This is a genomic window from endosymbiont of Bathymodiolus septemdierum str. Myojin knoll (assembly GCF_001547755.1).
Classification (GTDB): Bacteria; Pseudomonadota; Gammaproteobacteria; order PS1; family Pseudothioglobaceae; genus Thiodubiliella.
In genome coordinates, this window is the sequence record NZ_AP013042.1 from 571544 (window position 1) to 625252 (window position 53709).

At 39.0% G+C, this 53709-nt stretch carries 76 protein-coding genes, 3 tRNA genes and 1 pseudogene (2 of these 80 only partly in view); 63 read left to right on the top strand and 17 right to left on the bottom strand.

Annotation, left to right across the window (positions count from 1 at the left end):
- Positions 1 to 30, top strand: partial view of a KamA family radical SAM protein gene (locus BSEPE_RS02995; protein WP_066046073.1) — the end only. The gene continues 912 nt to the left of window position 1, outside the view; the window shows 30 of its 942 coding nt (coding positions 913–942); its start codon lies beyond the left edge, outside the window; the stop codon is at positions 28 to 30.
- Here the strand turns inward: BSEPE_RS02995 and BSEPE_RS03000 are convergent.
- Positions 23 to 523: a TlpA family protein disulfide reductase gene (locus tag BSEPE_RS03000; RefSeq protein WP_066043924.1), complete on the bottom strand. Its 501-nt coding sequence runs from the start codon at positions 521 to 523 to the stop codon at positions 23 to 25. The two genes, BSEPE_RS02995 and BSEPE_RS03000, sit on opposite strands and share 8 nt — an antisense overlap.
- A gap of 14 nt (positions 524 to 537) precedes the next feature.
- Here BSEPE_RS03000 and arsC point away from each other — a divergent pair, with 14 nt between their 5' ends.
- Positions 538 to 885 (top strand): arsenate reductase (glutaredoxin), encoded by a 348-nt coding sequence (gene arsC / locus BSEPE_RS03005; RefSeq protein WP_066043927.1) that lies wholly within the window; start codon positions 538 to 540, stop codon positions 883 to 885.
- Here arsC and BSEPE_RS03010 read toward each other — a convergent pair.
- Genes BSEPE_RS03010 through BSEPE_RS03030 form a run of 5 tightly spaced genes read right to left on the bottom strand, consistent with a single transcriptional unit; the run spans position 882 to position 3653 of the window.
- Positions 882 to 1541, bottom strand: coding sequence for a glutathione S-transferase family protein (locus BSEPE_RS03010; protein WP_066043930.1), 660 nt, complete (start codon positions 1539 to 1541; stop codon positions 882 to 884). The two genes, arsC and BSEPE_RS03010, sit on opposite strands and share 4 nt — an antisense overlap.
- A gap of 11 nt (positions 1542 to 1552) precedes the next feature.
- Positions 1553 to 2020, bottom strand: a complete 468-nt coding sequence (gene rlmH / locus BSEPE_RS03015; RefSeq protein WP_066043934.1) for a 23S rRNA (pseudouridine(1915)-N(3))-methyltransferase RlmH — start codon at positions 2018 to 2020, stop codon at positions 1553 to 1555.
- Complete coding sequence (gene rsfS, locus BSEPE_RS03020; protein WP_066043938.1) at positions 2021 to 2386, bottom strand: ribosome silencing factor; 366 nt, start codon at positions 2384 to 2386, stop codon at positions 2021 to 2023.
- Positions 2383 to 2934, bottom strand: coding sequence for a nicotinate (nicotinamide) nucleotide adenylyltransferase (gene nadD / locus BSEPE_RS03025; RefSeq protein WP_066043941.1), 552 nt, complete (start codon positions 2932 to 2934; stop codon positions 2383 to 2385). Before nadD ends, rsfS begins: the two co-directional genes overlap by 4 nt.
- Entirely contained in the window at positions 2931 to 3653 is a 723-nt protein-coding gene (locus BSEPE_RS03030) for an MBL fold metallo-hydrolase (RefSeq protein ID WP_066043944.1), read from the bottom strand. The genes nadD and BSEPE_RS03030 overlap by 4 nt, the downstream gene beginning before the upstream one ends.
- A 93-nt stretch (positions 3654 to 3746) precedes the next feature.
- Between BSEPE_RS03030 and BSEPE_RS03035 the strand changes: the two genes are divergently transcribed.
- Both BSEPE_RS03035 and BSEPE_RS03040 read left to right on the top strand, forming a co-directional pair.
- Positions 3747 to 3822 (top strand) — tRNA-Ala (locus BSEPE_RS03035).
- A gap of 15 nt (positions 3823 to 3837) precedes the next feature.
- Positions 3838 to 3912: transfer RNA gene (locus tag BSEPE_RS03040), tRNA-Glu, on the top strand.
- A gap of 145 nt (positions 3913 to 4057) precedes the next feature.
- Here BSEPE_RS03040 and BSEPE_RS03045 read toward each other — a convergent pair.
- The 4 genes from BSEPE_RS03045 to BSEPE_RS03060 are packed head-to-tail and all read right to left on the bottom strand — an operon-like array spanning position 4058 to position 6093.
- A complete protein-coding gene (locus BSEPE_RS03045) occupies positions 4058 to 5032 on the bottom strand; it encodes a phage integrase (protein ID WP_066043947.1) in 975 nt (324 codons plus the stop codon).
- Positions 5029 to 5484, bottom strand: coding sequence for a hypothetical protein (locus BSEPE_RS03050; RefSeq protein ID WP_066043949.1), 456 nt, complete (start codon positions 5482 to 5484; stop codon positions 5029 to 5031). The genes BSEPE_RS03045 and BSEPE_RS03050 overlap by 4 nt, the downstream gene beginning before the upstream one ends.
- Positions 5477 to 5809 (bottom strand): hypothetical protein, encoded by a 333-nt coding sequence (locus BSEPE_RS03055; RefSeq protein ID WP_066043952.1) that lies wholly within the window; start codon positions 5807 to 5809, stop codon positions 5477 to 5479. The genes BSEPE_RS03050 and BSEPE_RS03055 overlap by 8 nt, the downstream gene beginning before the upstream one ends.
- On the bottom strand, positions 5806 to 6093 hold the full coding sequence (locus tag BSEPE_RS03060) for a helix-turn-helix domain-containing protein (protein WP_066043955.1): 288 nt from the start codon (positions 6091 to 6093) through the stop codon (positions 5806 to 5808). Before BSEPE_RS03060 ends, BSEPE_RS03055 begins: the two co-directional genes overlap by 4 nt.
- Positions 6094 to 6272: 179 nt before the next feature.
- Between BSEPE_RS03060 and BSEPE_RS03065 the strand changes: the two genes are divergently transcribed.
- The 8 genes from BSEPE_RS03065 (at position 6273) to BSEPE_RS07985 (ending at position 11209) form a co-directional block, all read left to right on the top strand.
- Positions 6273 to 6503 carry a hypothetical protein gene (locus tag BSEPE_RS03065; protein WP_066043958.1) on the top strand — a complete coding sequence of 77 codons (231 nt, stop codon included), beginning with the start codon at positions 6273 to 6275 and terminating at the stop codon, positions 6501 to 6503.
- Entirely contained in the window at positions 6496 to 6732 is a 237-nt protein-coding gene (locus BSEPE_RS03070) for a hypothetical protein (protein WP_066043960.1), read from the top strand. The genes BSEPE_RS03065 and BSEPE_RS03070 overlap by 8 nt, the downstream gene beginning before the upstream one ends.
- Positions 6725 to 7084 carry a DUF3310 domain-containing protein gene (locus tag BSEPE_RS03075; RefSeq protein WP_066043963.1) on the top strand — a complete coding sequence of 120 codons (360 nt, stop codon included), beginning with the start codon at positions 6725 to 6727 and terminating at the stop codon, positions 7082 to 7084. The genes BSEPE_RS03070 and BSEPE_RS03075 overlap by 8 nt, the downstream gene beginning before the upstream one ends.
- Positions 7065 to 9734 carry a CHC2 zinc finger domain-containing protein gene (locus BSEPE_RS03080; RefSeq protein WP_066043968.1) on the top strand — a complete coding sequence of 890 codons (2670 nt, stop codon included), beginning with the start codon at positions 7065 to 7067 and terminating at the stop codon, positions 9732 to 9734. The genes BSEPE_RS03075 and BSEPE_RS03080 overlap by 20 nt, the downstream gene beginning before the upstream one ends.
- 172 nt (positions 9735 to 9906) lie before the next feature.
- A complete protein-coding gene (locus BSEPE_RS03085; protein ID WP_066043971.1) occupies positions 9907 to 10209 on the top strand; it encodes a DNA adenine methylase in 303 nt (100 codons plus the stop codon).
- Positions 10184 to 10471, top strand: coding sequence for a DNA cytosine methyltransferase (locus tag BSEPE_RS03090; RefSeq protein WP_066043974.1), 288 nt, complete (start codon positions 10184 to 10186; stop codon positions 10469 to 10471). Before BSEPE_RS03085 ends, BSEPE_RS03090 begins: the two co-directional genes overlap by 26 nt.
- Positions 10464 to 10784 (top strand): hypothetical protein, encoded by a 321-nt coding sequence (locus BSEPE_RS03095; RefSeq protein WP_066043976.1) that lies wholly within the window; start codon positions 10464 to 10466, stop codon positions 10782 to 10784. Before BSEPE_RS03090 ends, BSEPE_RS03095 begins: the two co-directional genes overlap by 8 nt.
- A gap of 263 nt (positions 10785 to 11047) precedes the next feature.
- Positions 11048 to 11209, top strand: coding sequence for a hypothetical protein (locus BSEPE_RS07985; protein ID WP_157059376.1), 162 nt, complete (start codon positions 11048 to 11050; stop codon positions 11207 to 11209).
- Here BSEPE_RS07985 and BSEPE_RS03105 read toward each other — a convergent pair.
- From BSEPE_RS03105 to BSEPE_RS07855, 4 genes and pseudogenes are all read right to left on the bottom strand, one after another.
- The gene (locus BSEPE_RS03105) at positions 11206 to 11691 is read right to left on the bottom strand and encodes a phage baseplate assembly protein domain-containing protein (protein ID WP_066043981.1); all 486 of its coding nucleotides are present in this window, start codon (positions 11689 to 11691) and stop codon (positions 11206 to 11208) included. The two genes, BSEPE_RS07985 and BSEPE_RS03105, sit on opposite strands and share 4 nt — an antisense overlap.
- On the bottom strand, positions 11681 to 12622 hold the full coding sequence (locus BSEPE_RS03110; protein ID WP_066043984.1) for a hypothetical protein: 942 nt from the start codon (positions 12620 to 12622) through the stop codon (positions 11681 to 11683). The genes BSEPE_RS03105 and BSEPE_RS03110 overlap by 11 nt, the downstream gene beginning before the upstream one ends.
- A pseudogene (locus BSEPE_RS03115) lies at positions 12612 to 13517 on the bottom strand (DNA circularization N-terminal domain-containing protein); the annotation flags it as partial. The pseudogene BSEPE_RS03115 and the gene BSEPE_RS03110, both read right to left, overlap by 11 nt.
- 99 nt (positions 13518 to 13616) lie before the next feature.
- Complete coding sequence (locus BSEPE_RS07855; RefSeq protein WP_083502964.1) at positions 13617 to 13832, bottom strand: ogr/Delta-like zinc finger family protein; 216 nt, start codon at positions 13830 to 13832, stop codon at positions 13617 to 13619.
- 623 nt (positions 13833 to 14455) lie between these two features.
- Here BSEPE_RS07855 and BSEPE_RS03120 point away from each other — a divergent pair.
- The 37 genes from BSEPE_RS03120 (at position 14456) to pgeF (ending at position 37417) form a co-directional block, all read left to right on the top strand.
- On the top strand, positions 14456 to 15430 hold the full coding sequence (locus BSEPE_RS03120) for a head maturation protease, ClpP-related (protein ID WP_066043991.1): 975 nt from the start codon (positions 14456 to 14458) through the stop codon (positions 15428 to 15430).
- Positions 15431 to 15475: 45 nt separating this feature from the next.
- Entirely contained in the window at positions 15476 to 16474 is a 999-nt protein-coding gene (locus BSEPE_RS03125; RefSeq protein ID WP_066043994.1) for a phage major capsid protein, P2 family, read from the top strand.
- A 23-nt stretch (positions 16475 to 16497) separates the two neighbouring features.
- Complete coding sequence (gpM, locus tag BSEPE_RS03130) at positions 16498 to 17166, top strand: phage terminase small subunit (RefSeq protein WP_066043998.1); 669 nt, start codon at positions 16498 to 16500, stop codon at positions 17164 to 17166.
- Between the two features lie 78 nt (positions 17167 to 17244).
- Positions 17245 to 17691 carry a head completion/stabilization protein gene (locus BSEPE_RS03135; protein ID WP_066044001.1) on the top strand — a complete coding sequence of 149 codons (447 nt, stop codon included), beginning with the start codon at positions 17245 to 17247 and terminating at the stop codon, positions 17689 to 17691.
- Positions 17692 to 17701: 10 nt separating this feature from the next.
- Positions 17702 to 17977, top strand: a complete 276-nt coding sequence (locus BSEPE_RS03140; protein WP_066044004.1) for a hypothetical protein — start codon at positions 17702 to 17704, stop codon at positions 17975 to 17977.
- A 135-nt stretch (positions 17978 to 18112) separates the two neighbouring features.
- Positions 18113 to 18589, top strand: coding sequence for a phage virion morphogenesis protein (locus BSEPE_RS03145; protein ID WP_162262081.1), 477 nt, complete (start codon positions 18113 to 18115; stop codon positions 18587 to 18589).
- Between the two features lie 2 nt (positions 18590 to 18591).
- Positions 18592 to 18780: a DUF2635 domain-containing protein gene (locus BSEPE_RS03150; RefSeq protein ID WP_066044009.1), complete on the top strand. Its 189-nt coding sequence runs from the start codon at positions 18592 to 18594 to the stop codon at positions 18778 to 18780.
- Positions 18780 to 19337, top strand: coding sequence for a hypothetical protein (locus BSEPE_RS08230; protein ID WP_331710349.1), 558 nt, complete (start codon positions 18780 to 18782; stop codon positions 19335 to 19337). Before BSEPE_RS03150 ends, BSEPE_RS08230 begins: the two co-directional genes overlap by 1 nt.
- A 36-nt stretch (positions 19338 to 19373) precedes the next feature.
- A complete protein-coding gene (locus BSEPE_RS08235; RefSeq protein ID WP_331710350.1) occupies positions 19374 to 19895 on the top strand; it encodes a phage tail sheath C-terminal domain-containing protein in 522 nt (173 codons plus the stop codon).
- Between the two features lie 11 nt (positions 19896 to 19906).
- On the top strand, positions 19907 to 20269 hold the full coding sequence (locus tag BSEPE_RS03160; protein WP_066044012.1) for a phage tail tube protein: 363 nt from the start codon (positions 19907 to 19909) through the stop codon (positions 20267 to 20269).
- Positions 20269 to 20646 carry a phage GP46 family protein gene (locus BSEPE_RS03165; RefSeq protein ID WP_066044014.1) on the top strand — a complete coding sequence of 126 codons (378 nt, stop codon included), beginning with the start codon at positions 20269 to 20271 and terminating at the stop codon, positions 20644 to 20646. The genes BSEPE_RS03160 and BSEPE_RS03165 overlap by 1 nt, the downstream gene beginning before the upstream one ends.
- Positions 20636 to 21376, top strand: coding sequence for a baseplate J/gp47 family protein (locus BSEPE_RS03170; protein ID WP_066044017.1), 741 nt, complete (start codon positions 20636 to 20638; stop codon positions 21374 to 21376). Before BSEPE_RS03165 ends, BSEPE_RS03170 begins: the two co-directional genes overlap by 11 nt.
- Before the next feature lie 9 nt (positions 21377 to 21385).
- A complete protein-coding gene (locus tag BSEPE_RS03175; RefSeq protein WP_066044022.1) occupies positions 21386 to 21877 on the top strand; it encodes a hypothetical protein in 492 nt (163 codons plus the stop codon).
- A 51-nt stretch (positions 21878 to 21928) separates the two neighbouring features.
- On the top strand, positions 21929 to 22435 hold the full coding sequence (locus BSEPE_RS03180; RefSeq protein WP_066044024.1) for a hypothetical protein: 507 nt from the start codon (positions 21929 to 21931) through the stop codon (positions 22433 to 22435).
- 17 nt (positions 22436 to 22452) lie between these two features.
- The gene (locus BSEPE_RS03185) at positions 22453 to 22980 is read left to right on the top strand and encodes a hypothetical protein (RefSeq protein ID WP_066044029.1); all 528 of its coding nucleotides are present in this window, start codon (positions 22453 to 22455) and stop codon (positions 22978 to 22980) included.
- 50 nt (positions 22981 to 23030) lie between these two features.
- Entirely contained in the window at positions 23031 to 23357 is a 327-nt protein-coding gene (locus BSEPE_RS03190; protein ID WP_066044031.1) for a hypothetical protein, read from the top strand.
- A 64-nt stretch (positions 23358 to 23421) separates the two neighbouring features.
- Positions 23422 to 24324 (top strand): DUF7217 family protein, encoded by a 903-nt coding sequence (locus BSEPE_RS03195; RefSeq protein ID WP_066044033.1) that lies wholly within the window; start codon positions 23422 to 23424, stop codon positions 24322 to 24324.
- A 71-nt stretch (positions 24325 to 24395) separates the two neighbouring features.
- On the top strand, positions 24396 to 24557 hold the full coding sequence (locus BSEPE_RS07990) for a hypothetical protein (protein WP_157059377.1): 162 nt from the start codon (positions 24396 to 24398) through the stop codon (positions 24555 to 24557).
- 94 nt (positions 24558 to 24651) lie between these two features.
- Positions 24652 to 24810 carry a hypothetical protein gene (locus BSEPE_RS07995; RefSeq protein WP_157059378.1) on the top strand — a complete coding sequence of 53 codons (159 nt, stop codon included), beginning with the start codon at positions 24652 to 24654 and terminating at the stop codon, positions 24808 to 24810.
- 208 nt (positions 24811 to 25018) lie between these two features.
- The gene (locus BSEPE_RS03200; protein WP_066044037.1) at positions 25019 to 27382 is read left to right on the top strand and encodes a hypothetical protein; all 2364 of its coding nucleotides are present in this window, start codon (positions 25019 to 25021) and stop codon (positions 27380 to 27382) included.
- A 14-nt stretch (positions 27383 to 27396) separates the two neighbouring features.
- On the top strand, positions 27397 to 27921 hold the full coding sequence (locus tag BSEPE_RS03205; RefSeq protein ID WP_066044040.1) for a hypothetical protein: 525 nt from the start codon (positions 27397 to 27399) through the stop codon (positions 27919 to 27921).
- Positions 27914 to 28405 (top strand): hypothetical protein, encoded by a 492-nt coding sequence (locus BSEPE_RS03210; protein ID WP_066044043.1) that lies wholly within the window; start codon positions 27914 to 27916, stop codon positions 28403 to 28405. Before BSEPE_RS03205 ends, BSEPE_RS03210 begins: the two co-directional genes overlap by 8 nt.
- Before the next feature lie 84 nt (positions 28406 to 28489).
- The gene (locus BSEPE_RS03215; RefSeq protein WP_066044048.1) at positions 28490 to 28957 is read left to right on the top strand and encodes a hypothetical protein; all 468 of its coding nucleotides are present in this window, start codon (positions 28490 to 28492) and stop codon (positions 28955 to 28957) included.
- Positions 28958 to 29021: 64 nt separating this feature from the next.
- On the top strand, positions 29022 to 30248 hold the full coding sequence (locus BSEPE_RS03220; protein ID WP_066044054.1) for a terminase large subunit domain-containing protein: 1227 nt from the start codon (positions 29022 to 29024) through the stop codon (positions 30246 to 30248).
- A gap of 18 nt (positions 30249 to 30266) precedes the next feature.
- Complete coding sequence (locus tag BSEPE_RS08000) at positions 30267 to 30404, top strand: hypothetical protein (RefSeq protein ID WP_157059379.1); 138 nt, start codon at positions 30267 to 30269, stop codon at positions 30402 to 30404.
- Between the two features lies 1 nt (position 30405).
- The gene (locus BSEPE_RS03225; RefSeq protein ID WP_066044057.1) at positions 30406 to 30945 is read left to right on the top strand and encodes a phage portal family protein; all 540 of its coding nucleotides are present in this window, start codon (positions 30406 to 30408) and stop codon (positions 30943 to 30945) included.
- Complete coding sequence (locus BSEPE_RS03230) at positions 30942 to 31295, top strand: phage tail assembly protein (protein WP_066044060.1); 354 nt, start codon at positions 30942 to 30944, stop codon at positions 31293 to 31295. Before BSEPE_RS03225 ends, BSEPE_RS03230 begins: the two co-directional genes overlap by 4 nt.
- Positions 31296 to 32115: 820 nt before the next feature.
- The gene (locus tag BSEPE_RS08195) at positions 32116 to 32220 is read left to right on the top strand and encodes a GpE family phage tail protein (protein ID WP_269450669.1); all 105 of its coding nucleotides are present in this window, start codon (positions 32116 to 32118) and stop codon (positions 32218 to 32220) included.
- Positions 32213 to 32656, top strand: coding sequence for a hypothetical protein (locus BSEPE_RS03235; protein WP_066044062.1), 444 nt, complete (start codon positions 32213 to 32215; stop codon positions 32654 to 32656). Before BSEPE_RS08195 ends, BSEPE_RS03235 begins: the two co-directional genes overlap by 8 nt.
- 35 nt (positions 32657 to 32691) lie before the next feature.
- A complete protein-coding gene (locus BSEPE_RS03240) occupies positions 32692 to 33459 on the top strand; it encodes a hypothetical protein (RefSeq protein ID WP_066044065.1) in 768 nt (255 codons plus the stop codon).
- A gap of 11 nt (positions 33460 to 33470) precedes the next feature.
- The gene (locus BSEPE_RS03245) at positions 33471 to 33983 is read left to right on the top strand and encodes a phage tail tape measure protein (protein ID WP_066044068.1); all 513 of its coding nucleotides are present in this window, start codon (positions 33471 to 33473) and stop codon (positions 33981 to 33983) included.
- A gap of 5 nt (positions 33984 to 33988) precedes the next feature.
- On the top strand, positions 33989 to 34279 hold the full coding sequence (locus tag BSEPE_RS03250) for a hypothetical protein (protein ID WP_157059380.1): 291 nt from the start codon (positions 33989 to 33991) through the stop codon (positions 34277 to 34279).
- 246 nt (positions 34280 to 34525) lie between these two features.
- Positions 34526 to 34897: a hypothetical protein gene (locus BSEPE_RS03255; RefSeq protein ID WP_066044074.1), complete on the top strand. Its 372-nt coding sequence runs from the start codon at positions 34526 to 34528 to the stop codon at positions 34895 to 34897.
- Between the two features lies 1 nt (position 34898).
- Positions 34899 to 35402: a hypothetical protein gene (locus BSEPE_RS03260; RefSeq protein ID WP_066044077.1), complete on the top strand. Its 504-nt coding sequence runs from the start codon at positions 34899 to 34901 to the stop codon at positions 35400 to 35402.
- 271 nt (positions 35403 to 35673) lie between these two features.
- Positions 35674 to 35750 (top strand) — tRNA-Glu (locus BSEPE_RS03265).
- Between the two features lie 19 nt (positions 35751 to 35769).
- Positions 35770 to 36720 (top strand): 23S rRNA pseudouridine(1911/1915/1917) synthase RluD, encoded by a 951-nt coding sequence (gene rluD / locus BSEPE_RS03270; RefSeq protein ID WP_066044079.1) that lies wholly within the window; start codon positions 35770 to 35772, stop codon positions 36718 to 36720.
- A complete protein-coding gene (pgeF, locus tag BSEPE_RS03275; RefSeq protein WP_066044082.1) occupies positions 36707 to 37417 on the top strand; it encodes a peptidoglycan editing factor PgeF in 711 nt (236 codons plus the stop codon). The genes rluD and pgeF overlap by 14 nt, the downstream gene beginning before the upstream one ends.
- A 124-nt stretch (positions 37418 to 37541) precedes the next feature.
- Here the strand turns inward: pgeF and BSEPE_RS03280 are convergent, their stop codons facing one another.
- From BSEPE_RS03280 to mutM, 3 genes are read right to left on the bottom strand one after another with little or no spacing between them, the layout of a single operon-like run.
- A complete protein-coding gene (locus BSEPE_RS03280) occupies positions 37542 to 37775 on the bottom strand; it encodes a DUF2798 domain-containing protein (protein ID WP_066044085.1) in 234 nt (77 codons plus the stop codon).
- A gap of 1 nt (position 37776) precedes the next feature.
- Positions 37777 to 38187, bottom strand: coding sequence for a S24 family peptidase (locus BSEPE_RS03285; RefSeq protein WP_066044088.1), 411 nt, complete (start codon positions 38185 to 38187; stop codon positions 37777 to 37779).
- Complete coding sequence (gene mutM, locus BSEPE_RS03290) at positions 38175 to 38984, bottom strand: bifunctional DNA-formamidopyrimidine glycosylase/DNA-(apurinic or apyrimidinic site) lyase (protein WP_066044092.1); 810 nt, start codon at positions 38982 to 38984, stop codon at positions 38175 to 38177. The genes BSEPE_RS03285 and mutM overlap by 13 nt, the downstream gene beginning before the upstream one ends.
- Before the next feature lie 67 nt (positions 38985 to 39051).
- Here mutM and BSEPE_RS03295 point away from each other — a divergent pair, with 67 nt between their 5' ends.
- The 14 genes from BSEPE_RS03295 to BSEPE_RS03360 form a co-directional block, all read left to right on the top strand.
- A complete protein-coding gene (locus BSEPE_RS03295) occupies positions 39052 to 39642 on the top strand; it encodes a urate hydroxylase PuuD (RefSeq protein ID WP_083502966.1) in 591 nt (196 codons plus the stop codon).
- Between the two features lie 93 nt (positions 39643 to 39735).
- A complete protein-coding gene (ygfZ, locus tag BSEPE_RS03300) occupies positions 39736 to 40383 on the top strand; it encodes a CAF17-like 4Fe-4S cluster assembly/insertion protein YgfZ (RefSeq protein WP_066044095.1) in 648 nt (215 codons plus the stop codon).
- Between the two features lie 6 nt (positions 40384 to 40389).
- Entirely contained in the window at positions 40390 to 41739 is a 1350-nt protein-coding gene (nhaD, locus tag BSEPE_RS03305; protein WP_066044098.1) for a sodium:proton antiporter NhaD, read from the top strand.
- Positions 41732 to 42325 (top strand): type III pantothenate kinase, encoded by a 594-nt coding sequence (locus tag BSEPE_RS03310; protein ID WP_066044101.1) that lies wholly within the window; start codon positions 41732 to 41734, stop codon positions 42323 to 42325. The genes nhaD and BSEPE_RS03310 overlap by 8 nt, the downstream gene beginning before the upstream one ends.
- Positions 42318 to 43514 (top strand): tryptophan--tRNA ligase, encoded by a 1197-nt coding sequence (locus tag BSEPE_RS03315; RefSeq protein WP_066044104.1) that lies wholly within the window; start codon positions 42318 to 42320, stop codon positions 43512 to 43514. Before BSEPE_RS03310 ends, BSEPE_RS03315 begins: the two co-directional genes overlap by 8 nt.
- A 2-nt stretch (positions 43515 to 43516) precedes the next feature.
- Positions 43517 to 44251 carry a pseudouridine synthase gene (locus BSEPE_RS03320; protein WP_066044108.1) on the top strand — a complete coding sequence of 245 codons (735 nt, stop codon included), beginning with the start codon at positions 43517 to 43519 and terminating at the stop codon, positions 44249 to 44251.
- Between the two features lie 53 nt (positions 44252 to 44304).
- Positions 44305 to 47073: an isoleucine--tRNA ligase gene (gene ileS / locus BSEPE_RS03325; RefSeq protein ID WP_066044111.1), complete on the top strand. Its 2769-nt coding sequence runs from the start codon at positions 44305 to 44307 to the stop codon at positions 47071 to 47073.
- A 13-nt stretch (positions 47074 to 47086) separates the two neighbouring features.
- On the top strand, positions 47087 to 48163 hold the full coding sequence (gene aroB, locus BSEPE_RS03330) for a 3-dehydroquinate synthase (RefSeq protein WP_066046079.1): 1077 nt from the start codon (positions 47087 to 47089) through the stop codon (positions 48161 to 48163).
- Complete coding sequence (locus BSEPE_RS03335; protein ID WP_066044113.1) at positions 48160 to 48780, top strand: hypothetical protein; 621 nt, start codon at positions 48160 to 48162, stop codon at positions 48778 to 48780. The genes aroB and BSEPE_RS03335 overlap by 4 nt, the downstream gene beginning before the upstream one ends.
- A 5-nt stretch (positions 48781 to 48785) precedes the next feature.
- Entirely contained in the window at positions 48786 to 49070 is a 285-nt protein-coding gene (gene gatC, locus BSEPE_RS03340; RefSeq protein WP_066044116.1) for an Asp-tRNA(Asn)/Glu-tRNA(Gln) amidotransferase subunit GatC, read from the top strand.
- A 1-nt stretch (position 49071) separates the two neighbouring features.
- The gene (gatA, locus tag BSEPE_RS03345; protein WP_066044119.1) at positions 49072 to 50508 is read left to right on the top strand and encodes an Asp-tRNA(Asn)/Glu-tRNA(Gln) amidotransferase subunit GatA; all 1437 of its coding nucleotides are present in this window, start codon (positions 49072 to 49074) and stop codon (positions 50506 to 50508) included.
- Positions 50509 to 50596: 88 nt separating this feature from the next.
- Positions 50597 to 52771: a restriction endonuclease subunit M gene (locus tag BSEPE_RS03350; RefSeq protein WP_066044123.1), complete on the top strand. Its 2175-nt coding sequence runs from the start codon at positions 50597 to 50599 to the stop codon at positions 52769 to 52771.
- 3 nt (positions 52772 to 52774) lie between these two features.
- Positions 52775 to 53629 carry a DNA damage-inducible protein D gene (gene dinD / locus BSEPE_RS03355; RefSeq protein WP_066044125.1) on the top strand — a complete coding sequence of 285 codons (855 nt, stop codon included), beginning with the start codon at positions 52775 to 52777 and terminating at the stop codon, positions 53627 to 53629.
- Positions 53622 to 53709 carry the 5' end (the start) of a restriction endonuclease subunit S gene (locus BSEPE_RS03360; protein WP_066044128.1) on the top strand. 1334 nt of this gene lie beyond the right edge of the window, so 88 of the gene's 1422 nt are visible here — the first part of the coding sequence; it begins with the start codon at positions 53622 to 53624; its stop codon lies beyond the right edge, outside the window. Before dinD ends, BSEPE_RS03360 begins: the two co-directional genes overlap by 8 nt.

Genomic DNA, 53709 nt, shown 5'->3' on the forward strand with positions numbered 1-53709 from the left:
AATTTAGAAATGAAAACTTTGGTTACTTGACTTTGGTCGCTTTCTTTAAAGTTTCCATATCGATTGCACCCGTATAATATTGAACCAATGCACCATCTGGCGCGTAAACGAAGGTCGTTGGCATGCCGATAATTTCACCAAATTTACTAAATGCAGGGCGGTTGCCTTCGGTAGATAGGATGATTGGATAATTCACCATAAAGGTATCAGTGAATTCAGTAATTTTTTCCTTGTCAGCGTCTTCATAATCCATCCCCAAAATTTCCACCTTGTCTGAATATTTTTTATAAAAATCTACAAAATCGGGAATCTCTTTTCGGCAAGGCGGACACCAGGTTGCCCAAAAATTTACCACTAAGAATTTTCCCTTAATAGTTTCATTATTGTGAGTTTTTCCATCTGTATCTACCACTGAAAATTCAGGTAATTGAACAGTTTTTTTAGTAAAAAGACTGTCAAGTGAAAGTGCTTGAACCGCACCCAAAGAAAAAGTGAGAGCGAGTATAATGAGCGTTTTTTTCATAAAAAGAGGTTCCAATGACTGTAAAAATTTACCATAATCCAAGATGTACAAAATCAAGGTTAACTTTAAGTATTTTAGAGGAAAAAGGTGTTATTTTTGAAGTAATTGAGTATCTTAAAAAACCACCAACTACCGAAGAATTAAAAGCGCTACTTAAAGACTTGAATATAGACGCTAGAATGCTGATGCGTACTCACGAAGCCCCGTATAAAGACAACAATTTAGACGATAAATCCTTGAGTGAAGAGGATTTAATTCAAGCAATGATTAATAACCCAATCTTGATTGAGCGTCCGATTGTGAGAACGAAAAAGGGCGTTGTTATCGGACGACCACCTGAAAATATTTTAGCGATTATTTAATCAATAAGTAGCGTTGATAAATAACCTTCACGGTTTTCAATGTTAGATAAATAAACATCATCCAGGCCCTCATCCACTGAATTTTTAACCACATCTAAAGCCAAAATTTCATCACTCCAAGCTTTAATTTCAGGCAGTTCTAATAATGAAACAGCATTGTCAGTGAATTCATTAATCCATGCAAGGCGCATAAATATAGGGGCAAACGCTGCATCAATCATATTGAATTCATTGCCATTAAAGAACTTTCCTTGGGTTTTTGCCATGCTGACTTTTGCGAATTTTTGCATTAATTCGGTTTTCGCTGCATTAAATTTTTCTTCATTGCCAGTAATGATATTAAACATATCACCCAACATATCTGACGAATAAATAATCCAAGAACGGTTATTCGCTGCTTTGATGATATTAGTGGGATGAAGGCTTTTTTCGCTAATTTCATTGATAAATTCGGTAATCACTAGCGACTCAAAAATCGGCGTGTCATCGGCTTTCAGCAAAGGCACTTGTCCAGTCGGAGAGATTTCCTTGAACCAATCAGGTGGGTCCATTGGATTGATATAAGTCATTTTATAATCAACATTTTGTGCGTTTAATGAGATAATCGCTCGTTGTGCAAAAGGGCAAAGTTTAAAACTGATTAATTCTAATTTCATAGGTTTCTCCGTTATTCCCGATGATAGGGGTGGTTAATTAATAATGAATGGGCGCGATAAATTTGCTCTACGGCTAGTAATCGCGCCATCGAATGTGGCAAAGTGAGATTTGACAAGCCCCACAATTGTGTTGCTTTTTGTTTTACTTCATCGCTCAAACCATCTGCGCCGCCAATTAGCAGTGACACTGTATCACCATTTTGTTGCCATTTTTTCATTGCATTAGCAATCTCCTTGGTGGTATTTTGCTTTCCATGCTCGTCAAGGGCAATAATAACACTTGACCCCGTGCAGCCTTTCAGTAGTAATTCACCTTCAGATATTTTGATTTGTTCGATATTGGTATTTTTGCGTTTTTGCCCTTCAGGAGTTAGCAGGCTAAAATTCATTTCTCGTGGTAATTGCTTTTGATAATGGTTGATACCTGCCTGTATCCATTCTGGCATTTTTTTCCCAATGGCAATCAGGCTAACCTTCATTTATGCGTTGTTATCCTTAATAGGGGCACTATCTTCGGCTTCATCTGCACCCGTCCACAATTTCTCTAACTTGTAAAATTCTCTGGTTTTCGCACTCATAACATGCACCACCACTTCGGCTAAATCCACCAAAATCCAATGCCCTGTTTCCGTACCTTCAATGCCAACGACTTTCATTCCAAGGCGCTTTGCCTCAATCTTCACATTGTTAGCAATGCCTCGCGTATGCTGTGTTGAACGCCCTGTGGCAATTACAATCGCCTCGATATCCGCACTTTGATCTAACACTTTCAGGGTAACGATATCCTCGCCTTTGAGTTCTTCAATAATGTCAGTAACTGCTGCTAATTGCTGTTTTAAATTCATAAGTCTCGCAAATAATTAATAATGTTTTCTGGCAATAATCCAGATAAATCTTGATGGTTGTGTATTTTACTGCGAATTTGCGTCGATGAAACATTAACCAGTGCTGTTTTTGCAAAATAAGCATCAAAGTCTAGATTTGAATGTGGAATATTGCTATGACGAGGCAATACTACCAGTTGTGCATACGCTTTAAACTGCTGACAATCTTTCCAAGTGTCCAACACTTTAAAACTGTCCGCCCCGATAATTAACGCCACTATCTCATCTGGATAATCCATCTTAATCTGTTTTAGTGTATCGATCGTATAAGATGCACTTTTTCGTTCCATTTCCCGTGTGTCAATTTTTAATTCCTCAAATTCATCTAACGCCAATGTCAACATTTCCAAGCGTTGCTGATTTGAAAACTGCAACTCGTCCTTGTGCACAGGTTCTTTACATGGCATTAAAAAAAGTTGTGTTAAATTTAATTCCTCTTTAATCGCACGCGCCGTGTGTAAATGCCCATAATGCACCGGATCAAATGAACCCCCATAAAATCCAATCACAACATTGCCTGAATTTCCATTTTGGTCAACGCATCTGTTGGATAAGCAATTAACCCCTGCGACATTCCATTCACAAATTTAACAAAATCCGTCTCATTGTCAATCACTAAATACGCATTCCCTGCTTTTTGTTCGCCCATCGTCGTCTCAACCTTACACCCATAATCATGCCCACAATGCAACATTGATTTATTGTCTACCTTTTTGAGTTTCTGCATTGATTGATAAAATTCATTCACATTACCCCCTGGCATTGTGCAATGTCCTGCCCCAAATACAAATAGTGTATCTCCAACAATCAAATGCTTGTCCAATGAGTAGCAAATCCCACCCCCTGTGTGCCCTGGTGTATTAATCACCGTTGCTGAAGTTTCTCCTAATTGCACTATTTCACCATCCTTCACAGTTCGCACTTCGTGGGTAATATCCAGCCAAGGTAATTCATTTACCCCTACTGTAATCACCGCTCCCGTTTTATCCGCCAATTCATCCGCCGCGTTGGTGTGATCCCCGTGCCAATGTGTTAGCCAAATATCTGTCAGCGTGTAGCCCTTATTCGCAATGCGTTGCAAAAACAAATCTGCCTCCCAGGCTGGATCGACAATCGCACAGCGCTTTGACGCATGGTCAAAAATAAGATGAATAGAATTCTCATAAACCCCACGATGATAAAGGATTTCCAAAGTAAATTTTTTTTCTGTGTAAGTTTTTATTAGCATAGTGGTATTTTACCTATTTTCCTCTAAAAATACACTTGACTAATCCACATTACAGACTATAATTTACCCTTTTTGCTTGGCAGTCACTTTATTGGGGCTATAGCTCAGCTGGGAGAGCACGACACTGGCAGTGTCGGGGTCAGCGGTTCGATCCCGCTTAGCTCCACCATAGCAAAAAAATTATGTCGCCTTCGTCTATCGGTTAGGACCCCAGGTTTTCATCCTGGTAAGAGGAGTTCGATTCTCCTAGGCGATGCCAAACTAACCTTTGGTATCAGTGCATTTTAGGCATTGTTATCAACGGATGTGACGACAATCTGACGACAGGACGATAAATTGTTTTGTTTTTGGATTTAAAAGGGTAGTGATTTTTAATCACTACCCTTTTTTTTTGCTTTGAATTTTTACTTGAAATCTATTGGATTTAAGGCAGTCATTTCGTTTAAAAACTCGGGCGCAAGATGGGCATATCTCATTGTTGTGTTTAGTGATGAATGATCTAAGATTTTTTGCAGTGTTAAAATGTTGCCGCCGTTCATAATGAAGTGACTGGCGAATGTGTGTCGTAAGATGTGGGTCATTTGCCCTTTGGCTTTTTTGAAATTTAACTTAATCAGAGAGCGTTGAAAGGTTGTGTAAGGGTCGATGTATGGCGCGGTGGATTTTATTTCATCAGCCAATTTTTTAGTTACTATTAGGTATCTGATTTTGCCATTTTTGCCTAAAACACTGATTTTATCGTTTCTGATGCTTGATTTTTTGATGCTCACGGCTTCGTTCCACCTGGCGCCAGTGGACAGACATATTTTGGTGACCATGTAGGCGTCTGATTTTTTTGGCTTAAAATGGGCCAGTAGCTCGATAACTTCATCTGTTGTAAGATATGCCAACTCGGTTGGGTCGAAGCGCAGCAACTTAACTTTATCGATTGGGTTTGTGTCAATCTGCCCGATTTCAATCAATCGCTTAAACATTACATTTAAGTAGGTTTGGTAATGGTTTAGCGTGTTGTCACTCACCGAATTGTTTTTGCTTCTGAATATTAAAAAATCTTTACTGGTAAAGTCCGACAGCCAAGGATCGTTGAAATTATCAATTAACTTATTGAGTGTTAAGACTCGCTTGTGTCCATCTTTTAATTTGCGTCCGTGAATGTCGTACCAGTCTTGCACAAGTTGGCTTAGTCGATAGTCTTGCTTCTTGCGTGCCAAGTCCCACGGCTTGCCCTGGGCGTGATTGCCACGGGTGGCGGCTTCAAAATTTTGCGCTTCTCTTTTTGTGGAAAATATTTTACGGATTCGCTTGCCGCCGACGCAAGTGCGACCGCCGACATTGACATCTGCCCGCCATTTGCCTGATTTTGTGCGTTTAATGCTCAAGGTTTTAGCTTAAAACACCAGCTGGTGTTGTTGTCGATATTTAGATAGTCAGGATTATATTTGTGAATTTCTGATTCCATTATTGTTGTCACACCTACACGGAGCAAAGGCATGCCTTTTTCAGCTCTTTTAGGTGTGTTTCTATTTAGGAGATACTCTATATCTGAAAATTTGTAAGCGTTGCCAATGACAATAAGTTTGGTTTTTAAGGTGATTGTTTTCCACAAATGAAGCAACCCGGTCACTTGCTCGTCATCCAGTGAGCACATTGCAATGTGCTCAGCATAAAACCAATTATTTGCTTTACACCAGTGCCTTTGATCGGTGAGTGACATGCTTTGAAAATTACCCAAAAACACAGCTTTAGGTGGGTTTTTACTGTCCGCCATATTTTGAATGTACGAAGCGTCAAGTGTGCTAACAATTTTAGGGATTATATCCTTATCATCCATGATCCATGTACCTTGCTATGTGTTTTTTTGTATCCGCCACTTTTTTCAGTATTCGTTTTTTGTCTTTTTCTAAAGTTTTTAAATAGTCAAATAATTCTAGAAATATTGACAGATCAACCCATTGCTTCACCTTGTCAACTTGCTCTTTATTATCAGATGTAATATTATCGGTGATGCCATTCATGATATTTTTCCTGTGTTTGCAAACCGTAAAATTTTGCCCTGCAGGGCAAGAACAGTGTATTTTTAATTTATCAATAGTATTGATAAAATCGACTTGATATAAATCAGACCCCTGTACTTTAAATGAGATTATTTCACTCATAATTTGACTTTAGCCCTAGCTGATGCATTATTAGTATCCTTATTACTTTTTGCTAAATCTGGACTGATTTGGTGTGGCGGTTGGACTTGCTCAGTAGTCAGCCACAGTGCGTATTCGGGGAAGCGGAGGCATATTGCTTCTATTTTTGAAGCGCCAGGCTCTTGCGAACCAGATTCTATCCTTCTAATTCCGCTATCGTGAGAAATGCCAATTATTTTGGCAAATTCAACCTGAGTAAACCCCTCTGTAGTGCGGATTAATTTTAATCTTTCATTTAATTTCATAAATCCCTTGACAGACTGTATTCAGTCTGTTTATAATAGCAACAGACTTTAAAAGGTCTTGAATACACTTAAAAGCACTTAAAAATGCTTAAAAGTTTTTAATTTTAACACAACAAAAACGCGGATATTTGGCTGTTTGCCTACCTTGTATCCACTTTTTTTAAAACGGAGTTACAAAAATGGAAGCAATAGAACAAGCCAGCAAGTTGCCAGAGGTCAGAGCGAGAATTTACGCTGAAGCGTTTGGATTCTCAATTCATACAGTAAATTCAATGTGTTCTTGTGGAAGTATTCCCTGTCGAAAAATTGGAAAGCCTGTCAGCGGAGGCAATCGAGACAACAGAGCCTGGATGGTTAATATGATTGAAATAAGAAAAGAATTAGAAAAAACAGGCGGAGAAAGTGAGTAATCGCATTATCACTGTTAATCGATTAGGGTTTACACACATGAAAAACCGCAACACTTATGTTAAATACTCAGACTCTCTAAAGTTTGTAGTGCATATATCCCTAGAAAGTTGGGCAGTATCTGTTGTAAAAAATGGCAAGGATTTACGCTCATTGTCGAGTGGTTTTAAAAGCGCTGAGGCGGCGATGCGTTGGCAGTCTCACTTGGTGGATGGAGGTTTAGATGAATAAGCAGGTGGGTGGTAATCATTATTTGAAATACAAAAAACAGCCCTTAATTTGGTCGCTGGATAATCACATTAACGCTGCAGAATTTATCGTTTTGCGATATTTGTTGCGTTATAAAGATAAAAATGGACTGGAAGATTTGGGCAAGGCGAGTCATTACACGAAGATATTGATGGACCAGTCTTTTGTGAGCAAAAATATCGACGCAATCGCAACTGTTAGTGATTTTTGCATTGTTAATGGATTGTTGGGCTATCAGCACGCGGCACTAGTTGCTCTATTTGACCATGATTATATTGAGGTTTTGAAAGTCGTTAAAGCCATGAGGGGCGAATATGAACCAAAATCGCATTAATCAAATTAAGCAAGCGAGCAGTTTAAGTGAGATTGTAAAGGATTTTGGCATAGCGCTTAAAGCCAATCGCGGCAAATGCCCGTTATGTGAAAGCAGTTCAAATTCGTTTAGCGTTAATAGCGATTATTTCAATTGTTTTAAATGCGGTGGCAAAGGCGATGTGGTTGAGTTTGTGCAGCAAACGCAAGGTTTGGATTTTGTAAATGCGATGAAGTTATTGGGTAATAGGGCAGGTATATCTACCGAAGAATCTATTACTAAAGCCGCAGGCGACGCACCCAAGGCGGCCGCTAAGATGTATTTAACCGAACGCGGGCTTGATATTGACGAGAGTTGGTACTCTCAGGAAATCTTTGGTTACAGCAATAAGCAATCAGCCACAGTGCGGTTTGCGATTGGCGAGACTTATTGGGAGCGTATTATCGATGCGCATTTATTTACCCACAAAGCGCATTTTAAAAAGGGTAGCACTTATAAAGGCGAATGCTGGCAACCGCCAGCGCAGCGAATTGTTAAAAATGATAGGATCTACATAACTGAAGGGATTTTTGACGCTATCGCCCTGATGCAAGGTATGAACTACAAGGTTGCGAGTGCAATGAGTACGAGTAATTTCCCGCAAAATCTAATCGACAAACATAAAGACAAGGGTATCACCTGGTGCTTGGCGCTGGACAACGGCGAGGCTGGAAGTTATGCCAGTAAAAAATGGGCAAAAATCCTGCGCGACATGGATGAAAAAGTTGAGGTTTATTATCCCTCCGACAAGCGCGATTGGAACGATTTGTATCGATCTAAAGCGCTTAATGCTGATTTGTTGGAAGATTATTGGTGGCGCGGGCAAGTGTTGGTGTCGCAAAGTGCCTCTGAGCGTATGGCTTGGCTGAGTGTTGAAGCCAGGGTAAAAAACAAATTTATACCAAACAAAAGGGTGGTTACTTTTGCAAATTGCTATTTTGGATGCTCTTTGACTGACGAAGCAAACGCCGAAGAGAACGAGCAAATTTATCAAGCTATTGAAGATAAAAATTACTTTCAAGTGGTTAATTTACTCACCCCATCAATTAAAAGCAACCGCATTGGCACAGCGGTTGCGACACTTTTATACACCCAATTTGACCCAATCGATAGCATGTATTCTTATTATTTTGACATCGCGCAAAACGGTGTTAAAAAAAGCAAAAAAGTGGCGTTGGCGGCGAATATGACAATTGACGCTAAAACTTTTCACACGGCCTTATGGGGCAAAGTAGGGCAGTCGTCGTTTAGAGGTAGCGCTGCGCAAATGAATGAAATATCAGACGGATGGGTATCTGTGCGCAAGCCGACAGTTGAAACCATTAGGCACATGGGCTATAGTCCGACGCATAAGGCTTATGTGTTTGAAAATTTTGGCTACAAAGATGGTCGCATGATTAAAGCCAACGAGCATGATTATTTAAACATCGGTAATTTAGCGCTAAAAACCACTTTTGATGGGTGGGATATTCCTAATCCTGATAATAAAAAATCAGCGTGGTTTGATGATTTTTATTTGTCAAGTGGCAACGAGGGTTTGACCGCTTTGGCTTTTTGGTGCATGAGCCTGTTCGCATCACAGGTTAGAAGTCGTAACGGGCATGGTGAAATCACTTTTTTTGAATACACGGGCATCGCCCATTCAGGCAAGAGTTCTGTTATTAGCTTCCTTTGGAAATTAATCGGGAGAGAAAATTTTGAGGGTGAGGACCCTGAAAAAATGACACCTGCGGCCTTGGCGCGCTACTTTATGCAAGCGTCCAATATTCCCGCGGTACTGCTAGAAGGTGACCGCAGTATGGTTGAGGGTCATCGTAAAAAATTCTCAATGGACCAGGTGAAAACCCTGCACAGCGGACATAGCCCTTATGGTAGAGGGATTAGAAACAACGGAATCAATATTGACAGCGTGCCGTTTCTTGGGACTTTGGTAATTTCTCAAAACGCAGCGGTAGAAGGTGAACCACAAATCCTTAACCGAATTGTGCAATGCGTGGCGAATAAAAAGGGATTTTCTCACGAGGGATTTGAGGCGTCTAAGCGCTTAAAGAGGCTCAAAGGCGAGCAAGTTATTCATTTTTTGCACGACGCACTTAGCAAAGAAAGCAAAATAATGGAAGAATACGGCATTTGGTTTGACGAATATACCGAGTTTTTACTCAATAGAAAAAACATAAAAGACGCACGAATTGCCGAGGGGCACGCGCAAATTATGGCGTTTGGAAAGTGCTTAAAATTGATTGTGCCTGAATTTGACGATCATCGATTAAAAAAATGGATTGAATTTATGGTTGACTTGGCTGTTAAACGCCAAACGGCGTGCCAGACAGATACACCATTGGTGCAGAAATTTTGGGAGATTTACGACACATTTAACGAAGAAATAGGCTCGACGGATGAATTTACGACTGTTCAATCTGAGCAGTTAATCAATCACTCAAAAGACCCTGACTTAATAGCCATTAGTTTGCCGTTGTTTAAAAAAATGGCTGAGGAAAATCGGCAGCAGATTGATGTTGATGCTTTAAAAGCGTTATTAGTCAACTCTAAGCGTCATAAATTTATTAAGCAGAAAAAAATAAATTCTGTAATACTAGGGAAAATTGTGCATTGTTGGATTTTTAAAAAATGAAAAATACTAAGCACAAGGTAGGCGACAAGTGTTGCAGGGTTGGTGAGGAAAAAATTAGGACCGTAAAAAGCGTAATTATTTTATCAAAAAATGATGAAAGTGAATTTTATTATTATTTGGGAAATGGGGTTTATGCGTTTGAAAGTGAAATTAAAACAAAGGAGAATTAAAAGTGAAGCCATTTTTCAGCTACTACGGGTCAAAGTATCGATTGTGCCAAAAAGGATTCTACCCCGCGCCAAAAAATGGCAATGTGGTAATTGAGCCATTTGCAGGCTCAGCTACTTACAGCGTGTATCACGAAGTGGAGTACGCGATATTGATTGACGCAAACCCTACTATTGTGGGTATTTGGGATTATTTAATTAACGCAACGACACAGCAAATATTGAGTTTGCCAATTTTTGGCAAAGACGGCCGTGATTACGATGAATTTGATGATGTGATGCTTGGGTTGCAACAGGCTGAAAGGTAGACGATTTAAAGAAAATGGCGAACCGAGTTTCACGCTGACAGCACAAGACAAGCATGGAGTGTTAGTTGACCAACGCATTCGCAAATTGATGCCGATTGAATGCGAGCGGTTGCAAGGTTTGCCAGATAACTGGACGGCGCTTGGTGAGGATGGTGAACAAATCAGCGATTCTCAGCGCTACAAGTGCTGTGGTAATGCGGTAACTGTTAATGTTGTTGTTGAGATTTTTAAACAGTTAATAAAAGAGTGTAAAAATGAATAATAAAAAGTATTTAAACCCGTCGAATTCGGCGGGTTTAAAAAATATTGGCAACGCAAATAAATTGTTTTTTAAGTCTTCGGAGATTCGTGATGTTGTATCTGATGTTTTAGCATTCCTGCCTGATGTCAATGATAAAAAGCCTATGCACATTGGTTTTATTATTAAGAAACAAAAAGGTTTATTTACTTATGAACCCCATCCAACATTAATTTTCAAGGGTCATAAAAAAACACACGGATTAAGTTCTGGCAACCTAAAAGCTTTAAGTGCTCAATTGGCTCAGTTACTAAATTTGGTTGAAGTTTGGGAATAAATAGCCTTAAATGTTCAAAAAATGCTGATTTTGAACACATTTTTAATATATATATAGAAAACAAAGGATTTTGAACATATGGGATATCAAAAGATATTAATAACTTACAAGCGAACCAAAAAAGGTGAGGTTGAGAAGTTTATAACAGTTGTAAGTTGTTTGCCTTCAGATGAAGGCTGGGCAAGCGACATTGTTAGCGACTTAATCCAAGACTATTGCGGGGGTGTGCATCCTTATTGGCATAGGTTTGAAAAAATTTAAAAATGAGATACATAGTCATGCAACAACGCCACAGCACCATTAAAGCTGTAAAAATTAAGGGTGATTATTTTACTAATGAAAGCGACGCTAGATGTCGACAAAAGGAACTGCAGGCGCTGCATGGCGCTACGCATTTTTTTTGGATTTTAATGTTGGTCGCTTAAAGCGCATTGGGTGCGCTAGTGTTTGTGCCTCCGCCGAAGTGATCTCCTGAGTTCTGAGGATGATTATGTGTATCGCCAACATTGATACCATTGTGACTCAAGGTTTGAGATGTGATTGCAATATTGCCCGTGGCGTTGATATTAAGATTGCCAACAACCTTAATATCAATGCCTGAATTTTTAAGATGAACAAATTGGTTGCGATTGTCGTATAGCATAACATCGCCAGGCTCGAGTGTATGTGTGTGTCGTCTGTCTACACAGCCTATGCTAATGCCTTGTGACCTATCTCCAGCGTTAAAAACCGTCACGGCTTTTGAGCCTGGCAATGGGTAAACCTCAATGCCGTAGCATTGGGCAAATTGAATATTTTTAGATGTTTCGCTATCTGAAAAATCTACTGTTTGAGAAGTTTGGTCACTGCCAACCACACTACCAACGCTCAAAATCAGTTTTAATCTGCGTATTATTTTATCCCACATGATGACCTTTAAATGTGAGTGAGGTGGTTCGATTATTGCCAGATTGATTGAATGTTGCTGTTGTTAGTAGTAGTTTTGCGCCTTTAATTGTGTACAAACTATTCGGCTTCCATAATTTGCCATCAGGGTTAAGCCAGCCTTTAAATGTGCCACTCGCAGAAATGCTTTGTGATTTTGCTAGGCTGACGATCTCATTTGCGCGGTCTTGACAAGATTGTTGATTAGTCAACGAATCAGCGATTATTTCTTGCGTGCGAGTTTTGCGCACTTCATTAACCTGCAGCGTGAATTTGTGATTGTTGTGCGCGTCAGGGTTTAAGTTGTCTTTACCTGGGTTGGTTTTTACGGTGTTAATGTGAAAAAATGCCGCTAAGTTTTCTGTGATTTTAAAGTCAGACAGGTTAGTTGGACCTAAATTTAAGTGTGAGTTATCTACATTTGCAGGCTCTACTAATGACACTGAGCCGTCGTTGTTTTCTACAAACAGCAAGTTTTGCTGTTTGGCGATTTGGTTTAGCGATTCAAAAGCCGATTCAGCAACAATTGAAAAATCTTTAACTGGTTTGGTTTTGATTTTGGTGTTGAATGTTTGCCCGAATTTAGCGAATAATTCTGTTGCTAATTCAGCCAAAGTTTTGTCGTGCGCTACAAAAGTAATTCGCGAATCAACGATGTCTTGCGACATTGAGCGACCAGAAAATGTTATTGTATTATTGTTGGCGGGTGTAGCGTGGTCGATTGAGTTGATAAAGCCTGTCATTGCGCGTGCGCTGTTAATACTTATGCTGACTTCTTTGTGTGTAGGCAGTGTTTTAAATGGGATTTGCAAACTAAATGTATCACAAATGGAATCCATAGTTTTGGTGATTGATAGCGATTGTGCCAGTACTTGCTCTGACCCAATTGTTAATTTGATGTTGTTAACTGACATATTTAACTTCGTTATCGCTAAATAAAGGATGAATTGAAGTGTTTAAATCATCAACTTCACTGCCAAGCAAATGTTTGAGTTTGTCTGCAGGCACTTGTGCGTTGACAATGTATGTCTTGATTTTTGGTAGATTGGCGTTATTGTCTATTAGTTGACGCGCTACTACAGATTTCAAGTGATAGAATTCGTTTGCAATGTCTGAGCTGGTGATTAGCGGGTTGTTAAATATTTGATTGATGCTTGATGCGTCTGTTGTTAGCTGGTCGGTTGATTTGTATTTTTTACCTTTAGAATTTTTAGACGCAAACAGCGCCTGATGCTGCTGGTTGAATGTTTGAGTGATTGAGTTGCTAGATGTTAACACCAGTGGAGTAGATTCAAGACTTTGAGAGATTGAAACCTCTAAATTATCAAGCGTTATACCGCTATTAATATACTCTTTAAAGTCTACAATCGTTTCGAATTTGTTGCTTGAGGTGTTGATAGCATTCACAGTTGAGCTTATCACTCGCTCTATGGTTTGCTTTATATTTTCAACAAGTAAACTCTGGAAGTCAACACTAAGTAAATTTATGTCGTTGTTTTGCAAAAAATTAAGACTGGTCACCACCATGTTGCGCTTGGTGTTCACCCCAGTGCTAAAGGTGTCAAAACCTACAGATAATTCCCCGTAATTAGGGTGTATTAAAATTCCAGCACCTGACTTTTCTAGTTGATTTATTAGATTGTTCGCTTGCTTAATGGCATCCACACCAAAGTGTAGCGCTGATAGTGCATAAGTTCTATTCTTAACTCCGTGTTGTTGCAGCCCAGTTTTATTATTGTTGAACTTATGCTCAGATTGGCGATGTCCACCAGTCACATCGGTGCTTTGAACACTGAATTCTATTCCATTATATGATGTTTTAACATGTCAGTCAACGAGCGACTAATTCCGCTCTACCTTCCCCTCCGTATTATTTGTTTTTGTTTTTTGAATGATGTATTTATTTTGCTATCTAAGTGATTTTATATCTTGCTCAGATAATGTTGCTGGGTCTATACCTTGATGAATTATTTTTACTATTTCAGTGTGTGTTTTAAATACACATTGGCAGCTGTTGTTGACACAAACACAATACCTTTCTGCAACTTTATTAGATAGTTTTCTTGACGATCTGATTGTCGCTGGTAACCCACAATTTGGACAAGGTGTTGTGATGATTCTCATATAACTATCATTATACAGAGTTATTAAAATTTTGCTTATTAAGTGCTTATTACAACAATTAAGGAATTTTCTTATTTATTTACCTAATACCAAAAAAACCCTGCTACTAAGCCATTCTTGTGTTTTACCAGTGTTTTTAAAAAAAAAGTATGGTTAGGGTCGGGGATTAGGTAATAAGGTAATTAATTTATAAAAATCACTCTATAACACTTGATACAGTTGACTTTTTAACAATTTCAACAAAGGTAATTATCAGGTAATCACAAAGTAATTAATTACTTTTGTTTTGGTAATTTTTTAATAATTAAATTCCTTTAAAAATCAATTACTTAACTTTGCGATTACCTTTGATTACCTTTGCATGGTAACTTTAAAAACCCTTTAGCCGCAGTATATACAGACCAATTAATCACCTTAATTACCTTATTACCTAATCCCCGACCATACCCATATTTTTTTGTTGTAATAAGCACTTTCTAAACCAAATGCCAAGAAATAAAACTTCTTAACTGTATAACTGTATAACTGTATTTACATTTTTTAAATCACACAAGATTTATGCCAAAAAACAAGCAAACATGGTATTCAATGAGTGCTAAAGACACACGGCACCATTTATATTTATGAGCAAATCGGATATTGGGGGTGTGACTGCCGCCAGTTTTGCAAAAGAATTGGTTGCGCTGGGTGATATAAGCACCATTACACTACACTTAAACACCCCAGGTGGTTCTGTTGGTGACGGCACAGCAATTTACAACGCGCTTAAAAACCATAAAGCAACAGTTACAGTTGAGATTGATGGCTACGCACTATCAATGGGTTCAATTATTGCGCTGGCTGGCGACACTATTAAAATGTCAAGTAACGCTTTATTTATGATTCACAACCCATCAGGCATTGTTTTTGGCGACGCAGAAGATATGCGCAAATCAGCAAATGTTACTGATAAGCACAAAGAAGCAATGCTTAACACTTATCAAGCAAGAACCGGCATTGATCGCAACAAATTATCAAAAATGATGGACGATGAAACCTGGTTTACAGCAGACGAGGCGCTAGACAATGGTTTTATTGACGAAGTAACAGACTCAGTAGAGCTTGCGGCAAGCGCTAATACTCAGCAGTTTATGTCTAATTTAAACCTAAAGCACCAACCAGATGGCTTTTTAAATTCAGAGCCAAACATCAAGGTTAACCCAGGGCTAATTACAGCCTTTAAAAATTTATTATCACAATTTAACAAAAACCAAAAAATAAAGGAGAGCAAGATGGACAAGGAAGAATTAAACGCACTATTAAAATCCAAGCAAGACGCAGATGCAGCTTATGCAGAAGCAGTAAAAAACAACCCTGAGCTGCTAGCGAAAATGCCAACAGAAAAGGAAGAAGATACTACACCTACTTCTAATCTTGACGACGATAAAACCGTTCAATCGTTAGTTGATAAAATTGACACCCTTACCGATCAACTAGCAACAGCCAACAAAAATCACGAAGACCTTATTGCAAAACTCGGAAATACGATTGAAAGTTTTAATCGAGACGAAGCAGACGGCGGCGCCAACGGCAACACAGACACCGACGGCGTTTATTAACCAATTTAATAATTTAATAATTCATATATCTAGGAGAATCTAACCATGAATAAGACTACAAGAAAAAATTTCCAATTAATGCTCGCCACTCAAGCTTCAATTTACGACGTTAAAGCAGTGACTGTACCATTTACTGTGACCCCAGAAAAAGAGCAACGACTAATCGGGGGCATGCAACAGACGGATGCATTTTTGAAAAAAATCAACATGGTTACTGTCGACAACATGGTTGGCGATTCTGTCATTATTGGCGTTGATGTTTTAACCGCAGGACGCACAAACACAAAACTAAATGATCGTAAACCAAACCTTGTGCATAACGGTAAAGTCAATGGTTATTCATGTCAGCAAACTAACTTTGATACAGCGCTCGAATATGCTCAACTTGACGCTTGGGGACACAAACCTCAATTTAAACAAATTGTCTCAGAAAAAACAATGCGAGCAAACTCACTAAGTTTAATCTCAATGGGTTTTAACGGTACCAGCATTGCAGCAGATACAGATATTGATAAGAACCCATTACTGCAAGATTGTGCTGTCGGATGGTTGCAAAAGTTAAAAAATCGCAACTCTGATAATTACCTTGATTCTAAAGACATTGTTATTACCAAAGAGCTAAATATTGATGTGCTTGTCAATCAAACTAAAAATTCACTTGGTGAAGTTGAAAAACATAACCCTGATTTAATCGTCATCTTGGGTTCTGAGTTATTTGAACACAATAAAGACCGCTTGTGCGCTGAAAACGCCACAAAACCAAGTGAAAAGAGCAAAACAGAGCTTAAACAAGTAATTGAAACTTTTGGCGGATTGCCCGCTTACGGTGTACCCTTTTTCCCAGCTCGAGGCATCTTGGTAACCACTTTTGAAAACTTATCAATCTACATTCACAGCGGATCTATGCGCAGACGAATTGAAGACCAACCTAAGTGCGACCGAGTTGTTACTTATTCAAGCAAAAACATTGACTATGTAGTTGAGAATTTAGACTTAATGGCTTACATTGATTCTAGCAAAGTTAAATTTGAAGGCGAATCTTAGCCAAACACTTAAAGGGGTTTATTATGAATATTTTTGCACAACACAGGGCTAGAAATGCTAGCAAAACAACTGTTAAAAAAGCACCACCAGAAGAGCATGGTGAGGTTAAAAATAACATAACCAAAACCCTACAACAATTGTTTAAGTTGGTTTTAGACGATGTTAAACGCTTGAAAGATACAGAAAAAAGCAAGCGCGATGGCTTAAAAATACAGTTAATCTCTAAGTATCAAGACTCTTTAGACGAACAATGCGCTGAAGAGAGTTGGACGGGTAATCTGTTTATTTTTTGGAATATCCTTTGGCGTTTTGATGTGGGTAATTTTACCGACGGTTGGAAATTGGCGCTACTTGGTTTTGAGCGCGGCTTAACTGCTGATAAAGAAGTTTTTAAGCGCAACTTTCCTACAATCATCGCCGATACTATTTACGAATGGGCGCAAGATACTTATGACAATGAGGAATCTGAATCGCCAATTTTGGCTGAGTTAATATCAATGCTTGAGACGGCAGACGGCTTAAACATCCATCCTGCTGTTCATTCAAAATTGTTGAAATTGCAAGCCATTCTAATCACCAAAGACAATCCTAAATTAGCGCTGACTTATTTTGAAAAAGCGACAGAGTTAGCACCAAAAATCGGCGTTAAAGGCCGCATGGACGATATTAAAAAAAGGTTAAAATTAGTTTAAAATAACTAACCCCCCGAGGGCTAGGCAAGTATTTGTTTTTTACTTTTCAAATACAAACCAAAACCCTCCCCTAATTTTATGGCTGAATACATTGGACAAAATCAAGAGCAAACAGGCAAAGACATTAGTGTTGATTTCTTCCCTGTGCTTAAAGTATCTGATTTTCAGTCAAGATTTAACAATCTAAAAGAGACTGATGTTGATGTTGTTAGTGTTGCGTTAATTGATGCAACAGACAAGGTTTCACATCATTTAAAAAAAATCAAAAGCAAGTTTAATGACTTTGATACATTTGTTAATAAGCATGAGTTGGATGACGCAGCGGTGCGTTGTTTATTTGCTCGCGCAGTCCATAATTTTGCCATGGGCGATATTTTGTCATCCAGCATCACCACGAGCGACACTAAATATGCCGAGGACCGCGTCAGTAATTTACAAGAGCGCATAAATATGCACGAGTCTCAGGCGCGCCAAGCAATTTCAATGTTGCAACGCAAGCCAACCATTTTAGCCAAGGTGGTTTAGATGAAAAAAAATGCAACAATTATTTGATGAAATTATCAAAATAAATGGCGTAAATAAAAACAAAGTCTTATCTTGGACAGAAGACATAAGACCAGCGTTCAAGTCAACAATAAACGACGATGGTTTTGTCTTGACTTACACCGCCAATTTCTTAATCCAATCAATCTCTCAAGATAACCAAGTGCTAGAGCACATCACTTTGTTTTTGTCGGCCGTAGACAGATACGATTTGGAGCCAGTGTTTAATACTGATGTCATAAATAACGGAAAATTGACCTGCAATTAACCGTTAAAATTGAAGAGCAGGCTGATTTCGTTCAAAACAAAAACGGCACATGGATAGCAAACGGCTTGAAATGCGACTTGGTTTACCAGGGTTTTGAGGGCCTGGATGTTGCTGTTGACTTTAAAGGTGCAAGCTATGTCAAATAAAAACTTTGACAATCTCAATGAATTAATCCAAGGCTTGGCGCTTAATAAAGTGCAAGCAACCAAACTCAACAAGGCGGCGGGCAACGCTATGCGTAGAGTTGTTCGTGCTAATTTAAAAAATCAAAAAGACACCGATGGAAAACCGTTTCAACCCAGAAAAATTCAAAAATTCAACCTGGCAAAAAACGGCAAAATATCATTAAATAAAAAAATGTTTAGAGGCGCATCTCGCTCACTAAATCAAGACGCAAACGCAGACGGTGTGTCCGTTGGCTATTCTAGCGTTGCCGCTAAGATATTAAAAATTCACAACGAGGGCGGCAAGGTCGCATTTAGAAGAGGTTCAGGCAAATATGTCGCCTACGCCATGCCAAAGCGTGAATTTTTAGGTTGGTCAGATTCAATGACTAGCGAAGTTAGAGATTCAATTATTAACGAATATTCAAAATTACAAGGAGCACACTAAAAATGCCACAAACCACATTTAAACTTGAGCCAACCAAGGCGGAAACCGAAGCTCTTGTGCTGGATCCTATTACCAAAAAACCTTTAAAAGAAGGCGAAACCAAACCTAAAAACACATTTTGGATGGCACGCATTGCTGAGGGCGATGTGAGAATTGTAAAAGAAAACATTAAAAACAAGGAGAAAAAATAATGTCAAATATCAGCTTTAACGAAGTACCGAACAACATTAGAGTCCCGGGCGTTTACATTGAAATAGACCAGTCTTTAGCAAATAATGCTGAAGACTTGCAGCAGATTTTAGTGATTGCACCCAAGGGCACTGCAGCCGCTAATAAAGTATTCCCAACTACCATTCCCGATGACGCGCTAAATTTATTTGGTGAAAATTCAGATGCGCACAAAATGGTCACCACTATTTTTGCACAAACCAAAGCGCTGCCGATTAACACAATCGGTGTTGATGGTAATAATATTGGTGCAGCGTTGGCCGCCATTGGCGATACCCAATATCATTATATTTTTAGCACTTTTAATGACAAAGCAAATATTGATCGCCTTGCTGATTTTTTAAAAGAGCGATTCGATGCCATGGCACAAATTCCTGGCATTGGTTTTGTTGGCAAAAAAGGCACGAGTGCAGAAGTGAATGCGTTTTCAAAGCAATTTAATTCGCCATTTGTCTCTATCGTAGCGATTAACAGCCTTGTCTCTACGGTTTCAGAATCTGTGGCGGCTTATTATGGCTAATGTGCGCACTCATTAGCGATTGACCCGGCTCGCCCATTGCAAACACTTCAGTTGCACGGCATTAAAACCAATGCAACAACAGAATGGACGCCGACCGAACGCAACTTAATGCTTTACTCAGGCTCATCAACTTACACCACTAACACCGCTGGCGATGTTTTTGTTGAGCGCCCGATTACCACTTATCGCGAAAATAACGCAGGCGTGGCTGATGACTCGTATCTTGATGTGATGACTGTTGCCACAGCAATGTATTTCCGCTCCAAGCAGCGTAGTCGAATTTTGAGTCGTTATCCGCGTCATAAATTGGCAAAAGACGGTACAAACTTTGCCCCTGGCCAAGCAATCTTAACGCCAAAATTATTCAAGTCAGAAATGTTTGGCTTATATCGTGATTTAGAATTGGCAGGCATTGTGCAAGATTTTGACAATTACAAGACCACTTTTGTTTGCTCAATCGATCCAAAAAACCCAACGCGCATCAACTATCAAGACCAGCCAATATTTGTTAATGGCTTGATTATCGTTGCCGGCAAAATTCAATTTCGTAAAAATTAAAGGAGAATAATATGGCTATTATTACATCAAGAGGCACGCTAGATATCCCATCAATGGGAAGATTACCGACTCAAAAAGGCATTACTTACGGCTTCGGCAACCCGAAGCGCGAACCTGTTATGGGTGACAGTGGGCTACTTGGTCACACTGAAGAATACACAGATTCAGCAATGATTAAATGCAAGTTGAGTGACACCAGTGCGCTAGATAAAGAGAAACTGCAAGCTGTTGTCGATGAAACGGTAACGCTACAAGTAAATAATGGTCAAGCCTTTACGCTCAACAATGCGTTTATGGCTGATGTGGTTGAAGTGGACACATCAAGTGGTGACATTGAGGTTACTTTTTACGGTTCAGAATTAATCGCAATCTAATGATTAACGGTTTCTCGCTTGCAGCGTTGAACTTAGTTACAACGATTGACGGTTTACGCCACGCTGTATTAGAATCAATTTTTAGCGATGCCAAGGCTTACGATTGGCAAGCTGAGCGCTTTGGTAATTCTGATCATCGAGGATGGTGTTTTGAATCGCAACTTAACGAGCATGGCTCAAAAATATGGTTATTGCTTCGAGAGAAGAACACGCCAGAAACGCAGGCAACGCTTGTTGGTTACATCAACAAGGCGTTGGATTGGGTTAACGAATACGGGCGTTTTGAGTTGATTACCGAGCGATCACTTAATCGCATTAACTTTCAACTGACGGTTCATTACCGCAATTTAACCATCGAGGTGGAAAGTGAAGACTGATTTAAAGAGCATTATTGAGCGAGTAATCGCTGATTTTGAATTTTCAACTGGCGAAAAGGCTGACGCTAATCAAGTAATTGAAGCGCTAATCGGCGCGTTTAGTGGTGCAAATCATGCAATTTATCGCTATATTGATAATCGCTTAAATCAAATGTTCCCTGCTTTAGCTGATGAAGACTGGCTAAAAATATGGGCCAGCATCACTAAAACACCAAGGCTAGATAATGAAGCGATTGACAGTTGGCGTAAACGCATTAACGCCGCCCTGGCTGGTCGAAATAGGTTTGGTCGCACAGAGGATTTAATAGCGTGGGGCTTACTATATGATGATGTAACTTTTGTCTATGTTCAGTCAAACACCCCTGAAAACGGCATAACCACTTTGGTTTTAGGCTCTAATGACATACTCAGCGACGCGCGCAAATCGACATTATTAGACGAAATATCGGAAAACATGCACGAGGGCACATTTTTAATGCTGAAACAATCAGAGCCACAGCCTGTGAATTTTGAAATTACCGCCGACGCGCAATATCGTCAATTAATCGAAAGCGCTTTAAGTAAATTTATCAAAAATACCAATGGCGAAGCCGATGCGCAGATTACTATTGCAAAAATTCACGCACAAATAGAGTCCGTCACAGACGTTTATACTTTACATCAGCCAGCGCAAAAAATAACCGCGCAAAACAGCAAGCACTTGGTTTTAGGAGTTATAACATGGCAGTAGAGTTATAACATGGCAGTAATTGACACCAGCAGAAGTGCAGCAGACTACTCAAAAGCCATTAAGCAATTGTTGCCGCCTGGAAAATACTGGGAATCAGCACATGCAGGCAAAGTGACTGACACATTGTCTGAAGAGTTGGCGCGAATTCACACTCAGATAGATACAAAATTCACAATTAGCGCATCAAAAGTAAGCATCGGCTGGAAGCGATCAGATTGGGAGCAGATTTTAACAGACGCAGGTTTGAGTGATTTTAAAGTCACTTCTAATCACCGACTTGGCTTTATTGCGGGCGACAATACAAGCACTCAGCTAGGCTCATTTGATAATTTAAAACTGATATTTATCAGCTATCCAATCAATCAGCTAGATTTATTCACAGCATCAATTCCAACGCTTCAAGCACACAAATTAACCGACACACGCATTCAAGTCTGCCATCCAATCAACATTTCAGGATTAATGAGATGTGGCGAATTAAACGATCATCTTTTGGTTTGAATAAGCCCTTTTACAACAAAATAATTTTTATCAATAATTTAAAATAATAATATGCATAAAATCGACACACCTAACGCAAATAACAACAAATTTATAGACCAAGACACGGCTAACGGCATTGTCGGCACTTCAGCGTCTGCAGCTTGGCTCAATTCTGTTCAAGATGAAATTATCAGCGTACTTATTAAAGCAAATATTGTTCCAAACAAAGCAACTGACAATCAGCTTGCAGATGCTATTAAACTTATTGCAAAAGATCAATTAGGAAGTGTGGACACAAGCTTTTACGCACTGAAAAATGGAGACGCAACTAAAAAATTCAAGGTTGCTGACGCTACAAACAATAACGAAGCAGTCAACAAAGGTCAAGTAAACGGCATTGCAATTTCTTTTGGGTCAATTCAAGTATCAGGTTATGTAAATAATTATGATGGAATAATGGATTGGACAGCCCCGAGCGGTTCTGTTATTGTTGGTGTTTATTCTGTTCACAGTAACCAAGCAGAAGACAGAAGATTTAAGTACAAATATAGAAGTATTTCAATATCAAACATCTAGATAAAAAAGGGGACAAAATGTATCTACTACTAAATGATGACAAAAGTGTAAATTTCGCAGGCAGTCATCCAATCGATAAAACGTTAGACACTAAAGGGCTAACGCTGGTTGAATTTAAAGATACGCCACTTAATGGGGTGATGGATGGTATCGACATATTCGAGGCTTTCTGGGACAAAGATAAAAAGGCTCTTGTTGATGAATTCGGAAATGTATTTAAGTCTTTCAAAAATGAAAAATGGGTAGAAGATACTGAAGCCAAAACAAAAGCAGAACGCGAAAGCAAACAAAACGCAATCATGGATAAGGTATCTAAAATAATCGATGATGAGTGTAAAAAGAAAATTTATTACGATGGTCTTGGATTCATTAATGGTGCGTCAAGTGCCTCAAGACACCCATTTCACCCGGATGGTGAAAAGTTACTAAAATGGACTGATAAAGTCTGGAAGAAAGTAAGTGAAATAAAAGCGGGAATTAATGATGGTTCAATTGATATTGCAACAATCGATGTTGAAGTAGAGATTGGAAAAATAGCGGTATAGTAGTAAGCAGTGCATGTTACTGTAAATTTAATAAAATAAGGAGGTAAGATATGAGTATAGGTTCATTTTTAGAGGATGTCGGAAACACAGCAGAGGATATTGGCTCTACCGTAGGAGATGTCGGCACTGGAGTTGTGGATACCTATAACGGTGTTAAAACTGTACTAGGTGATATTAAATCTGCAGTGGGGGATATTAAATCTGTAGTAGTTGATGTCAAAACTACGGTACTTGATATCCAAGAGATAGTAAGTGATGTTACAGACGCATTGGATGACATCACAACCGTGGTTGGTCTTGGTAGAAATCCTGTGGCAGGTGGTAGACGCAATCCTGTGGCAGGTGGTGGGCGCAGGCGCAGGCGTCGTAGGAGATAGAAGCACCGCGAGTAAAGCAGTGTGTATTACTGCGAATTTAATTTAATAAGTAAGGAGAAATAATATGTTCGGTTTTGTAGGTAAACTTTTTAATAATGTAGTAAACGAGGTCAGTAAGGTGCCAGATATTGTCGTATCTGAAGTTAACAAGATACCTGATACTGTTAACTCAGTTGTGAGGGATGTAGAAAAGGAAGTTAACAAAATACCTGATACTGTCAATTCCGTAGTAAATGATGTACCAGGTATTATCAACTCTGTAGTAGATGATGTGGCAAAAGAAGTTAGCAAGGCACCAGATATTGTCAACTCTGTAGTAGATGATGTGGCAAAAGAAGTTAGCAAGGCACCAGATATTGTCAACTCTGTAGTAGATGATGTGGCAAAAGAAGTTAGCAAGGTACCAGATATTGTCAACTCTGTAGTAGATGCCGTACCTGACCTTGTCAACTCTGTGGCGGGGGAGGTCCAATCCACATTGGAGGATATCAAATCTGCGGTGGAGGATGTGCCAGACATTGTTAACTCTGTAGTGAAAGAGGTAAAATCCGCATTAGAGGATATCAAATCAGTAGTTGCTGATTTGCCAGACATTATCAAATCTGTAGCAGACGCAGTGCCTGAGATTGCCAATTCTGTAGCAGATGATGCACCTGAAATTGCCAACTCTGTAGCAGATGCTGTATCCGATGCTGTATCCGATGCTGTACCTGACATTGTCAACGCTGTAGCAGATGAAGTCAAATTTGTAGTAGACGCTGTACCAGGTATTGCCAACACTGTAGCAGATGCGGTACCAGGTATCGTCAACTCTGCAATTGGGGGTGTCAAATCCGAAGTAGATGGAGTCAAATCTGTAGTAGAGGAAATCAAAACTACTGTTGAGAATATCAAATACGAAGTAGAAAAACTTAAAAAATCAAATACATCTGAAAGACGCAAACAGAGGCATGAATTATGGCGATAACAAAAGCAAACATCGTAATAAACAAAGGGGATTTTTGGGTTTAAGTTTTAGATAAGGAAGGCTTTGTAATTGTGAATAGCAATTGTCACTTTGCATACGCTGACGCAAAGCCAGCAGATGCTTTTAACGGAAATTTTACGGCCGATAGACAAATAAACAATATCAACAATTCAAAACTCTGGATAAAAGCAACTAGCCATTATCCAACTGTTGTAATACCGAACGAGGAATAAGACGGCAGGATTTTCAATAGGGGGTAGCACTGGTGGCACTGCGGTTGTATCAAAATTAGTAAGCCCAACGGACTTCTCAGATGTTACTACTGCATTGAGTAACCCCGCAGTGGCAGGTAGTCAAGCGGGTGATTTTGTTAAAGTCGCTGGGGATATTCATGAGGTCATAAAAACTAGCCCAACTGCAGTCGCTGATTTAGTGCGACTTGCTGGTGGCACTGCTGGCAGGGGGGTTTTTGTATTATGCGAATAACGAAATGTCCTGGGATTCGACAGTAAATTACTCAAACGGTAATATTGCCAGCCGACGGCACAAAGACCATAACTGTTACTCGTAATTATAATGCGACTGGAAATATAACAACGACCGTATTAAGTGGTGATGCGCCCAACGGTGTCGATTTAACAGAGACACGAACTTATGATAGCAACGGAAACATAACTAAAAAGGAGTACACCTAATGGCATTTACATTAAGCGGAAGCATTATTACTCAAACTGGAACAGATACTAGTTTATCGGGATTAACTAGTATCAGTGCTGTGGTGAAAACAACACAAGGCGCTAGCACTAGAGAGTTTAGTCTTTATGACATTGGCAACCGTAAATTAGTAGTCAGTGGTACTTTATCAATAAACGCTCCTAAAGAGCAACTACTAATTGGCTCTTCAGCACCACGAAATTGCTTGATAGTCAGAGGCACTTTAAACATCAACGATACTGAAACAATCAACGGTTTTGTCAGGACACAGAAAAGAGTTGCAGTTAAAACGACTTATGGTAGGCTCACCTGTTGCAGTGATTATTCATTAGAAGTATCTGCAACAGGCTCACTTATCATGCGAGGCGGGGCAATAGAAATGGCTTCAAGTGTCTATTTTCACGCAACTTCTACTATCGACATTGAAAACGGTAGAATTGAATTGGTAGCAACACCAAACGCAAACTACCAGATTAGACAATATTCTAATAATTTCAAAGCAACAAACTTTGAACTTGTTAAATACGCAATGACAATGATTGGTAAGCCTGTTCTGTTTACTGGATACACTCCTACACAATGCAATGAGGGTATTGGTTTCAGTGGTGATTCATCTGCTGATGAGTATATTTTTAAAGATTTTGGAGGAGGTCATCGAGGCAATCTTAGAGATTTTGCCCTTTGGGATAATAAAAAGTGCAAGGTGGTTAATTCTAAAACGGGAACAGATATTGTCGTTGCTAATCACGTGGCTGGTAATAGTGGCTCAAAAGGGACTGTGTCTGTATTTAAAGAAATAACAACAAGCATTACGGATAACAATGGTGTAATTAATGATGCTGTTGTATTTATTAGAGATACAGACAATGGAAAAAGAACAGACGGAAATGGTTACACTTTTTCACCAGACAGGACTTATTACGAAACTGTAACAAACGGCAAAATTCCAACGACAAGTATATTACTTGGTGTTGTTAATGAACCAAGTTATGACGCTAGCCCTGATTTTGATTATAGGGGCGTAAACGGGGATAATTCTGATATTTTTAATGTGCACATCTGTAGTTACTTACACAAATATAAGCGGGTAGAAATGGCACTTAAAGGTTTGGGCACTGCCGACATCTCTGAAGCGGTCTTTGCCGACACAAAAATCTCACAAAAAGATATGAGCATTGTTAGTACTTATACAACAATTGATAGTGCATCAATGCTTTACGATTACTTAAAGTATCTAAAAACACTTGAAGCAAACATTGAAAAGCCTTCAATCGACAAGCAATTATTAGCGATAACAGGCACAGTAGCAACTATATCATCTGGCTATTCGCTAGTCAGAGACCAATCATTATCGGGTGCACCAGTACAAGTTACTGGTACACAAATCAAAGTCAAGACTGGTGCTAACGGGTTGCGACAGGATACCACTGCTGACAATTTATCAGGCACTGTTACTGCAAGTTTTGATGGGCACACAACCCTTGTATATGTTAACTCCAATGGTAAAGTCAATTGCAATTTCTCAGGAATTGACAATCAAAACTTTGGTCATAACTTAAGTGCAGTGTTTTATAAACTACCTGCTGACGCCAACTGGACAAAACAAAGCGTATCGGGCGACACTGGAACAATTGAAGTAACTGCGAATACAGACTACAACATTAAAGTGTACAGTGCGGGGTATACACACCAAGAATTCAATATAAATAGTGGTGATTTTGGGATTAGCAAGGATGTTAAACTTGTCTCGATTAAAGACAAAAATGGTGCAAATTTGTATACTAAACCAATCAATCAGACTTTATACAATGCAACATCCTATCATGCAACAACAAGGTCAATGCGTATCACTATTGAAAGCACCAGCGAACAGCAAACTTATGACTTTAATACATCGTTTAGAGTGTTGCAAGATACTACTCATAATGCAACTTTAATCGGAACATTTGCTGATGCTATTTATGTTAATGTTGATGTTAATGTTAATGTTGATGTTAATGGTTTTATTGTACCCCTTGGAAATTTCCTGAGTATTACCAAATCTTCTGCCACTCCGAAAGTACACTTAGGTGTTTTGTTTGAAAGAGAAGATGGAACTTCGATAGAAATTGGCGCTATCAAGAAATTAGACGGTACAGATTTAGAAGTAGGAGGAGTAAAACGATATCATTTGCAGGACGGCATTACTGTAACGAACCTTACACAAACCAATACTGTTACCAATGTTTTAACAAGAGGTGTGTTTGATAGCGTAGTAAATTCAATACCTGCAAAAGTCAATGAAGCAGTGACCGATTTGCCGACAACAGCAGGAGTTAGGCAAATAGTAAATAATGCCGCATAGCAAGGGACATAATAATGAACATACAACTGCTAAAATTGACAGGTATCAACAAAAGAAAGTTTATCGTTACAGGTAAAGATTTATCGTTGTTCGGTGTTAAGATTGAAAATGGTTTTGAGTCTGATGGTGAAAGCGTCCCAAGACTCTTTATTTTAACCCTTGCAACAGCACTATTACTATTTGTAAAATTGCCAGATTATCTGTCTAATTCACTCATCCTTTTTAGTTTTTTCACGGGCATATCGGACAATATGGGTTGGTTTATGAAACCTGCAGTTGTCCATGATTACAGGTACGGAAAAGCCAGCACTTTGTTTGGTTGGATACCAGCAAACTTCGAATACTTGTCTAATATGCTCTCTAAGGTAGAAGAATTAGTAGTAAAAAATCCGAATGAATTTGTCTTTCCAAGAAAAATTTACCATATGGTTTTAGGCACCATTATGGCAATCGTTCATTTTTTAGGGGTGATGGCTTTTGGGTGGATTATTTATTATAAATATTTGATTAGCAATAAAAGCAAGGGCAATAATGAGTAAAGTACTTAAAGATATTGTCGGGCAAATTAAGAGAGATGGTCTTAAGAAGATAACCAAAACTATCTACCTAGGGGCTTTTATGTTTTTAACCTACCTTCTCGGGGAAGCAGAGATTGCCAGGGAGTCCATGCTCCACGCCAAGGATTTCGATTGGGGCAGTCCATTAGTGCGACTAGACCTAGTTGCATTATTAACCGCGCTGTCAATAATTTTTATCTATGTTTGGTTTACTGTAATCCATTTTAAAACAAAGATTATCGCAGAATACAGTCATAGTAAGATGTTTGCATTTACCCAAGCAACCGTATTCGCTCTTAGTGCTGGCGCTTTTTTATGCTCCAATCATTTTAGCTTCCGAATAATTCCGCAGGAATTGAGCGACCTGCTGTACGACATCAAGGATGTATTAACATTCGCTATTATAATGGTTTTCTTGTTGGATGCTTTTTGGTTTAGTAAGGTGCTAATGAAGGACAATGCTTGATATTGTATATCTGATACTGCAAATAGCCTACATAGCATTAGTAGCGTGTATCCCGTTTTATTTACTGTTTTTTAACAAAAGAAAATGAAAATTAAAATACTATTAATTATGTCTGCGCTACTATCATCTTGTGTCTTAGATAGTTTCAATGACACAATAGAAACTGGAGCAAACGCAACTAAAACTGTCGCGACGGGCATTGCTATTAAAAAAACAGGTGATGCAATCAAAATATTAGCAAAGTCTAATATTAAAAAGCAGGAAAATAATGCGCTAAGAATTAAAACAGATGCAACAGCGCTTCAAACAGCAGTGGCGATTTTGTTTTCTATTGAATCTGAAAAGGATAGAATAGCATTAGCAAAAAAATTGTTAGAAGCGAAGTCAAAAAAGACTTTACAAGAGAACTTAACAAAACGGGCTGAACATCAATCAAACAGATATTTTTGGTCGATACTTGGCGTTTTAATCGGGTTTATTTTAAGTGTTGTATTAAAATCGTTTAGTTCTACACTCAATAAAGTTAACGCAGATATTAAATTTAATCATTAAAAAATAATGCGCTTAAATCAAAAGCAAAATAAAGCACTCGATTTATATTTAGCCGCAATTCCCAATGCCAGCGCTAAGTAAGCAGCAAAAACAAGCACTGGAGTTGTTCTTATCAGCAACTTCTATTGTTGATATTGCCAAGGCAACGGGCGTTGCGCGCACAACCGTTTCCGCATGGATTAAAAAATTTAATTGGCAAATTCAGGCTGATTACAAACCACTTAAACAACAAATATCAGAGCGAATTCGCGTGCTATTAAAAGTGATGGATAAAACTTGCGAGCAAAACAAAGAGTTAAAAACACTGCTCGCTTGCACTAGCGACGATTACGCACAAAGATTAGACCCAAAAGCACACTCTGAAGGGCAAGGCAAGGTCGATAAAAGCAAAAAAGGCAATAAACTGGTTAAAGTTAAAAACAGTTTTGAAGGTGTTACGCAAAAAGATTTTGACGGTAAATTTGATTCACTACTACTAGGCTATCAGCGCAAGTGGCGAGAAGCAAAAATCGCACATGCAAAAGGTGAGTTTATTGAAGACGCAAAGGGCAAAAAAATCAAAATGCCACGCACCAGGGCAATACTCAAATCACGCCAAATTGGCGCCACTTGGTATTTTGCCGCTGAGGCCTTTGAGGATGCTGTGCTGACTGGTGACAATCAGATTTTTCTATCAGCATCACAAAATCAAGCGTTCATTTTTCGCACCTACATTCGCCAATTCGCAAAGGATTGGTTTGATGTTAATCTAAAAGGCACGGATTCAATCGAGCTGTGGAATGGCTCTACTATTTACTTTTTAGCAACTAGCGCACGCACCGTGCAAGGCTATCATGGCCATACCTATATGGATGAATTTTTCTGGATGCAAAATTTTAACGAGTTTAAAAAAGTCGCAACGGGTATGTCGTCGCACAAAAAATGGCGACGAACCTACTTTTCCACACCATCCACACTGAGTCACCCTGCGTATGGTTTGTGGTCAGGTTCGCGCATGAAAAATGTAAAAGACAAAGACAATGTTGACATCACAAATAAGCATCTAAAATACGGCGAAATTGGCTCTGACAGAATTTGGCGAATGGTTACAACTATTACTGACGCTGAACAAATGGGGTGCAATTTCTTTGATATTGACGAACTAAAAGACGAGCATTCAAAAGCCGAATTTGACAACTTATTCTTATGTAAATTCGTTGACGATGCCGACTCAGTTTTCAAATTAACCAAATTACAAAAAGGCGTGGTTGAGGCTGGCGCTTGGGACGATTTCAACCCTAAATCCTCTTAGCCTTTTGCCCAGCACCCTGTGTGGCTAGGTTACGACCCTGCTCGCTCAAAAGACGACGCATCGCTTGTTGTTATTGCCCCGCCGTTGCAAGCGGGTGGTAAGTTTAGATTGCTTGAGCGCCATAGCCGAGCGAGTTATTCACTTAAAGTAACTTGATATGCGTCAAGAAATCTACGGCATACCCGAGTGGTTCGCCGCGGTTTCAAGTACGCTATTGAGCGAATCCGCAACCCTATTTAGACGCAAATATTACAAAAACGGCGCGCATGCAGGCTTCTTACTGTATGTTAATAGCCCTGCTATCGGCGAAGAGGAAGAAGAAGAAATCAGCGAGCAGCTAAACTCATTTAAGGGCCTTGGTAATTTTCAAAACATGTTCATTAACGGACGAGGCACGGAAAAATATAGGCCTGAGCTTATCCCGATTGGTCAAATTGACGCTAAAGACGAGTTTTTAAATATCAAAAACGCAACACGCGATGACATCATGGCAGCGCATCGCGTGCCACCGCAATTAATGGGCGTGATGCCATCGAACATGGGCGGATTTGGCGATGTCAAAAAAGCGGCCGCCGTATTCTTTGCTAACGAAATCACCACATTGCACACTAAGTTATTATCAATCAACGACATAGTCGGACAAACCGTCTTTACAACCCAACCTTACGAGCTTTTAAAAGAGGAAAAAACATCATGAAAAATCAAACAATAACACTATCAACTGCTGTGGAAATCAACGGCAAAAAAATCAAATCTATCACTTTAAGAGAGCCAATGTCTGGCGAACTTCGGGGTTTGTCAATGCTTGAAGTCGTGCAACTTAACACCGACGCCATCACTACGCTTGCACCGCGTATCAGTGACTTAACTGAGACTCACATGGTCAACATGGGCGCATCTGATTTGCTGGCTGTTGGCGGGGCAATCCCAGCAAAAACACAGGCACATAGGCACGCAGACACAGACATACATCACAATGTACATACACCACACACCACACACTACACAATGTGTAGTTATTTAATTACAACACTACACAATGTGTAGTTATTTAATTACAACACTACACAATGTAATGATAATGCATTGTGTAGTTATTTAATTACAACACTACACAATGTAATGATAATGCATTGTGTAGTTATTTAATTACAACACTACACAATGTGTATTGGTGCATATATGTAAGCACACCAGCACATACAGGCTTAATCAACCATACATTGTGTAGTGTAAAGTAAAACTTTACAATGTACTGTTGATTATGGAAAATGATTTCTAGAACCGTTTTTTAAAGGGGGTAAACTTTTTGAGTTTTCTTGCTTTTCTAAAATTACTGTAAAATCAATGAGTTAAGGGCTATGCGATGTAAAGTTTTAAAACGAGTTCAGCACAGGGTAATATACGGTAAATTTCCAATGGCTTGAAAGTAGCAGTGTATCAATGTTTTACTAATAAATAGGTGAAACCAGTACATAAAAAGGGTGTATTTCCATTATTTGAAAAACTCATATCGCGATATGAAAATTTTAAGAATTCACAACGCTCACGCAAATACATGCAAAAACGCCCACAAGCCCCGTCCTTAAAGGCTTACAAGCGTTTTACCCAACAATATGAATAATTCCTGTTTTAGCCCATTTTGTCAAAAAAGCCTATAGCAGTAGGGTATGCAGACCATTGAAAAAATATCAAATTCTTACCTGTTTCCAATATTTCTGATATTCCCCTGCACTTTCTACATTATTCCAATTAATTTAACTTTACACTGAGCAGTCATACCAATGGTTTTAACACTCAATGTAAATGCGGGTTTTTTCGCACCTGCCAACTGATACCAGAATCAGTTGAGCAGGCATACGCAGATATCTCAGTCGTGTTTCATTGGCAACCAAGCGAAATGGACACAATGAGCCTTGATGAGTTAATGAGTTTTAGGAAAATGGCGCAGGAGCGCAACAAATATGAGTAAATTAGATCTAAGTTTTAGTCTAAAGATGATTGACAAAATCACTGAGCCAGCTCGCCGCGCGCAAAAAGCACTTGGTGGCACTGGTACAGCTCTTGACAAGTTACAAGCTAATCTTAAAGACACTAAGGCTCAACAAGCAAGTTTAGATGCTTTTAAAAAGACAACTCAGCACGCCAATAAAAACAAAGAGGCTATTGCAGCACTGAATTTGACGCTTAAAGAAAAAGGAAAATTAACCACTAGCCAAGCCGCCAAGCTCAAAAAACTCAACGGACTAAACAGCGAATACACTAAGTCGTTAAAGTCGCAATCTGCTAGCATTAAAAAAATGGGCTTATCCACCAAAAACCTAAAGCAATCAGAAAAAGCACTGCAAGCGAGCCGCGAAAAAAGCATTAGGCAGATAAAAAAATCAACAAGCACACTAAAAAATTAATAGCGCTTAGATCTAAATTAAAAAGCGTTGCAAAAATGGGGGCTATTGGTGGCGTTGCTGCCATCGCAGGCGTCGCTAAACTCGGCCGTGTGTTACGATCAACAGCAGACGAGATGGACAAAATGCACAAGCAGGCTAAAAACTTGCAATTACCACTGGACCAATTCCAGGCGCTAAGACATCAAGCGGAGCTCGCAGGCGTTGCTAATGACGCATTAACAAAGTCATATCAAACATTTAACAAAAATTTAGGCGAGTTAAAAACGAAAAAAAGTTCATTGATGTCAACAGCACTCAAAGACTTTGATCCAAAATTACTTGAAGCGATGAAAAATGCTAAAGACTCAACTGCAGCATACGACTTGGTGCTGGTTAAAATGCAAAGCATGACAGACGCTTCTAAAAAAGCCGCCCTGGCAAACGCTGTTTTTGGCCGCAATGGTAAAGATATGCTCAATATGCTCAGCGAAGGTACCGACGGCCTGGCAAAAGCAAAAGCCAATCTTGCTGCGCTAGGCGGTGGGCTCACGGCAGAAGATGCCAAAGCCGCAGAAGACTTCAACGACTCAATTACACGCATGGGGCAAGCGTTTGACACCGTTAAGTTTTCCGCATTCACGCCAATCCTTAAAGACTTGACGGGCTTATTTGAGCGATTAGTCGAAAAAATGAAAGACAAAGCTTGGCGTGATGACATTACTGCAAAATTAAAAGCAGGGCTTCAGGGCGTTATGTCTACTGTTAAGTCTGTGATTAAAATATTTCAAGCTTTAGCACCAGCGATTAAATTAACTTCACATTAGTTGCTAGCGTCATGGTTGCAGCCAAAATACCCGCCATAATCGGCGCAATATCGACGGCTTTTACAGCGCTAAAGGTCGTTATGCTCGCTAATCCTGTGGTTGCCATCGTTACCGCTATTGCCGCTGCTGCTTATCTGATTTACGACAACTGGGAGGGTATTAGCGGTTTTTTCACTGGAATTTGGGACGGAATTAAGAGTGTTTTTTACTCGGGAATTGTTTTTATTGTTGAATCAGTTAAGCGAATAACAGCGTTAATTCCCGATAAATTCTTGCCAGATTCAATGTCAGCTGAAAGCCTTGATAAAACCATTGCAAAATACAAGACGCTTTCAAGCACTATTAAAACCAACGATATTGCTAGCAAAATATTGGTAAACAACAAGCCTCAGCCCGCGCAAAAATCAACGGTCGAAGTTAATGTTAAAATAGACTCACAAGCCCCTGCCACGGTTGAAAAAGTCAAAACCACTGGATTTGCAAGTGCAAATCTTGATCTTGGCAATTTTGCCACGGCGTATTAAAACATTTGCAAACTTTAAACAATACTAATATGAATGAAATTATTTTTAAATCTGTTGATTGCTGTGAAAATTGCGAACATTCAACTACAAGAATTCCTTTTGGCTGTCGTGACAGCGACGAATATTCTAAAATTTATTGTCAAAAACTTAGCATAACGACTCGTGCTAATAGAAAGTGCAACATCTTTGAAGTTGAGAATCCCATCGATGTCAATTTGAAAGAAGAGAGAGAAGCAATTGAACGCAGCAAAAGAAAACTTAGGAGAGGTTTATACGGGGTTAGTAAACCTTGGTGAATTTCAAGAGCGACAATCGGCTTTATTTTAAAAATCAACCTACTTTTAAGTTAGAAAAGATAATATAAGTATTTATATTATCTTTTTTTTTGCCATAAAAAAACCCTACTCCCAAGCCGTTTCCAGTTTATTTTTGATTTATTTAATAAAAAGACTTGACAATACGCCTATTAGGCGTATAATGATTTTAAAGGTTAAGGAAACTCTACTGACTAAGCAGAACTTAGGTTTTTAGGAGAAATAAAAATGCTAGTAATTTACGAGAAAAGCGGAAGTAATTTAAAAATGGTTTGGACTTGCGATGACGAGAGAGAGTTTATCTCAAGAATGGATGAGGAGTGCACAGATAGAGAGATAAACACTTATGAAGATGCGTTTGATGCAATTGATGCTGACCAACCTTTTATCAAAAACACAGATGACAATGATTTCATTAATGAAATCATTGAGGCTTTTAAATTTTTTATTGAGGATTTGAACGAAACAGTAGATTTATACGATTTTTCAAAATTTGATAAAAATTATCCATACGAATTACTACTTGAAGTTGATAATGTTAATGGCACTGACGGAGTATCGTTATTAGATTTAATCAATGCTCATAACAATAAGGAATAACATGCCGCACTGGAAAACAAAAGACGAAATTACACTTTGTGTTGATGGAATTTCTGAACAATTTAAAAATATAGTCTTCGTTGACGATAAAGGTAACGAATTTGCAACGATGTTTGATGCAAGCGAAGAATACGAATACGCCTTATCGCAGGGCGTTGAAGTGTCAAACGACGAAATAATTGTTATTAATTTCTTGTCAAAACATTACCCAACCGAAACAGCAATAGATGTCGTAACGGCGTTTAGATTTCAGACTGCTGACGATAAAGTTGATGCTAAATACATGCTTGCGCCAACTCTTAAAGAGGCAAGGCAAGATTTTGACTGCGTAGACTCTCAAGATATCAAAGAATTTCTTTTTGAAAATGGGTTTTCAGCAAGTAAATTTGCTAAAGAAATATTGGTGTCTGAGCGAACGATTCAGCATAGATTTAATATTAACGATGAAAGGGAGTTGAGCCTTTCCGAGAAATATCTCGCTAAAGTTTTGCTTTATTCAAAATAAATCTACTTTGGTTTTAAAGTGGTCGAATTCGAACACTTTAAAAAATGACGACAAAATGACGACGAGAAACAACTTAAAAGGTTTTGAAACGCTTTAAAACCACTTGCTTTTTATTTTATTTACTTTAAAGCAAGGTGTTTCAAGTGTTTTTAAGTCTTTTTAATGCTCTTTAATTCGGAGTTCGATTCTCCTAGGCGATGCCAAACATTAAAACGGTTTAATTTTTAATTGAGCAGTTTTTTTTCGCCTTAAAAAAGTGTAAAATATATTCGTCCCGTTCGTCTAGCTGGCCCAGGACTTCAGGATTTCATCCTGACGACAAGAGTTCAAATCTCTTACGGGACGCCAAATTATAAAAAACACATTTATGAGTCAATTAAATATTATTATTCCAGATCGCCTCATTGGACAACGCATTGACAGCGCATTGGCAATTATGTTGCCAGATTATTCGCGTTCTAAAATTACGGCTTGGGTTAAATCTGGGTGTGCATTTATTAATCGGAAGGCGTTCAAACCGAAGGACAAGGTGTTGGGGGGTGAGATTGTTGCGCTGGAGATTAAGAAAGAAAAGAACAATGATTGGCTGGGAGAGGATATTCCGTTAAATGTTATTTACGAAGATGACGATATCATTGTTGTTAATAAGCCAGTTGGACTGGTGACGCATCCAGGGGCGGGGAATTGGACAGGGACGCTGGCGAATGCGTTACTGTATTTTGACCCGTCATTGGCGAAATTGGACAGAGCGGGCATTGTGCATCGGTTAGATAAAAATACATCAGGGTTGATGGTGGTGGCTCGGAGCGAATTGGCGCAGAAGATTTTGGTGGAGCAGTTTCAGGAACATTTGGTGGACAGGGAATATTCAGCGATTGTGTATGGACATATGATTTCTGGCGGAACGATTGAGGCGCCGATTGGACGAGACCCGAAAGATAGAATTAGGCAGGCAGTGGTTGAGGAAGGCGAGGGCAAGGATGCGATTACGCACTATCGGGTGATTAATAGGTTTGCCAATCATACGCATATTAAGGCGATTTTGGAGACGGGGCGTACGCATCAAATTCGTGTGCATATGTCACATATTGGACATCCATTGTTAGCAGACCCAATGTACGGGGGCAAGATTCGTTTTCCAAAAAAGGCAGACGAGGTGCTAAAAGACACTTTAAAGGGTTTTAAACGACAGGCGTTACACTCTAAGAAATTGACGCTGACACACCCGATTACCGAGCAAGTAATGTCGTGGAAAGCAATGTTACCAAAGGACATGCAAGATATTTTAGATATTTTAGGACGGCATGATCCTATCTAACTTTCCTGCTAATGTTAAATTGCTGACCACTACCCGATATGTAACAGGTGGGGCGAGTGTTAAAGGCTATGAGAATTTTAATCTTGCTACGCATACGGGTGATAATCTAGATGCGGTTGAATATAATCGCGCCTTACTGGTGTCGCATTTTAATTTACCGAATACACCGAAATGGCTTAATCAAACCCATTCTGACATTTGCTTAAAGGCAAATTCTTACGATTGTGATGGCGATGCAGTAGTGACGCGTGAAAAAAATGTGGTTTGCGTGGTAATGACAGCGGATTGTTTACCGATTTTTGCGTCTAATCAATTAGGCACACAAGTGGGTGTTGCTCATGCAGGTTGGCAAGGGATTTTGAACGGGGTAATTGAGTCGTTTGTTCGCTCATTTGACGGGCGTGATTTGTTGGTGCATTTTGGTCCTGCAATTTCAGCAAAGAATCTAGAAGTTGGGGTTGAGGTGTATGAGCAGTTTGTTACTAAGGATAAAAAATTGGGTAAAGCGCTGACAGCAAAGAACAAAAAATATCACTTGGATATTTATCAAGCTGCACGCATTATTTTGAACAATGTAGGCGTTGAGTCAATCACGGGTGGCGATGAGTGCACCTTTGAACAAAGTGAAGACTATTTTTCTTATCGTCGGGACGGTACGCATTCAGGCAGAATGGCGCATCTTATTTGGATTACTTAGAGAGACCTTTGCATAAATATGAATAACCATCAAAAACCAATTTTTTAAACCCTGCCTTAACCCTGCTAGGACTGGGTTTAAGAAAATCACCAATTGGGAAAAAATTGAATTTTGCTAATCATCCCTATTTATGCAAAGGTCTCTTAGAAAGAGACTTTACAACTGCTTTCTTGAAGATTGGTGCAAATACGAATAACAATGGGAAGCCGACTAGCCAAGCAATAAGGTAACTGTGTAGCCATTTGTCAATAGTTTGGTCGCTCCAACCAATGTTCATATAAGTGACAACGAATGACATAATACCAATCATAAATAACGACATAATTAGACTAACTCTTAGATGTACCTTTTTTTCCATTTTATTTTTCCTCTTTATCTTTTGGTTTGCCACTGATACTAAAATCCATTTCTTTGGTTATTGTATTTAAATGGTAGTAATGTAAAGCTTGTTGCTTGCGTTGTTTTTGTTGGACCACACAACCGACGACTTCGAATTCATTTTTTAATTCAATTTCATCGTGTTGTGTATTTAACGGCACCAAAAATTTCTTTGCACCGCGTTCAATGTATTGACGGAAGTACATATCACCGTCGTAACGAATCACAGCGTAAGCACTCAGGTGTAGTTTCATACCAGGGTCGATGATGAGAATGCAGTTTTCACTAAATTCAGGCTCCATATAACCGCCTAAATTTTGCAAAGCAAAGGGTTCTGAGTTGGTACTACAACTGCTTTCTAACATTTCTTGTGGTGTGCTTATGTCTGACATGATGGGCAATAAAACGAGGACCGTTGATTTTGAATAATACGAGTTATTTTACGCTTGCATTGGGTGCAGTTTTCATTTTCACGCCCATACACGGACAAAGTTTGTGAGAAATAGCCAGGTTGCCCATCCACGGAAGAGAAATCTTTCAGGGTGGTTCCACCTGCTTTAATGGCTTGAGAAAGGATGCCTTTAATGCATTGAGTTATTAATGCATAGCGTTTTTTACTGACACTGCCAGCTTTGCGTTCAGGGTTAATACCTGCACAAAATAAACTCTCGCAGGCGTAAATATTGCCGACACCGACCACGATTTTGCTGTCCATTATAAAGGCTTTGATGTTTTGTTGTTTTTTGCGTGACTTATCATACAGGTAGAATTCGTCAAATAAATCTTCTAAAGGTTCAACGCCCAAACTGTCTAATAAAGGATGGCTGTCGTCGTCGGAAAATAGTACGGCACCAAAACGGCGAGGGTCATTAAGACGCATTACTGTACCGTTTGTAAAGGATAATTCAAAATGGTCGTGCTTTTTGAGTGGGGTGTTACTACCCACGACTTTGATTGAACCACTCATACCTAAGTGGATAATCAGCGTGCCAACTTTAAATCGAATGAGCAGATATTTACCGCGCCTATCAATGGTATTAATGACTTGATTGACAAGGGTTACGGAAAGGTGTTTGGGAATTTCCCAGCGCAAATTATCACGATATAAATGAACTTTTTCGACGGTTTCATTAACGATTAATGGGCCAAGTCCGCGTTTGGTGGTTTCAACTTCGGGTAATTCTGGCATAAAAGTTGTTCTCAATTGGTGGAGTAACCCATTATAATAGTCAACTTTACAATAATGGAGAAAAAAGATGGGTTTTATTAATTCGGTAAAAGGAAAGATTATTTTAGGCTTTATTCTAGCTGCTATAGTTTTTGTGGTTTTTAAAGGGCAGGCAAATATGACGCATTACGCCATGACAGTTTGGTTGCATGTAGCAGCAGGTGTTTTGTGGATTGGTCTTTTGTATTATTTTAATTTTGTGCAAGTGCCTGCAATGGGCGAAGCCTTAGCAGATACTGACGGTCCAGGTCCAGCAGCGATTGGCAAATATGTTGCACCAAGAGCGTTATTGTGGTTCCGTATGGCAGCAGCAACAACTTGGATTTTAGGCCTTGTGTTGCTTGCTACATGGAACAAATCTGGTTTTAATATGTCTAATATTATTGATGCATTTATGCTTGCAGAAGGTTATAAAATTATCGGTATAGGCGCATGGATGGGCACAATCATGGCATTCAATGTGTGGTTTATCATTTGGCCAAATCAACAAAAGATTTTAGGTATGAAGGAGGCGTCCGCAGAAGAAATTGCAACAGCTAAGAAAAATGCAGCGCTGGCTTCAAGTATTAATGTTATTTTGTCAGTACCAATGCTGTTAACGATGATTGCATGGCACTAAAATAAGTTTAATTAAGCGTTAAAGTTACTTAAGAAACCGAGGCTTTGTTCTCGGTTTTTTTTCGCTTCTTGAAAAATGGTATAATTCCCTCTTATGAAAATACACAATCCAAAACTCAAAGTCAGCGGTAAAGACGCACAAAGTTTTCTACAAGGGCAATTGTCTAATGATATTAATAAGATTGCTGATGGGCAATGGCAGTTAAATGCTTATTGCCAACACCAAGGGCGCATTATTGCATTAATGTGGGTAGGCAAGCAGGGCGATGATTTCGTGTTGGATTTTTCGGCAGATTTATATGATACGGTGAAAAACCGTTTGACGATGTTTGCTTTAAATGCGCAGATTGCGTTTAGTGAGATTGATACTCAAGTAACACCAACAGAAGATGCCCAAGTAACATTAGCAACGAGTGAAAAATTTATCCCGCAAGATTTAAATTTGGATATTGACGAAGTGGGCGTGAGTTTCACTAAGGGTTGTTACCCTGGGCAGGAAGTGGTGGCTCGTGTACATTATCTGGGTAAGCCAAAGAAAAGATTGTATCGATTTGAATGCGATTTTGAAGTATTACCTTTGGATAAAATAACCCTAAAAGACGAGACGAAGAATGTCGGAACTGTGCTAAATCAAGTAAAATATTGCTTTTTTGCAATTTTGAAAATTACAGAAGAAGAGCAAGCACTTTTTATTAACAATAAGCCTATCAAGTTACTCGAATTGGCTGATTTTCCAGATTAAAATATTATGAAATTAACTAAAATTTTGGCAGTATTGTCATTACTCTTTCCTGTTTTTGCACTTGCCAGTGGTACAGAAGAAAGACTTGATTTAACCAGTCACTGGGTAGGTTATACAGCATTAGTTTTGTTTGTTATTGCTTATATTTTTGTGATGGTGGAAGAATTCACTCACTTTAGGAAATCCAAACCCGTTATTTTTGTGGCAGGTATTATTTGGGCAATGATTGCTTGGGTATACGCTTCTGAAGGCTTACCACATAGTACCGAAGTGGCATTACGACACAATTTATTAGAGTATTCTGAATTACTTTTATTCTTATTGGTTGCGATGACTTATATTGAAGCCATGAAAGAGCGTCAAGTATTTGAAGCACTTAAAGTTTGGCTGGTAAATAAAGGACTATCGTTTAGACAATTGTTTTGGTTGACTGGATTTTTGGCGTTCTTTATCTCGCCAATTGCAGACAATTTAACCACCGCCTTGATTATGGGTGCTGTGGTCATGGCAGTGGGCGGTAGTAATGTTCGCTTTGTTTCTATTGCGTTTGTTAATATTGTTGTGGCTGCTAATGCAGGCGGTGCATTCAGTCCATTTGGCGATATTACCACGCTGATGGTTTGGCAAAAAGGCGTCATTGAATTCTCTGAGTTCTTTAGCTTGTTTGTACCATCGTTGATTAACTTTGTGGTGCCGGCAGCGATTATGCATTTTGCCATTAAAAACGAGTCCCCTGAGGCAGTGCAAGAAACCGCCGCAATGAAACGGGGCGGTATTGTGATTGTGATTTTATTTTTTTTGACGATTGCCACAGCAGTAAGTTTTCATAATTTCTTGCACTTGCCACCAGCAATGGGCATGATGTTAGGCTTGAGTTATTTAATGATAGCATCGTTCTTTATTCGTAAAGGCATCTATGATGATTTTGATATTTTTAGAAAGATAGCTAGAGCAGAGTGGGATACTTTATTGTTCTTTTTTGGTGTGATTTTAAGTGTTGGTGGTTTAGGCTTTATGGGGTATTTAGCCTTTACTTCGGAGTTAATGTACGCCACGCTTGGCGCCACTAACGCTAATATTTTGGTTGGTATTTTGTCAGCAGTTGTTGACAATATCCCAGTAATGTTTGCGGTTTTAAGTATGAACCCTGAAATGAGCCAAGGTCAATGGCTATTGGTTACATTAACGGCGGGTGTTGGAGGCAGTTTGTTGTCAGTGGGTTCTGCGGCAGGTGTTGCACTAATGGGGCAATCTAAAGGGTTTTACACATTTGTATCACACCTAAAATGGACACCTGTGATTGCACTCGGATATGCCGCCAGTATTTATGCACATATCTTGATTAACGGTGTCTAATCTATTTGTTGACATTGGTAATAGTAGTGTCAGTTGGGAGATTGACGGTGATTATCAGAGTGTCAAGGTTAAGGGGTTTGATAGCGGCGTAATACCCATTCATCAAACCAGTACCATTGCTTGTGTGGCAAATCACGCGTTAATTCAACATTTTAATAACCCAATTATTATTCAACCTAAATCGTTCACAGGCTTAGTTTTTGATTATAATTTGGCGCAGTTAGGGGTTGATCGATTTTTAGGAATACTGGCAGGGGTTAAAAAATATCCTCAGCAAAATTTTATGTTAGTAGATGTTGGTACTTTTGTAACCTTTGACAGTGTGCAGAATGGCAAACATATTGATGGCGGTATCGCGCCTGGACTGCAACAACTGCAAGCGATTAAAAAATTTGTAGGCAATGACAGTCAGAAGTCGTGGAAAATGGGTACTGAAAATATGTTGCGTGATACCATTGAGCAACGGTGCAAAGATTTTAAAGGTAAGGTTTTGATTACTGGTGGCGGTCAAAAAATAGTAGAATTAGAACAGGGTGAATACCACCAGAATTTAGCAATAGAAGGGTTGAAAATAATAAATGAATAATAGAGTTTTATCAGGAATGAGGCCAACAGGGCGTTTGCACTTGGGTCATTACCACGGTGTTTTGAAGAATTGGTTAACATTGCAAAATGAACGCGATTCTTATTTTTTTGTGGCAGATTGGCATGCGTTTACCACGCATTATTCTGACAAGATTGACCTTGAAACCAATGTTTCGGAGATGGTGGTTGATTGGTTAGCAGCAGGCATTAACCCAAATACTTCAACGATTTTTGTACAGTCAAAAGTGCCAGAGCATGCTGAATTGCATTTGTTGCTGTCAATGACTACGCCGCTTTCTTGGTTAGAACGAGTACCCTCTTATAAGGACCAGCAGGAAAAGCTCAAAGGTAGGGATTTAGGGACTTATGGATTTTTAGGTTATCCACTCTTACAAAGTGCAGATATTTTGATTTATAAGGCTGGCTTAGTGCCAGTTGGTGAAGACCAAGTGGCACACATTGAACTCACTCGTGAAGTTGCCAGACGCTTTAATTATGTGTATGGACGAGAAGCGGATTTTGAAGAAAAAGCAGAGGCGGCAATTGGAAAAATGGGTAAAAAACAAGCCAAATCTTATCGTCTATTGCGTAAATCTTATCAGGAAACTGGTGACATTGAAGCATTGAGTAGGGCACAAGCCTTGTTAAAAGAGCAGCAAAATATCACCCTTGGTGACAGAGAAAGATTGCTGGGTTATGTTGAAGGTGTTGGTAAAATTATTTTGCCTGAGCCAGAGTCTCTCTTGACTAAAGCATCAAAAATGCCAGGGTTAGATGGGCAAAAAATGAGCAAATCTTATGGCAATACCATTTCTTTGCGTAATACTGCAGAAGAAATCGAGACTAAAGTTAAGCGTATGCCAACCGACCCAGCACGGGTTAAATTAACGGATGCAGGTGACCCGAAAAAATGCCCAGTATGGCAATTGCACAAAGTCTATTCTGATAAGCAAACTTGCGACTGGGTAAAAGATGGTTGCAGCAACGCGAAGATGGGCTGTATAGAATGCAAGCAACCAGTGGTTGACGCCATAAAAGCAGAATTAGGTCCGATGCAAGAACGCATTACCAAGTATCAGGCTGACCCAGACCTTATCAAACAAATTATTCACGAAGGTTCCGAAAAAGCGCGTATTGTTGCCAAGGAAACCATGAACGAGGTGCGTGAAGCAATGGGAATTACTTATTAATTATGGCCGATAGACTACAAAAATTAATTGCCACTGCTGGTTACGGTTCTCGTCGTTGGGCGGAGCGTTTGATTGAGCAAGGGCGTATTGAGGTTAACAATAAAACAGCAGTGATTGGCGAGAAGGCTGAGATGTCTGATACTGTTAAAATAGACGGACGAAAAATTGACCTTGGGCGTTATAAGGAAGCAGAAACTAAAGTGCTTATTTTGAATAAACAGGCAGGTGTTATTTGCTCTAATAAGGATGAAGAAGGACGCCAAAGCGTTTATGATTTACTGCCAAAAGAGTCGCGTTGGGTCATGGTTGGGCGTTTGGACCTTAATACATCGGGCTTATTGTTGTTTACAAATAATGGCGATTTAGCAAACAAACTCATGCACCCAAGTTCTGAAATTGACCGTGAATATGCGGTTCGTGTATTGGGACAGGTAGAAAATGAAGACTTAAGGCAATTAACCGAAGGTATAGCGTTAGAAGATGGTTTTGCTAAATTCTCTCGTGTTACTGTCGGCGGTGGTACAGGTGCAAATCGTTGGTATAAAGTCGTATTGAGAGAAGGTCGTAAGCGAGAGGTGCGTCGCTTATGGGAAGCCTTAGGTTTTAAAGTATCGCGTTTAATTCGTATTCGTTTCGGTGAAATTCGCTTGCCGGATAAACTCAAAGCCAATCAGCATGAATATCTAAAACCAGGGCAAGTTGGATTGCTGTTAGATGCCGTTAATTTAAAAGGCTAAATATCAATCGTATCAAGTATAATAACGCTTTTTAGTATCATTTAATGGCGTTAATGTCTGATTACAAATCCACTTTAAATTTACCTTTTACAAAGTTTGCCATGAAAGCAAATCTTGCTAATCGTGAGCCGAATTTTTTAAAACACTGGCAAGACGATAATCTTTACGCCCGCATTCGTGAGAAAAACAAAGGCAAACAACCGTTCATTTTGCACGACGGACCCCCCTATGCGAACGGTGATATTCACATTGGTCATGCAGTCAACAAGGTACTGAAAGACATTATTATTAAGTCTAAATCGTTGTCAGGTTTTGATGCACCGTTTGTCCCAGGTTGGGATTGCCATGGGTTGCCGATTGAATTGAATGTTGAAAAGAAAAAAGGCAAGGTTGGACATAAAATTGACGCCAATACATTTAGAGCAGAGTGTCGCAAGTATGCCGATACGCAAGTGGAAAAACAAAGACAAGATTTTAAACGCTTGGGTATTTTGGGCGATTGGGACAACCCTTATTTGACCAAAGATTTTGGTTATGAGGCTGATATTGTTCGTGCTTTAGCTAAGATGGTTGAGAATAACCATGTCTCAAAAGGCTATAAGCCTGTGCATTGGTGTACTGATTGTGCCTCAGCACTGGCAGAAGCAGAAGTGGAATATAAGGATAAACAATCCGATGCAATCGATGTCAAATTTAAATTTATTGACCGTGATTTTTTTGGCGTTGATAAGCCAGTTTTTGTGGTGATTTGGACGACGACACCGTGGACACTGCCTGCGAATGAAGCAGTGGCTTTGCATCCCGAACTGGATTATGTTTTGGTAGAATTTGGTGATGAATATTTATTATTGGCACAAGAACTTGCAGAAAATGCACTCAGTCGTTATGATGTTGAAGGTGTTATTACCAATAAGTCGTTTATGGGTAGTGAAATGGAGGGTTTGAAAGTCCAGCATCCATTTTATGACAAGCAAGTGCCCGTGATTTTGGGTGAACATGTAACTACCGATGCAGGTACAGGTGCGGTACATACTGCGCCAGCACATGGGCAGGAAGACTTTGTAGTGGGTTTAAAATATGACCTACCAGTTGAATGCCCTGTTGATGGTCGCGGTGTATTTTTTGAAGATACAAAATTGCTCGCAGGACAATTTATTTTTAAAGCAAATGCCAGCGTCATTGAGATTTTGAAAAACACAAATACCCTGGTAAAACACGAGCCTTTAAGCCATTCTTACCCACATTGCTGGCGTCACAAAACGCCGGTGATTTTCCGTGCAACGCCACAATGGTTTGTATCTATGACGCAAAATGGTTTGCGTGATAGCGTTAATACGGAAATCCCTAAGGTTGATTGGATCCCAGATTGGGGCAAGAAACGCATTGAATTAATGGTCGGTAGTCGCCCTGATTGGTGTATTTCTCGTCAACGATTTTGGGGTGTGCCGATTACGATGTTTGTACATAAGCAAACGGGTGAATTACATCCAAATACGCAAGAACTATTTACACAAGTTGCTTTAATGATTGAGAAAAATGGCATTGAAGCGTGGTTTGAATCAGATATTAAGGATTTTTTAGGTGATGATGCGCAGGATTACGATAAAACTACCGATACTTTGGATGTGTGGTTTGATTCGGGCGTTTCACATTATGCCGTTTTAAAGGCTAGAGATGGTTTGTCAGAGGTTGCTGACCTATATTTAGAAGGTTCCGACCAGCATCGCGGTTGGTTTCAATCTTCATTGATTTCATCGGTAGCAATGAATGGCAAGGCGCCTTATAAGCAAGTATTAACACACGGTTTTACCGTTGACAAAGACGGCAAGAAAATGTCCAAGTCTTTGGGCAATGTCATGAGTCCGCAAAAAGTAGTCAATAGTTTAGGCGCTGATATTTTGCGTTTATGGATTGCAGGAACGGACTATACAGGCGAGATGACCGTGAGTGACGAAATCTTGAAACGCTCAGCCGATGGCTATCGTAGAATTAGAAATACAGTGCGTTTTATGATGTCGAATATGCAGGGTTTTGAGGTGTCTAAACATTCAGTAGGTGCTGACAAAATGTTGGATTTAGACAAATGGATTGTCAGTAAAACAGCAGACCTGCAAACGCAAATTTTAGAGGCTTACGAGCAATATAATTTCCACCACGCTATGCAATTAATTTTAAATTTCTGCACGAATGATTTAGGTGGTTTTTACCTTGATATCATCAAAGATAGGCAATATACCACACAAGAAAATTCAATTGCCCGCCGCTCTGCACAGACTGCTTTGCATCATATGACGCAAGCAATGGTGCGTTGGTTAGCGCCAGTATTGTCATTTACTGCCGAAGAAATTTGGCAAACCATTGAAGTAGAATCTACTGAAAGTATTTTCCTGCAAGAATGGTACACAGAACTCAGTGCTGATTATAACAACAAAGCGATTGACACTGCCCGCACCATTAACCCATTTGTGCGTAAGAAAATGGAAGAAATGCGTAGTGAAAAAGCCATTGGCTCATCGTTAGACGCAGAAGTAGATATTTATTGCAGTGATGCAATTTACCAATCCCTTGCTAAGTTAGGCGATGAATTGCGTTTCATTTTTATTACTTCATATGCCCGCATCCATCCAATTAGTGAGCAACCGTCAGACTGCGTAGTGGTAGGTGAGGGTGTGGCAATCAAAGTAATCAAGTCAACACATAAAAAATGTGTGCGCTGTTGGCATCATCGACAAGATATTGGTAAGAACGATAAACATCCAGAATTATGTGGGCGCTGCGTGGAAAATGTTGATGGTGATGGAGAAAAACGAAAGTTTGCCTAAAATAAAAAAGATAATGAAAACACTTAATTTAGATCTTGGTAAAAACTCTTATCCGATTTATATTGGACAAGACTTATTATCGCAGCCTGATTATTTGACAAAACACATTAGTGGTAAACAAGTAATGATTGTCAGCAATACCACGGTAGCGCCACTTTACCTGGACAAAGTCCAAACTTTATTAGGTAATTACACAGTTGCTTGTGTCATCTTGCCAGATGGCGAAGCATACAAAACTTTAGACACGGTTAATCAAATTTTCACAGCCTTATTAGAAGCCCGTTTTGACCGTTCTTGCACATTAATTGCTTTGGGCGGTGGTGTGGTGGGTGATATGACTGGTTACGCAGCGGCGAGTTACCAACGCGGTGTGAATTTTATCCAAATACCAACTACGCTACTCTCACAAGTAGATTCCAGTGTGGGTGGCAAGACTGGCGTTAATCACGCCTTAGGCAAGAATATGATTGGCGCCTTTCATCAGCCAAAATGCGTGCTGATTGATGTAGATACACTTGACACTCTAGACGAGCGACAATATTCAGCGGGACTGGCAGAAGTGATTAAATATGGCTTGTTAGGCAATGCAGATTTTTTTGTCTATTTACAAAAAAATATCGACAATTTAATGCGTCGAGATAAGGCGTTAATTGTTAAAATTGTCTATCAATCTTGTGTTGATAAAGCCGATATCGTCGCCCAAGATGAATTAGAATCAGGCAAACGCGCTTTGCTAAACTTTGGACATACTTTTGGGCATGCAATTGAAAATACTTTGGGTTATGGCGTCTATTTGCACGGAGAGGCTGTAGCCGTAGGGATGTTAATGGCGACGGCGTTATCTGCCGTTGAAGGTTTTATTAGTAATAAAGACATAAATCAGGTTAAAGATTTATTACAAAAAGCCAATTTACCAACATCTATCAACAGTAAAATAGACTACCAAAATTTTATAGATGCAATGCGTGTCGATAAAAAAACCATTAACGGTGAAGTACGCTTGGTTTTAATGAAAAAAATAGGGCAAGCATTTATCAGTAATGCATACCAACCACAAAACTTAGAACAAATAATTAAGGATTTTCTATGAGTAATCAAGATAAAAAGGATGACGATAAAATCAATAGCAAGCACAGTAAAGTCGCTGATGATGAGGTAATGATTACCACCAAAATGTCAGATTTGGAAAGAATGTTAGAAGGCGTAGAAGAGCAAGCCAACAAACGCACAGACAGTAAGTTTGAGCGATTCTTTATGCCCGCACTTATCGTTTTTGCATTGTTGGCATTTGGTGGTTTTTGGATTATCTATTCCATCACCACAGACATGACCAAATTGGCAAAAGCAATGGACCCAAAAATGGGCACCAATATGACCTCAATGGTAACCAGTATAGACAGCGTCTCAAACAGCGTTGTACAAATGAACCTCTCAGTTGCCAATATGCGTAACGACATTCACAGCATGAGTAAAAACATGGAAAACATAGCGCATAAACTTAATCGTTTGGATGATATTTCTAGCGATATGTCGCAAATTAATGGCAAGATGAGTACACTAAAACCAATGCTTGCTAATATGCAAGAAATGAACGGCAATATGATTGGTATGCAAAAATCAATGCTGTGGATGCAAAAAGATATTTCTCAATTAAGGTCTTCTTTTTCCAAGCCGATGCGTGTATTTAACTCTGTGCCATTTCTATAAGTGCGATGATTGACAGTACTCAAGTTAAACAAATTGCCTATTTAGCCAAGCTTGGCATTGAAGGCAATGAGCTAGACAAAACCACACAAGAGTTAAATAACATCTTGGTACTTGCTGAGCAACTATCTGAAATTGACACTGATGGCATTACCCCTATGTCACATCCTCTGCATATGACTCAGCGCCTTCGAGAAGACGAAGTCACAGAGGTGGATAACGCGACGGCTTTTCAAGCAATTGCCCCGAAAACTGACAATAGACATTATCTCGTCCCAACCGTGATTGAATAATATGCACAACAAAACGATTGCACAATTAGCACAAGGTTTAAAAAACAAAGATTTTTCATCTGTTGAATTAACGCAACATTATTTAAAGCGTATTAATCAATCAAAACTCAATGCTTTCATTACTGTTACCGATGAATTGGCAATGCGTCAGGCACAGGTTGCCGATGAAAAAATTACCAAAGGTGAAGCAGGTATATTGACTGGTATTCCTTATGCACATAAAGATATTTTTTGCACCAATGGCGTGAAAACTTCCGCAGGCTCTAAAATGTTAGACAATTTTATTGCGCCGTATGATGCCACCGTTAGCCACAAACTCAATCAAGCTGATATGGTGATGTTGGGCAAAACCAATATGGACGAATTTGCCATGGGTTCAAGCACTGAAAATTCTTATTATGGCGCAACAATCAACCCATGGGGCGACAACAAAATGCCAGGCGGTTCATCAGGTGGCTCAGCTGCTGCGGTGGCAGATCGGCTGGTGCCTTTTGCCACAGGTACCGACACTGGTGGCTCTATCCGTCAACCTTCAAGCGTGTGTGGTATCACAGGCTTAAAGCCGACTTATGGGCGTATTTCTCGTTACGGTATGATTGCTTACGCATCTAGCCTTGATCAGGCGGGTCCAATGACACAAACTGCCGAAGATGCAGCCTTAACTCTGAATGTTATGGCAGGCTTTGATGAAAAAGATTCCACCAGTGCGCAACGCGATGTTGAGGATTATACTGCCAGTCTAAATGATTCAATTAAAGGCTTAACTATCGGCTTACCTAAAGAATTTTTTTCCGAAGGTTTAGATAATGGTGTGGCTACTAAAGTCATGGCAGCCGTTAAAGAATTCGAAGCATTAGGTGCAACCGTCAAAGAAATCTCCCTGCCGAATTCAGCTTACGCAATCCCCACTTATTATATCGTTGCCCCCTGTGAATGTTCCTCTAATTTATCTAGAATGGACGGCGTTCGTTTTGGTCATCGTTGTGACAATCCAAAGGATTTGGAGGACTTATATGTGCGTTCTCGCACCGAAGGTTTTGGTGAAGAAGTCAAACGCCGCATTATGATTGGTGCCTACGCACTATCCGCAGGTTACTATGATGCTTATTATCTAAAAGCACAAAAAGTCAGACACCTAATTAGCGAAGATTTTAAAAAAGCCTTTAAGGAAGTCGATGTCATTATGGGCCCCGTCTCCCCAACCACCGCATGGGATTTAGGCGCAATCAAAGACCCAGTCGCCATGTATTTAGCCGACATCTACACACTCAGTGCGAACCTTGCAGGTCTACCAGGTATGAGCATACCCGCAGGCTTTTCAGACAAAATGCCTGTCGGCTTGCAGCTTATTGGTAATTACTGGTCAGAATCCAAATTGCTTAATATAGCACATCAGTTTCAACAGGCAACTGATTACCATGCAAAAATGCCTGTATAACTAATAAGATGAACAATAATATTGGCATTAATATATGTATCGATTGCCTTTTTTTTGTAAAATAACTGTAGAAAAATATAGGTAAAAAATGAATACAGAAGCATTAATACAAAAAGCCATTAATAAAAAAATTATTAGTTTTAACAAAGATAGAACGCGTATTACTTATTTACTGCAAAATAAAACTAAAAGTTATAAAACCGAAGAGATTGTTCAAGTTGATGCATATTTAAAGCTAATATTTGATTACAATTATCCAAAAGAAAATATCAAGTTATTTGTGCCAGTCAAAATGGGCTCAGACAATCGTGAAGCTGATATTGTTGTTTATAGTGATAAAACTCACACCAAGCCTTTAATTGTTATTGAGTGTAAAAAATCTGATGTTAGCGAAGCAGAATATAAACAGTCAGTAGCACAAGGTTTTAGTTATGCTGTTAGTATTGGTGCTGATTTTGTTTGGGCAACTTCAAATATTAAAAACGAATATTATCAGGTTTCTAAAAAATACCCACAAAAACACGAAGAAATAGCCAATATCCCAAAATTGGGCGGCAAAGTTGCGGCATATAAATATGCAAAAAATGGTAATAGCGATTATTTTGATTTATCAATAGTGAGTGAAGACGAACTCACTGCTAGATTTAAACAAGCCCATAATGCTTTATGGGGCGGTGGCGAGCTTAATCCATCAGAAGCATTTGATGAGTTAGATAAACTTATTTTTTGCAAAATATGGGATGAAAGAGCATTAAGGAGAACGGGCGAAGCGTATGATTTTCAAATCATTACTGAAAGTAATAATGGCGAGATTGATAATCAGGCAACACTAGATAATTTAGCAGAGCGCATTCACAAACTTTATGACAAAGGTAAAGAAAAAGACCCAGAAGTTTTTAAAGAAAATATTCGCCTGTCGCCTAGTCGTATTAAAACTGTCGTTGAATATTTGCAACATATCAATTTAAGTGCAACAGATTTAGACAGCAAAGGTCGTGCATTTGAAACCTTTATGGGTTCATTTTTTCGTGGAGATTTTGGGCAATATTTTACCCCGCGCCCAATTGTGCAATTTATTGTAGATGCTCTGCCAATCACTCACGAATCAATGGTTTTAGATACCTCTTGTGGTAGTGGTGGTTTTTTGTTGCATGCACTTGATAAAGTTCGCAAAGAGGCGGATGAATATTATCCAGATGGCATTGCAATAGATGGCAAAAAAGAAAGTGCAGAACACCATAACCATTGGCATGACTTTGCAGAAAAAAAATTATGTGGAATAGAAATAAACGAACAAATTGCCCGCACTGCAAAAATGAATATGATTATTCATGATGATGGGCATACCAATGTAATTGCCGCTGATGGATTGCTGCCGATTGATGATATTGTAGTTAAAAATCAAAATAACGAAGATGTTATTATTCAACAAGGCATTACATCACTGACGCAAAATACTAACTTTGAAAATAATAATTTTGATTTTATTATTACCAACCCACCTTTTGGTTCAAGTATTCGTCAAACCGAACAAGCCTATATGCATCAATATAGCATGGCAAAAAAAGATCTAGATTGGCTCAAACCAAATGATAAAACAAAAAATAGAGACAACCAAAGTACCGAGGTTTTATTTATTGAAAAATGCCATAAATATCTAAAAGAAGGTGGCTATTTGGCAATTGTTGTACCTGATGGGATTTTAACCAATTCATCCTTGCAATATGTTCGTGATAATATTGAAGCTGATTACCGCATTGTTGCGATTGTTTCCATGCCACAAACAGCATTTAGTGCCACAGGTGCTGGGGTTAAAAGCTCGGTAATGTTCTTGCGTAAGCACACAGCCCAAACCACAGAAACTATTAAGGCTCAAAAACAATCAATCAAAGATGATATTTTAGGAAATACTCAATTTTTTAAACAATTAAGTGATATAAATACCAATAAAAAAACAGACATTAAAAACTCAATAGGTTTTGAAAATACAGACAATTTAGAGCCCGAAGAATTAAATAAAACCGAGGCTTATAAAAATTGGAAAAAGTCTGTTAATGAAGCATATAAATCAAAAATTGATAATATAAAAGAAAAACTAAACGATAAATATTTAGCAGATAAAAAATCACAATTACAAGACTATGATATTTTTATGGCAATTGCAGAAAATATCGGTTATGACGCAACAGGAAAGCCAACCAATAACAATGAATTAGACTTTATTGGTCAAGAGCTGCAAAGATTTATTGAAAGTTTGGGTTAAATTATGAAAAACGAAATCATTGAGTCGTTTGCAGGTAGTTTTGATACGCATTCACAAACGACTGATAGCGGTATAGAATTTTGGTTTGCAAGAGACCTGCAACATTTACTGGAATATAGTAAATGGGAAAATTTTCAAAATGTTGTATTTAAGGCAAAAACTGCGTGTGAAGTCGCTGGACATGATATATCTGACCATTTTCCTGAGGTCAGGAAAATGGTCAATATTGGTTCTGGTACAAAAAAAGAAATTGTTGATTTTATGCTCACCAGATACGCTTGCTATCTCATTGCTCAAAACGGCGACCCAAGAAAAGAAGCTATCGCATTTTCTCAAACCTATTTTGCCATGCAAACGCGTAAATTAGAGTTAATACAAGAGCAAATACACGGTTTAGAAAGACTGCAAGCCAGACAAAAACTCACTCATTCAGAAAAAGAACTCTCAGGCTTGATTTATAAACATACCCAAAATGATAGAAATTTTGGGGCTATTAGGTCAAAAGGCGATACAGCGCTTTTTGGTGGCAAAACCACCAAAGAGATGAAACAAAAAATGCAAATGCCAGATAATAGAGCGCTGGCTGATTTTTTGCCTGCTATTACTATTAAAGCCAAAGATTTTGCCACAGAGATTACCGTTTTTAACACCAAAGAGCATAATTTAATAACTGAAAATTCCATAACTTCTGAGCATATTAAAAACAATCAAGGCGTGCGAGATATTTTATTAAAACGCGGCATTAAACCTGAAGATTTACCAGCCGAGGAAGACATTAAAAAACTAGAACGCAAACTAAAGTCAATGGACAAGAAAATTTCCAAAAATCCTGATAGATTAGGTGTTGATGATGAGTAATTTTCAACTTTCAAAACAAGTCAACCGCAATAAAATATTCTTAATTAAGTTTAGTGAATTAGGAAGTCGTTTTGAGCCAA

What these genes read in the sequence shown, in the direction of transcription:
- BSEPE_RS03000 (WP_066043924.1), bottom strand. Translation starts at nt 523, where the DNA reads ATGAAAAAAACGCTCATTATACTCGCTCTCACTTTTTCTTTGGGTGCG.
- arsC (WP_066043927.1), top strand. Translation starts at nt 538, where the DNA reads ATGACTGTAAAAATTTACCATAATCCAAGATGTACAAAATCAAGGTTA.
- BSEPE_RS03010 (WP_066043930.1), bottom strand. Translation starts at nt 1,541, where the DNA reads ATGAAATTAGAATTAATCAGTTTTAAACTTTGCCCTTTTGCACAACGA.
- rlmH (WP_066043934.1), bottom strand. Translation starts at nt 2,020, where the DNA reads ATGAAGGTTAGCCTGATTGCCATTGGGAAAAAAATGCCAGAATGGATA.
- rsfS (WP_066043938.1), bottom strand. Translation starts at nt 2,386, where the DNA reads ATGAATTTAAAACAGCAATTAGCAGCAGTTACTGACATTATTGAAGAA.
- BSEPE_RS03030 (WP_066043944.1), bottom strand. Translation starts at nt 3,653, where the DNA reads ATGCTAATAAAAACTTACACAGAAAAAAAATTTACTTTGGAAATCCTT.
- BSEPE_RS03050 (WP_066043949.1), bottom strand. Translation starts at nt 5,484, where the DNA reads ATGGATGATAAGGATATAATCCCTAAAATTGTTAGCACACTTGACGCT.
- BSEPE_RS03055 (WP_066043952.1), bottom strand. Translation starts at nt 5,809, where the DNA reads ATGAGTGAAATAATCTCATTTAAAGTACAGGGGTCTGATTTATATCAA.
- BSEPE_RS03060 (WP_066043955.1), bottom strand. Translation starts at nt 6,093, where the DNA reads ATGAAATTAAATGAAAGATTAAAATTAATCCGCACTACAGAGGGGTTT.
- BSEPE_RS03065 (WP_066043958.1), top strand. Translation starts at nt 6,273, where the DNA reads ATGGAAGCAATAGAACAAGCCAGCAAGTTGCCAGAGGTCAGAGCGAGA.
- BSEPE_RS03075 (WP_066043963.1), top strand. Translation starts at nt 6,725, where the DNA reads ATGAATAAGCAGGTGGGTGGTAATCATTATTTGAAATACAAAAAACAG.
- BSEPE_RS03080 (WP_066043968.1), top strand. Translation starts at nt 7,065, where the DNA reads ATGAACCAAAATCGCATTAATCAAATTAAGCAAGCGAGCAGTTTAAGT.
- BSEPE_RS03095 (WP_066043976.1), top strand. Translation starts at nt 10,464, where the DNA reads ATGAATAATAAAAAGTATTTAAACCCGTCGAATTCGGCGGGTTTAAAA.
- BSEPE_RS07985 (WP_157059376.1), top strand. Translation starts at nt 11,048, where the DNA reads ATGAGATACATAGTCATGCAACAACGCCACAGCACCATTAAAGCTGTA.
- BSEPE_RS03105 (WP_066043981.1), bottom strand. Translation starts at nt 11,691, where the DNA reads ATGTGGGATAAAATAATACGCAGATTAAAACTGATTTTGAGCGTTGGT.
- BSEPE_RS03110 (WP_066043984.1), bottom strand. Translation starts at nt 12,622, where the DNA reads ATGTCAGTTAACAACATCAAATTAACAATTGGGTCAGAGCAAGTACTG.
- BSEPE_RS07855 (WP_083502964.1), bottom strand. Translation starts at nt 13,832, where the DNA reads ATGAGAATCATCACAACACCTTGTCCAAATTGTGGGTTACCAGCGACA.
- BSEPE_RS03120 (WP_066043991.1), top strand. Translation starts at nt 14,456, where the DNA reads ATGAGCAAATCGGATATTGGGGGTGTGACTGCCGCCAGTTTTGCAAAA.
- BSEPE_RS03125 (WP_066043994.1), top strand. Translation starts at nt 15,476, where the DNA reads ATGAATAAGACTACAAGAAAAAATTTCCAATTAATGCTCGCCACTCAA.
- gpM (WP_066043998.1), top strand. Translation starts at nt 16,498, where the DNA reads ATGAATATTTTTGCACAACACAGGGCTAGAAATGCTAGCAAAACAACT.
- BSEPE_RS03135 (WP_066044001.1), top strand. Translation starts at nt 17,245, where the DNA reads ATGGCTGAATACATTGGACAAAATCAAGAGCAAACAGGCAAAGACATT.
- BSEPE_RS03140 (WP_066044004.1), top strand. Translation starts at nt 17,702, where the DNA reads ATGCAACAATTATTTGATGAAATTATCAAAATAAATGGCGTAAATAAA.
- BSEPE_RS03145 (WP_162262081.1), top strand. Translation starts at nt 18,113, where the DNA reads ATGTCAAATAAAAACTTTGACAATCTCAATGAATTAATCCAAGGCTTG.
- BSEPE_RS03150 (WP_066044009.1), top strand. Translation starts at nt 18,592, where the DNA reads ATGCCACAAACCACATTTAAACTTGAGCCAACCAAGGCGGAAACCGAA.
- BSEPE_RS08230 (WP_331710349.1), top strand. Translation starts at nt 18,780, where the DNA reads ATGTCAAATATCAGCTTTAACGAAGTACCGAACAACATTAGAGTCCCG.
- BSEPE_RS03160 (WP_066044012.1), top strand. Translation starts at nt 19,907, where the DNA reads ATGGCTATTATTACATCAAGAGGCACGCTAGATATCCCATCAATGGGA.
- BSEPE_RS03165 (WP_066044014.1), top strand. Translation starts at nt 20,269, where the DNA reads ATGATTAACGGTTTCTCGCTTGCAGCGTTGAACTTAGTTACAACGATT.
- BSEPE_RS03175 (WP_066044022.1), top strand. Translation starts at nt 21,386, where the DNA reads ATGGCAGTAATTGACACCAGCAGAAGTGCAGCAGACTACTCAAAAGCC.
- BSEPE_RS03180 (WP_066044024.1), top strand. Translation starts at nt 21,929, where the DNA reads ATGCATAAAATCGACACACCTAACGCAAATAACAACAAATTTATAGAC.
- BSEPE_RS03185 (WP_066044029.1), top strand. Translation starts at nt 22,453, where the DNA reads ATGTATCTACTACTAAATGATGACAAAAGTGTAAATTTCGCAGGCAGT.
- BSEPE_RS03190 (WP_066044031.1), top strand. Translation starts at nt 23,031, where the DNA reads ATGAGTATAGGTTCATTTTTAGAGGATGTCGGAAACACAGCAGAGGAT.
- BSEPE_RS03195 (WP_066044033.1), top strand. Translation starts at nt 23,422, where the DNA reads ATGTTCGGTTTTGTAGGTAAACTTTTTAATAATGTAGTAAACGAGGTC.
- BSEPE_RS03200 (WP_066044037.1), top strand. Translation starts at nt 25,019, where the DNA reads ATGGCATTTACATTAAGCGGAAGCATTATTACTCAAACTGGAACAGAT.
- BSEPE_RS03205 (WP_066044040.1), top strand. Translation starts at nt 27,397, where the DNA reads ATGAACATACAACTGCTAAAATTGACAGGTATCAACAAAAGAAAGTTT.
- BSEPE_RS03210 (WP_066044043.1), top strand. Translation starts at nt 27,914, where the DNA reads ATGAGTAAAGTACTTAAAGATATTGTCGGGCAAATTAAGAGAGATGGT.
- BSEPE_RS03215 (WP_066044048.1), top strand. Translation starts at nt 28,490, where the DNA reads ATGAAAATTAAAATACTATTAATTATGTCTGCGCTACTATCATCTTGT.
- BSEPE_RS03220 (WP_066044054.1), top strand. Translation starts at nt 29,022, where the DNA reads ATGCCAGCGCTAAGTAAGCAGCAAAAACAAGCACTGGAGTTGTTCTTA.
- BSEPE_RS03225 (WP_066044057.1), top strand. Translation starts at nt 30,406, where the DNA reads ATGCGTCAAGAAATCTACGGCATACCCGAGTGGTTCGCCGCGGTTTCA.
- BSEPE_RS03230 (WP_066044060.1), top strand. Translation starts at nt 30,942, where the DNA reads ATGAAAAATCAAACAATAACACTATCAACTGCTGTGGAAATCAACGGC.
- BSEPE_RS03235 (WP_066044062.1), top strand. Translation starts at nt 32,213, where the DNA reads ATGAGTAAATTAGATCTAAGTTTTAGTCTAAAGATGATTGACAAAATC.
- BSEPE_RS03240 (WP_066044065.1), top strand. Translation starts at nt 32,692, where the DNA reads ATGGGGGCTATTGGTGGCGTTGCTGCCATCGCAGGCGTCGCTAAACTC.
- BSEPE_RS03245 (WP_066044068.1), top strand. Translation starts at nt 33,471, where the DNA reads ATGGTTGCAGCCAAAATACCCGCCATAATCGGCGCAATATCGACGGCT.
- BSEPE_RS03255 (WP_066044074.1), top strand. Translation starts at nt 34,526, where the DNA reads ATGCTAGTAATTTACGAGAAAAGCGGAAGTAATTTAAAAATGGTTTGG.
- BSEPE_RS03260 (WP_066044077.1), top strand. Translation starts at nt 34,899, where the DNA reads ATGCCGCACTGGAAAACAAAAGACGAAATTACACTTTGTGTTGATGGA.
- rluD (WP_066044079.1), top strand. Translation starts at nt 35,770, where the DNA reads ATGAGTCAATTAAATATTATTATTCCAGATCGCCTCATTGGACAACGC.
- pgeF (WP_066044082.1), top strand. Translation starts at nt 36,707, where the DNA reads ATGATCCTATCTAACTTTCCTGCTAATGTTAAATTGCTGACCACTACC.
- BSEPE_RS03280 (WP_066044085.1), bottom strand. Translation starts at nt 37,775, where the DNA reads ATGGAAAAAAAGGTACATCTAAGAGTTAGTCTAATTATGTCGTTATTT.
- BSEPE_RS03285 (WP_066044088.1), bottom strand. Translation starts at nt 38,187, where the DNA reads ATGTCAGACATAAGCACACCACAAGAAATGTTAGAAAGCAGTTGTAGT.
- mutM (WP_066044092.1), bottom strand. Translation starts at nt 38,984, where the DNA reads ATGCCAGAATTACCCGAAGTTGAAACCACCAAACGCGGACTTGGCCCA.
- BSEPE_RS03295 (WP_083502966.1), top strand. Translation starts at nt 39,052, where the DNA reads ATGGGTTTTATTAATTCGGTAAAAGGAAAGATTATTTTAGGCTTTATT.
- ygfZ (WP_066044095.1), top strand. Translation starts at nt 39,736, where the DNA reads ATGAAAATACACAATCCAAAACTCAAAGTCAGCGGTAAAGACGCACAA.
- nhaD (WP_066044098.1), top strand. Translation starts at nt 40,390, where the DNA reads ATGAAATTAACTAAAATTTTGGCAGTATTGTCATTACTCTTTCCTGTT.
- BSEPE_RS03315 (WP_066044104.1), top strand. Translation starts at nt 42,318, where the DNA reads ATGAATAATAGAGTTTTATCAGGAATGAGGCCAACAGGGCGTTTGCAC.
- BSEPE_RS03320 (WP_066044108.1), top strand. Translation starts at nt 43,517, where the DNA reads ATGGCCGATAGACTACAAAAATTAATTGCCACTGCTGGTTACGGTTCT.
- ileS (WP_066044111.1), top strand. Translation starts at nt 44,305, where the DNA reads ATGTCTGATTACAAATCCACTTTAAATTTACCTTTTACAAAGTTTGCC.
- aroB (WP_066046079.1), top strand. Translation starts at nt 47,087, where the DNA reads ATGAAAACACTTAATTTAGATCTTGGTAAAAACTCTTATCCGATTTAT.
- BSEPE_RS03335 (WP_066044113.1), top strand. Translation starts at nt 48,160, where the DNA reads ATGAGTAATCAAGATAAAAAGGATGACGATAAAATCAATAGCAAGCAC.
- gatC (WP_066044116.1), top strand. Translation starts at nt 48,786, where the DNA reads ATGATTGACAGTACTCAAGTTAAACAAATTGCCTATTTAGCCAAGCTT.
- gatA (WP_066044119.1), top strand. Translation starts at nt 49,072, where the DNA reads ATGCACAACAAAACGATTGCACAATTAGCACAAGGTTTAAAAAACAAA.
- BSEPE_RS03350 (WP_066044123.1), top strand. Translation starts at nt 50,597, where the DNA reads ATGAATACAGAAGCATTAATACAAAAAGCCATTAATAAAAAAATTATT.
- dinD (WP_066044125.1), top strand. Translation starts at nt 52,775, where the DNA reads ATGAAAAACGAAATCATTGAGTCGTTTGCAGGTAGTTTTGATACGCAT.